Genomic DNA, 57,671 nt, shown 5'->3' with positions numbered 1-57,671 from the left:
CTGTAAAAGTACAAGAGGAATGTGAACACTGTCATGGAAGCAAAATGGAACCCGGAACAGAAAAACATGAATGTGACAAGTGTCATGGTACTGGTGAAGTTACTTCAGAACAAAACACTCCTTTTGGAAGATTTGTTAGAACTTCAACTTGTGACAAATGTGATGGAACAGGTGAAGTAATTGAAAAGCCATGTAAAGTTTGCCATGGTAAGGGAAAAGTTTCGAAGAGCAAAAAATTAAAAGTAAAAATTCCCAAAGGTGTGGACTCTGGAAATATTATTTCTTTAAAAGGACAAGGTTCTGTTGGAGAAAATGGCGGAGAAAATGGAGATGTGTTTGTTTATATTAGAGTTAGATCTGATGCAGTCTTTAAAAGAGAAGGAAACGATATTTATTTAAATGTGCCAATATCTTATCCAGATGCAGTTCTTGGAGCTACAATTAAAGTTCCTACACTAAAAAAACTTGTTGATTATGATATTCCAAAGGGCACAACTGGTGGAACAGTCTTTAGGCTAAAAGGCGAAGGAGTTCCTTATGTCAATAGAGAAAATCAAAGAGGAGATTTGTTCTTTAAAGTAGATATAATTATTCCAAAAAAAGTTACAGAAGAGCAAAAGAAACTTTTGGAAGAATTAAGAGAAACTGAAACAGAAGTTGAAGAACATAAAAAGACATTTTTAGACAAGTTAAAGGGTTTATTTGATTAATGCGGATCTTTGATTCGCATTTTTTAAATTGTATAAAAATTTGAGGTAATATATAATTAAAAAAGGTGATTAGATGAAATACATTGAAATGACAATAAATACATCAAAAGATAAAAAAAATTTAATAGAAGGAATCCTTTTTGACTACGGAATTTATAACTGCGAAGAAGTTTCTAGTGATTTAGTTGACGAACTAGATCAAAATGAAAAAGATTGGGACTTTATAGACTATCCTCTTATAAATTTAGGCGAGAATATTTTTGCATTAAAAGTTTATCCAGAAAATATTTCCGATGCAAAGAAATTAAAAATTGAACTTGAAGAAAAAAAACTTGGACAATGTATTGTTGAAGAAAAGGATGATGAAGATTGGGCAAACAATTGGAAAAAATATTATAAACCATTAGAAATTGGAAAAAAGATTGCAATTGTACCAGAATGGGAAGATTACGAAAACAAAGGAAATAGAGAAATTATAAAAATAAACCCTGGGATGGCTTTTGGAACGGGGACTCACGAATCTACTTATATGTGCCTTGAACTTTTAGAAAAATATGTGCGTGATGGGGATGAAATTTTTGACATAGGTTGTGGTTCGGGCATACTTGCCATTGCATCATTAAAACTTGGAGCAAAAAAAGCTCTTGCTATTGATATTGATGAAAAATGTATTGATGCTTCTTTTGAAAATGCGAAATTAAATAATTTAGAAGATAAAATTGAAATTAAAAAAGGCAATCTCTTAGATGTTGTAAAGGGTAGAGCTGATTTAATTGTTTCAAATATTATTGCAGAAATAATTGTAGATGAAATTAAAAATTTAAAGAATCATATGGATAGTGGTGGAATTTTTATAACATCAGGAATTATAAAAGAGAGAAGACAAATGGTAATTGACGCTCTTGCTGAAAATGGATTTGACATTATTGATGAACTTGAAAAAAATAATTGGGTTGCAATTGTGGGAAAATTAAATGTATAGATTTTTTGAAAATAGAAATTTTGAGGAAAATACAGATTTAAAAGAGGAAACAATCCATCATTTAAAAAATGTAATTAGGGTAGAAGATGGAGAAGAGTTTCAAGTTGTCTTTGATGATGGGATTTTTTCCTTTGCATATTTTAATGGAAAGATTAAAAAGATTGGAAAAGTGAAAAAAAATAATGAGTCGAAGGTGCATCTGTCACTTTTCTTTGGAGTTTTGAAAAATAATAAGTCAGAAGATGTGTTGAGACATGCAACAGAAATAGGAGTAAGTGATTTTTATCCTGTTTTAATGGATAGAAGTGTTTCAGATATTTCAAAAAAGAAGGAAAAGAAGAAAGAAAGATACCAGAAAATTGTGGAGTCTGCGGCGAAACAGTCAAAGAGAGATATTATTCCTATGGTTCATGATATAATAAAAAGTGAAGATATATTAAATTTTGATGGGGATCTTGTACTCTGTTATGAGGATGAAAAAAGAACACAACTTGGAGAAATTATACCAAAGCTTTCTAACAAAATTGGACTTGTAATTGGACCAGAAGGTGGAATATCAAATAGAGAACTTGAAATTTTAAAAGATGTAAAAAAGGTTGGTCTTGGAAGCAGAATTTTGCGTGCAGAAACAGCGGCAATTGTGACATCTTTTTATATAATACACGCAAAGGAGTGTGAGTAATGGCAAAAACTTTTTCAATTTTAACTCTTGGTTGCAAAGTAAATCAATATGAATCAGAAGCAATGAGCGAACTTTTTGAAAAAAGAGGTTACAAGGAAGTTGATAATGACGAATTTAGCGACGTATATATTGTAAATACTTGCACAGTTACAAATTTGTCAGATAGAAAATCAAGACAATTTATTAGAAAATCAAAAAAGAAAAATCCTGATTCTGTTGTGGTAGTTGTAGGTTGCTATTCACAAGTTAGCCCTGAAGAAGTTAAAAATATTGAAGGCGTTGATGTTGTAATAGGGACTACTGAGAGGAATAAAATCGTAGATTTAATTGAGGAGTTTAAAGATTCTCACAAAAAAATAAATATTGTAAAAGATTTAAAAGATGTACGTGAATTTGCAAATACTACGAACTTTGATAACAACAATAGAACTAGAGCTTACATGAAAGTGCAAGACGGGTGTAACAGATTCTGCACTTATTGCATAATACCATTTGCAAGAGGCCCAATTAGGTCAAGAGAGATAGACGATGCAGTGAGAGAAGCTAGGATTCTTGCTGACAATGGTTTTAAAGAAATTGTGTTAACTGGAATTCACATTGGATCCTTTGGAATGGATATGGGTGATATGAGATTAATTGATTTAATTGAAAATATTGCAGAGATTGATGGAATTAAAAGAATCAGACTTTCTTCAGTTGAACCGATAATTATCACAGATGAATTTATGGAAAGATCTTTAAAAACAGAAAAATTATGTGATCACTTTCATTTGTCATTACAAAGCGGTTCAAATAATATTTTAAAGGCTATGAATAGACGCTACACTCGTGAAGAATATATTGAAAAGGCAAATATAATTAGAAAATATATGCCTTATGCAGGACTTACTACTGATATTATAGTTGGATTTCCTGGAGAGAGCGAAGAAGATTTTGAAGATTCAATGAGTATTGTAAGAAAAGTTGGTTTTTCAAGGATTCACGTCTTTAAATATTCTAAGAGAAAAAATACAAAGGCTGCTGCAATGAAAAACCAAATTGATGGCAATATTAAAAAGGAAAGATCGGAAAAATTAATTGCTCTGGGAGAAGAATATCAAAAAATCTTTGAGAGAGAAAATATGAAAATACCAAAGTCAGTTTTATTTGAAGAAGAACATGACAAAGAGTATTATGGATACACAACAAATTACATCAGAGTAAAAGCAAATAGTGATATTGACATTAAAAATAAAATAAAAAATGTAAAAATTTTGGACACTGGTGAGATTGCAAATTGTGAAATAATTGGTGATTAAATGTTAAAGATAAGGGCTCATCACATAATGTGTACAAAAAATTTTGTTGGTGAAGGTTATAGCGATGATTTTTCGAAAAATATGACTGAAATTATAAAAAAATTGCAAGAAAATCCTAAAGTTATGTTAATAAAAGATCTTGATGATATTTGTAAAAATTGTCCAGATAATCTTGGAAAAGTTTGTAAGGAAGATGAAAAAGTAAAATATTACGACCAAAAAATTTTAGAAATTTTAAACTTAAATGAAAATGAAATTTATTCATGGATAGACATTAGAAGAGCTTCCTGTGATATAATATTTAAAAAGGATAATCGTGAAATGATTTGTGGAGATTGTCAGTGGAATAATCTTTGCAAAGATGTTGAATTGAAAAGGAGGTAGCATGGACTGTTTATTTTGTAAAATAATTAATGGAGAAATTCCTTCGGAAAAACTTTATGAGGATGAACTTGTATATGTATTTAGAGATATAGACCCTAAGGCACCTACACATTTTTTAATTGTGCCAAAAGAACACATTCCTTCAGCAGATGATTTAGAAGAAAGACATAAAGATTTAATTGGTCATGTATTTTTAGTAGCAAAAAAGATTTGTGCAGAAGAAGGATTAACTAAGGGATATAGAATTGTAAATAATTGTAAAGAAGACGGGGGACAGACAGTAGAACATCTTCACTTTCATGTTCTTGGAGGAAGAAGTTTAAATTGGCCACCAGGTTGATAAAAATAAAAATATAGACTAAAGCTATGGGAAAACTCATAGCTTTTTTATTGCCCTTGTTGAAAATAATATGCAATATTATTATAATGAAAACATATATAATGTAAAAATTTTTTAAAACTGAAAATTTTTCATAAGAAGATTTTTATTTGATATATTTTATTTAAAGGATGATGTTATGAAGTTAGGGTTCGTAGATGTAGGGGGAGGCACTAGAGGAATATATGGCGCTGGAGTCTTTGATTACTTAATGGATAAAGGCATAGAGGGAGATTATTTTATTGGAGTGTCGGCAGGTGCAGCTAATGGAGCTTCTTTTCTTGCAAATCAAAGAGGCAGAAATTTTGTTTTTTATAATGACTATGCTTTTAGAAAAGAATACATGAGTATAAGAAACTTTATAAAAAAAGGTTCTTATCTTGATCTCGAATATGTTTATTACACTTTAAGCAAAAAGGATGGAGAAAACCCTTTAGATTATAAAAAAATAGTTGAAAATAAAACAGAATTTAAGATTGTTGCAACAAATGCGCTTACAGGAAATCCTGTTTATTTTGATAAAGAAGATCTCTCACAAGATAATTATGATCCCATAAAAGCATCTTGTTGTGTTCCAGTTTTATGTGAGCCTTATAAGATAAATAATGCTCTTTATTTTGATGGAGGTCTAAGCGATCCAATCCCATATAAAAAAGCTTTTGAAGCAGGTTGCGACAAAGTAATTATAGTTTTAACAAGGCCAAAAAATTATTTTAGAAATCCAAAAAAAGACAAAAAATTTGTGAAAATTTTAAAAAGAAAATATCCAGAAGCTGCGGAAGCTCTTGAAGATAGAGCGAAAGTTTACAATAAATCTTTAAAGGAAATACTGGAACTTGAAAAGAAAAATAAAGTAGTTATAGTAGCACCATGTGATACATCAAATTTAAAGACACTTACCCAAGATCATAAAGAACTTGAAAAGTTATATGAAATGGGAAAAGAAGATGCGAAGAATTTGTTAACAAAAGAAAATATAAATAGACTTTAAAAAGTAATATAGAGGAAGGAGGATTTATGGGAAAAGTTAAGAATAAAATAAAATTTTACAAAGATAAAATATTTGAGAAAAATGAAGATATTGTTTTAAATGAGTCAGATGAGAAAGTTTCAAAGAGAGTAAAGAAAATTCAAATAGTGGCATTAGTTTGCTTTGTGTCTGCTTTAGTTGTAATTTTACTTACAAGAAGTGGAAATGTAAGTATAGAATCAATAACAGAAAATGCACATGGAGATTCAAGAAAGTCTATTTTATCTCTAATGTTTTTATTTGCAATTAAAAGTCTGACAATTGTAATACCTTTGCCCTCACTTTATGTTGCAAGTGGAATACTATTTTCGCCACTTAAAGCAGTTCTTGTTAGTTATTTGGGTCTTGCAATTACACTCACGATTCCCTTTATCTTGGGAAGATGGTCTGGTGCAGAAGAGATGGAGTATATTAAAAAGAAATATCCCAAAATAGAAAAAGTTATAGAAATGCAGGAGAGAAATGAATTTTTAGCAAGTTTTGTAATTAGACTAATTGGATGGTTTCCTTGTGATGTTTTGAGTTTTTATTTTGGAGCGTGTAAAACTAATTATTTAAAATACATAACATCTGCGCTTTTAGGTTGTTCCATTGGAGTAATAACAAATACACTTCTTGGCGATGTAATTTTAAATCCATTTTCATGGCAATTTATAGTTTTACTTTTAATAAAAATTGCCATTTCCGCTTCAGTTATTGCTATAACTTATCGTGTAAATAAAGGTAAAAATTCTAAAAAGTAAAAATATTATTGAAGTTTTGGGATTTATGAGATATAATGAATCTACATTGGCCGCAAGGCTACTCTTTTCTACGAGAGGAGGTTAAAAAATGTCCGAAATCAGGGTTGGTGAAAATGAATCTTTAGACAATGCTCTTAAAAGATTTAAAAGACAATGTGCCACAAGTGGAGTTCTCAAAGAAGTAAGAAAAAGAGAACATTATGAAAAACCAAGTGTTAGAAGAAAGAAGAAATCTGAAGAGGCACGCAGAAAAAAACACAGATATTAAAGAGAGGGTGTTCTTATGTCTCTAAAAGAGAGACTAATGGCAGATCTTAAGACTGCTATGAAAGAAAAAGATAAACTTCGAAAAGATGTTATCACCATGGTTCGAGCATCTGTAAAACAAAAAGAAGTAGATGAGCGAGTAGAACTAGAAGATGCTGATATTGAGAATATTATTTCAAAACAGTTAAAAGAAAAAAAGGCGTCAATTGAAGAATTTAAGAAGGGTAATAGAGAAGATTTAGTTGAAAAGACTAATGATGAAATTGAAATACTACTTGAATATTTACCTGAGCAATTATCAGATGAAGAATTAAAAGAAATTATAAAAAAAGTAATTGACGAAAATAATATAACATCAATGAAGGATATTGGATTATTAATGAAAAATGTTATGCCTTTAGTTAAAGGCAAAGCAGACGGCAAACAAGTCAATGTAATTGCCAAAGAATTGTTAAATTAAGACTCGGGATTACCCGGGTTTTTATTTTGCAAAATTTTCTATGATAGTAAAACATATATATTGTAAAAAAATAAATAAAGTAGATTTACATAATCAAATGAAAAGTTTACAATAAATTAGAGGATTCTTAGATTATTGATAAAATTTGATGGGTAAAAAATATATACAAGTGGGGGAGGTCAAATTGAAAAAAATTAGAAAAAATTTTTATATTTTACCAATTTTTCTCTGTATAATGAATAGTGTATATGCAGAACAAGGAAATTTTGCAGAAAATATTTTTTCAAATGATTATATTTTTACAATTTTACTTATTGTTGCACTAGCTAGTGCAGTTTTAGAAATTTTGACTCCAGGATTTGGCTTAGGGGGCGTAATTTCTATTGTAGCTTTTGTGATTTTCTTTTGGGGGAATATCTCGCTGGGAAACACAAATTATTTTGAAATTCTTTTATTTATTTTAGGGCTTTTGTTAATTGGCTTTGAGATAATGATTCCAGGTTTTGGGGTCTGCGGAATTGGAGGAATAATTGTCATTTCTTATGCAATTGTAATGGCAATGGATGATGTTTATTTTGCACTTTTTTCTCTTGCAATTGCTCTTGTAATTTCAATTGTATCTGGTTTTATACTCTTAAAAAAAGGAGCCAATTCGGAAATAATAAATAGACTTAGACTTTTAAACAAGAGTACATCTGATAGAGGTTATGTAGGTGTAAAAAGTGAAGAAGTAAAAGTTGGAGACATATTAAAAACAAATACAATTTTAAGACCTACGGGTTATGCACATAATAAAGATAAAAAAATAGAAGTTATTTCAGATGTTGGTTTTATTGGAAAAGATGAAGATGTAGTCGTAGTTAAGGTAAGTGGCGCAAGAGTTTACGTCAAAAAATTTAATTAGGAGGGTTTATGAATAGTTATCCTATTGGAAGTATAGTAATCATAGTAATTATAGTATTAGCAGTATCATTATTTTTATCCTTTGTACCTGTGGGACTTTGGATTACAGCATTTTTCTCTGGTGTAAAAATTAAAATATCAGAACTTATTGGAATGAAACTTAGAAGAGTAAAACCTTCAAGAATTGTAAGACCTGCTATAAAAGCTACTAAAGCAGGACTTGATCTTGATATTTCAAGTCTTGAAGCTCATTATCTGGCGGGTGGAAATGTAAATACACTTGTAGATGCACTTATAGCTGCACAAAGAGCAAATATTCCTCTTCAGTTTGAGAGAGCTGCAGCAATTGATCTTGCTGGTAGAGATGTGCTTGAAGCTGTTCAAGTTTCTGTAAATCCAAAAGTTATTGAAACACCAAATATTTCTGCTGTTGCACAAGATGGGATTGAAGTTATTGTAAAGGCAAAGGTAACTGTCAGAGCAAATATTGAAAGACTTGTTGGTGGTGCTGGAGAACAAACTATTATAGCTAGAGTTGGAGAAGGAATTGTAACAACAGTAGGATCTTCTCAAAATTATAAAGAAGTTTTAGAGAACCCAGATGCTATTTCAAAGGTTGTTCTTGATAAAGGACTTGACTCAGGTACTGCTTATGAAATTTTATCAATTGACATTGCAGATGTAGATGTTGCAAGAAATATTGGTGCTAGACTTCAAACAGATCAAGCTGAAGCTGACAAGAGAATTTCTGAAGCAAAGGCAAGTGAAAGAAGAGCCATGGCTCTTGCCCGAGAACAAGAAATGAAGGCAGAGGTAGAAGCTATGAGAGCAAAAGTAGTGGAAGCAGAATCAGAAGTTCCTATTGCTATGGCAGAAGCATTAAAAAGTGGAAATCTAGGTGTGTTTGATTATTATAAAATGAAAAACTTAAATTCTGATACAGATATGAGAACTTCTATTTCAAAAATTTCCGATAAAAATCAAAAAAAGGAAGGTAAATAATGGATTCTGGTCTTAGTATTGTTCTTGCCATATTTTCTTTAATACCTGCAATTATTTTTATTGTAATTTTTAGAGTAATTATAATGATTTTGCAGAGGGGAAAGAATAAATTAACAGAAGATTTCCACGAAGAAGAGTTTGATGATTCGAGAAATATATATGAAGATAGAAAATCAGACCCCAATAGTTTTATAAATCAAGTAAAAAAGATAATTAAAGAAGAGAAGGAAAAGAAAGATAAAAAAGAAAATAAAAATATTTTAATTGACAAGAATCCTAAAATTAAAAATATAAAAGATAAAGACCATAAAATTTCAAAAAAAGAATTAAAGGAAAAAATTTCAGAAAATAGAAAAGTAAAAGAGATAAATGGATCTAATCGAAATTCAGATATAACTAAAAAATTTAAAATTACAGATAGTGATTTTATAAAAGAATGTGAATCTAACGAAGTAATTTATGAAGATGAAGGTTCAAATGAAAATATAAATGAAGATGATTTTTTGAATTTTAATGAAGAAGATTTAACAAAAATTCAAATTTATAAAGAAATTTTTGATAAGCCTTTAAGTCTTAGATAAATAATGGCTTGCTTTTCATAATATATAGAAAAGTGAGCCTTTTTGTGGTATTATAATAATCACGTTTAAGGGGGTATATATTTGGCAAAAACTGAGAGTTCTATTGAAATTAATGATATAAGTTTGTTGTCAGTTGTCTTTGGAAAATTAGATGAAAATATTAATTTAGTTGAAAGAGAATTTAATGTTAATATTAAATCTAAGGATGATAAAATTTTGATAATAGGAGAAGAAGATCCAGTTTGTGATGTGGATCTTTTGCTTAAAAATTTAATAGACACTGCAAAAAAACAAAAAAATTTAAGTCTATCTGATGTTAGATATGCAATTTCACTTATAAAAAACAATGAAAAAAGACCAGTTTCTGAACTTTTAAAAGATACAGTTGTCTATACTTCTATGGGAAAACCTATAAGAGCAAAGACTCTTGGTCAAAAAAGATATATTGATAATATTAATGATAATGACATTGTTTTTGGAATTGGGCCTGCTGGAACTGGAAAGACTTATCTTGCAATGGCAGCTGCAGTTCGTGCCTTTAAAGCAAAGGAAGTAAATAGAATTATTTTAACAAGACCTGCTGTTGAAGCTGGAGAAAACTTGGGATTTTTGCCAGGAGATTTACAAAATAAAGTTGATCCCTATTTGAGACCACTTTATGATGCTCTCTTTGAAATACTTGGTCACGATACTTACAATAATTTGTTTGAGAAAGGCCTAATCGAAGTTGCGCCTTTAGCTTATATGAGAGGAAGAACTTTAGATAGTGCTTTTGTAATTTTAGATGAAGCACAAAATACTACTAATGAACAGATGAAGATGTTTTTGACAAGACTTGGCTATGGATCTAAGGCGATAATAACAGGTGATGTCACGCAAATTGACCTTCCAAGAGGAAAACAGTCTGGACTTAAAACTGTTTTAAGGATTTTGGCAAATGTCAAAGGAATTGGGATTACTTATTTAAATAAAAATGACATTGTGCGTCATCCACTTGTTCAAAGAATTATAGATGCTTATGAAAAATATGAAAAGACAAATGAAAAAGCAAAAAAAATTATAAATGAAAAGAAATCAAATATAAAGACTGGAAAACAAAATGAAAATATATTATGACGATAGGCAAGAAGATATAGAAATCACAGATGAGATAAGAGAATTAATAAAAAAATCTGTAAAAGCTGTTTTAAAAATTGAAAACTTAGAAGAAAATGTTGAAGTTTCAGTTTCTTTTGTGGGTGATGATGAGATTAAAGGTTTAAATAGAGATTTCAGGGGAGTAGACAAAGTTACTGATGTTTTGTCATTTCCAATTGATGATGAGTTTATGATTGAAAATAAAATTCTTGGGGATGTTATAATCAATACAAAAAGAGTAATGGAACAAGCAAGTGAACTAGGACATACTAATGAAAGAGAACTTTCTTATTTAACGGTGCATAGCATTTTACATCTTTTGGGTTATGATCACATGGATGAGATTGAAAAAAGAGAAATGAGAGAAAGAGAAAAACTTGCTATGAAAGAACTTTCTATTTACAGGTGATATTATGAAAAAGGGACGATTTATATCTTCTTTTAATTATGCAGTGCAAGGAATAATTTCTGTATTAAAGACAGAAAAAAATATGAAATTTCATTTTATGGCTGCCTTTGGAGTTATAATTTTATCACTTTTTTTTGATATTTCTTCTACGGAATTTTTATTAATGTTATTTGCAATAACTTTAGTTGTATTTGCAGAAATGATAAACACAGCCATTGAGAGAACTGTAGATTTAGTTGTTCAAGAGTATAATCCCATTGCAAAATATGTAAAGGACGTTTCTGCCGGAGCAGTTTTAATCACAGCTCTAAATGCAGTTGTCGTGGCTTATTTAGTTTTTTATGACAAATTTGCTTCCTTTGGAGATTTACTTCTTTTTAAAATAAAAAATATGCCAAATCATTTGGCATTTGTATCTCTTCTAATAATACTTATAGCGACAGTTGGAGCAAAGCTTTTAATGGCAAAAAAAAGTGGAGGCACGTATTTTCAAGGAGGAGGTCTTAGCGGACACTCTGCAATATCGTTTTGTGCGGCAACTATTATTACAATGATTGCTCAAAATTCATTAGTTACATTATGTTCTTTTGGGCTTGCTTTTTTAGTTTCAGAAAGTCGTGTTGAAGGTGGTATTCACAAAGTTTCAGAAGTTGTATTTGGAGCAATACTTGGAATTTGTGTTGCAGTTTTTATTTTTAAGGTAGTTGGTTAAATGAAATATGAGAAATTAATTGAACTTGCAATATATGCTAGAGATAATTCTACTTATACACCATACTCACATTTCAATGTTGGATGTGCAGTTGAAATGGAAGATGGAGAAGTTTACACTGGCGGAAATATAGAAATAGCATCTTATTCTCCAACAAATTGTGCAGAGAGAACGGCTATTTTTAAGGCGGTGTCTGATGGAAAAAGAGAAATAAAAAAGATAGCTATTGTTGGCGATAGTGATTATACTTTTCCTTGTGGAGTTTGCAGACAAGTTATTCGCGAATTTTCAAAAAAACCTGAAATAATAATAGCAAATTCAAAAGAGGATTATAAAATTTATGGGATGGAAGAAATTTTACCTCATTCTTTTGGCCCAGAAGATTTAGTTGGAGATAAAAATGGAAGAAAATAATTTTAAATCGGGATATATATCTGTAGTTGGAAGACCAAATGTAGGGAAATCGACTTTACTTAATTCAATAATAGGGGAAAAAATTTCGGCGATTTCTTCTAAGCCGCAGACTACAAGACAAAATATTACATTTATACACACAGATGATGATTCTCAAATGATATTTTTAGATACGCCAGGTATTCAAAGACCAAAAAATAAGCTTGGCGAATTTATGCTAAATGAATCAAAAGAAGGAATTGAAGAAGCTGATATAATAACTTATATTGTAGATGTTTCAAAGAGAATAGGAAAAGCGGAAAGATCTATTATAGATATTTTAAAGGAATACAATGGACAAATCCCAATAATTTTACTTATAAATAAGGTAGATAAAATTAAAAAAGAAGAATTACTTGAAATAATATCTATGTATTCAAATGAAGGGATTTTTGATGAATTGATTCCTATTTCAGCAATAAAAAATGATGGAATAGATATTTATCTAGAAACTCTTAAAAAATATTTAAAGCCTGGGCCAATGTATTATTCTGAAGATATGATTACAGATAAAAATGAGAGATTTATTGTATCAGAGATAATTCGTGAGAAGGGACTTAGATATTTAAATGAAGAAGTTCCTCATGGACTTGCAATTTCAATTGAGAGATTTAAAAAGAGAAAAGACAAAAATTTTTATGACATTGAAGCTATTATTTATGTAGAAAGAGAAGCTCACAAAAAAATAATAATAGGAAGGGGCGGATCAATGTTAAAAAGAATTGGAACTGAATCAAGAGAAGATATTGAAAATCTATTGGACGCCAAAGTTAATTTACAAATTTGGATAAAAGTTCAAAAAAATTGGAGAGAAAAGGACAATTTGGTAAAAAGATTTGGCTACAACAGATAAATATACTCTCGGAATAGTTTTAAATGAGATTGATTTTGGGGAAAGTTCCAAGATTATAAAAGTTTTTACAAGAGATTTTGGGAAAGTTTCTATTATGGTAAAGGGAGTAAAATCTTCTAGATCAAGAAATCTAAGTGTGTCACAGATTTTTGGAGTAAATGAATACTTCCTAAAGAAGGGGCAGAGTTTTTATTATATTAGTGAAGCGAAAATTATAGAATCAAATTTTAAAATTAGAGAAAATTACGAAAATTTAATTTATGCTTCTTTCATATTAGAAATTTTAGAAAAATCTTCAATAAACGAAGAGGCCAATAGAAAAATTTTTGATTTAGTTAGAAAGACTATTAATTTTTTTAATGACACTAAAGACCCAATTTCTATTTCTCTTGCTTTTGAGCTAAAATATTTGTCCTTTCTTGGGTATAGACCAAAATTAGATTCTAAAGAAAAAACTTTTTTTTCCATAAGAGAGGGTATAATAGATTATGCAGATCCCTATTCTCATTCCTTTACTAAGAAAGATTTAAATTATTTAAGGAATCTTTTATATGGAAAACTTGAGGAAATTCAAAATATAGATTATATAGATAAAAATAGAAAAAAATTTTTGCACAAAGTTTTTATAGATTATATAAAATACAATTTAGAAATAAGCAGTTTTAAGTCTGACAAGCTGTTTAGTTAAAGGAGGAAAAAATGTATTTCCAAGATTTGATAATGACATTGGAAAATTATTGGAAGGAAAAAGGGGCAATTATTTTGCAACCTTATGATATTGAAAAAGGTGCAGGAACAATGAATCCAAATACTTTTTTGAGATCACTTGGACCAGAAGAATGGAAAGTAGTATATGTTGAACCATCAAGAAGACCTGCTGATGGAAGGTATGGTGAGAATCCAAATAGGCTTTATCAACATCACCAATTACAAGTTATATTGAAACCATCACCAGAAGATGTTCAACAATTGTATCTTGATTCACTTTTTGCAATTGGAATTGATCCAAAAAAACATGACATAAGATTTGTAGAAGACAATTGGGAGTCACCTACTCTTGGAGCTTGGGGACTTGGTTGGGAAGTTTGGCTTGACGGAATGGAAGTCACACAATTTACTTATTTCCAACAAGTTGGCGGAGTAAACTTGGATTTAGAAAGTGCAGAATTAACTTATGGACTTGAAAGAATTGCAATGTATCTTCAAAATGTTGAATCAGTTTATGATATTCAGTACAACGAAAATATAACTTATGGCGAAGTTTTTAAAAATAACGAATATGAACATTCCAAATATGCTTTTGAACTTGCAGATATAGATATGCTTAGAAAATTATTTGATATGTATGAAACTGAAGCAAAAAGAGTAATTGAAGATGGAATAGTAATTGACGCTTATGACTACACTCTTAAATGTTCGCATACTTTTAATTTATTAGATGCTAGAGGAGCACTTTCAGTTTCTGAGAGGACAAGCTACATTCAAAGAGTTAGAAATCTTGCAAAGTTAGTTGCAAATACACATCTAAAGCACAGAGAGGAACTAAATTTCCCACTTATTGACAGAGGTGAAATAAATGAATAATTATTTACTTGAAATTGGAGTTGAAGAGTTGCCATCAAGATTTGTCAATATGGCAATAGAACAACTAGATGAAAAATCAAAGAAATTATTGCAAGAAAATGAAATTGGATTTGCTGATGTAAAAGTTTATGCAACTCCAAGAAGACTTAGCCTTGTAATAGAAGATATTGCTGAGAAACAAAGTGATATTAAAAAAGAAGTCAAGGGACCTGCTGTTAAAATTGCCTACGACGAGGATAAAAATCCTACAAAACCTCTTTTAGGTTTTATGAAGTCACAAAACATTAGTGAAGAAGAAATAGAAATAAGAGAAGTAAAGGGAACAGATTATGTTTTTGCAAATATTTCTTCAATTGGAAGAGATTCTTCTGAAATTTTAAAGGAAATTATCCCATTATTAATTCGAGATATTAATTTTCCTAAAAATATGAGATGGGGTGGCAAAAATATTAGATTTGCAAGACCAATAAGGTGGATAGTATCTCTTTTAAATGACAAAATTGTTGATTTTGAATTTGAGAATATTAAAGTTGGAAATAAAACAAAAGGACATAGATTTTTAGGTTCATCTGAAATAATTGTTGATAATGTAGAAAATTATGAAAAACTGTTAGAAGAAAATTATGTAATTTTAGATCAAAATAAAAGACGTGAAATTATTAAATATGAATCAACTAAGATTGCAAAATCTTTGGGTGGAGAAATTCATGAAAATGAAGATCTTTTGGAAGAATTGACTTATATTGTAGAATATCCGACACCAATAAAGGGTAGCATCAAAGAAAAATATTTGACTCTTCCTAAGGAAGTTGTAACAACGACAATGATTGATCATTTGAGATTTACTCCAGTTTATTCACAAGATGGAGATCTTCTTCCGTATTTTATAACCGTTAGAAATGGCACAAAGGATTACGAAGAAATTGTAATTGCTGGAAATGAAAAAGTTCTTGGAGCAAGACTTGAGGATGCCAAATTTTTCTATGAAGATGATATTTCAAAATCATTAGAAGATTATGTAAAGAATTTAAATGGAGTTTTATTCCATGATAGATTGGGATCTATGCTTCAAAAAGAAAATAGAGATGGAGTTGTTGCAAAAAAAATTGCAGAGTCACTTTCTTTTGCAGATGAGGCTATAAATGCTATTGATAGAGTTGCCTATTTATCAAAGGCAGATTTGACAACAAAAATGGTAATTGAGTTTACAGAACTTCAAGGTGTAATGGGAGAAATTTACGCACTAAATTCTGATGAGAAAGAAATAGTTGCAACAGCGATTAGAGAACAATATCTTCCTAAATTTGCAGGAGATGAACTTCCTAAATCGAGTGTAGGTTCTATCTTTTCTCTTGCAGATAAACTAGATACTATTGCAGGCCTTTTTGCCATTGATGAAATTCCAACGGGTTCAGCAGATCCTTTTAAACTTAGAAGGTCTGCAATTGGAGTAATAAATATTATAAGAGAAAATTGCTGGAAAATTAATTTGGATGAAGCCATTGAGTCAAGTCTTTATGAATATATTAACGGCTTGGGACTTGCTTTTAATCATGAAGAAGTTATTTCCAATATCAGAGAATTTTTCTATGGAAGAATCAAGACAATGTTGCAAGAAGAAGGAATTAGGTACGACATAATTGATTCAATTTTAATTCCTGATAGCGAAATTTATGATATTTTCCAAAAAGCTGGTGAATTAAATAGTTGGTTCAACGAATGTGATAGAACTAATTTTGTGGATTCCTATAATAGAATAAATAATTTGACGAAAAATGTTGATTTCATAGAAATTGATGAAGATCTTCTAAAGGAAGAATCAGAAAAAAATCTTTATAATAAGTTTGTTAAAATTAAAGACGAATTTAATGAAGCAATTTCTGCTGGAAAATACAAGGATGCTATGAATTTATTAAATGATTTAGTAGAATATATTGATTCTTTCTTTGAAAATGTAATGGTAATGACAGATGATGAAAAAATAAGAGGAAATAGACTTGCTCTTATAAATAGTATTGAGGAGAGTATTCAAAAAATATTAAAAATAGAAAATATTGTAGAATAGGTCGGTGAGTAAATGAAATTTAGCGATAGGCAGACTGAAATTATTGAAATTGTAAAAGAAAATGGTCCCATAACAGGGGATGAAATTGCAGAAAAATTAGGTTTGTCCAGAGCAACAATTAGATCTGACCTTTCAGTTCTCACTATGATAGATATTTTGGGAGCTAGACCTAAGTTTGGATATTTTTATACTGGTAAATCTATAATTTCACATCTATCAGAAGATTTAAAAAAATTGAATTTAAAAGATTATATGTCCCTTCCTTTTTCATGTGATCAAAAGACTTCTGTATATGATGTTATTGTGGATCTTTTTATGGAAGATTTATCTTCTATGTTTATTACAGACAATGGATTTTTGACAGGAATTGTATCTAGAAAAGATTTAATTAGATTTATGATAGGTGACGCTGATATAAAAAAAACTCCTATAAGCGTAATTATGACGAGAATGCCAAATATTTTTTATGTTTCAGTGGATGAGAGTGTATATAAAGCTGCACAGTTAATTGTGACAAAGGGAATAGACTCGCTTCCTGTTGTAAAGATTAAAAATAAGAAAGATCTTGAAGTTGTTGGCAGGTTTACGAAGACAAATGTCACAAGACTTTTTGTAGATGTTTGTGACGGAGAAATATTTTAATTTAGAAGGAGGAGAAATGAGTAATAGAGATAATCAACTAACGATTTTTGTTATCTCAGATTCAATTGGAGAAACTGGAGAGTTAATCGCTAAAAGTTCTGCGAGGCAATTTGAATCTGAAAATTATGAAATAATTAGATATCCTTATCACAATAGTATTGATCAAATAAAGCCAGTCCTTGAGAAGGCATCTAGAATTAAAAATAGTTTAATTGTCTATACCAATGTTGTAAAGGAAACTAGAGAATTTATAAAAGAAAAAACTCGTGAACTAAATCTTCATACAGTTGATGTAATGGGAGAGCCAATGCGCCAAATTGAAGATATTTTGGGGTATGAACCTTTGAGAGAACCTGGGCTTATAAGAAGACTTGACGAGAATTATTTTAAGAAAGTTGAATGCGTTGAGTTTGCTGTTAAGTATGACGATGGAAAAGATCCTCGTGGTGCAAAAAAATCGGATATATGTCTTGTGGGGATTTCTAGAACTTCAAAAACTCCTCTTTCTATGTATCTTGCCAATAAATTATATAAAGTTGCAAATATACCTCTAGTTCCAGAAGTACCTGTGCCAAATGAAGTCTACGAAAAAGATGTGGATAGAATTATTGGACTTACTGCAAATCCAGAAAAAATTATTTCTGTCAGAGAACAGAGATTAAAGTCTTTAGGGCTTACTTCAGGAGCAAAATATGCTAATTATGACAGAATAAAAGAAGAACTTAATTATTCGAAACAAGTTATGGAAGAATTAGGATGTTTTGTAATAGATGTATCTGATAAAGCAATAGAAGAAACTGCTGAAATTATAATTAATCATTTGGAGTCCAGGATGTGATTAAATGAATCTTAGAGTTGAGAGAGAAGAACTTGAGCATGAAATGTTATTTGATTTTGCAACTTTTGCAGATTCAACTTTGGGAAGAAAAAATATAGAAGAAAAATGTAATCTTAGAACTGAATTTCAAAGAGATAGAGATAGAATTATTCATTCAAAAAGTTTTAGAAGACTTAAACACAAGACACAAGTATTTATTTCACCTGAAGGAGATCATTTTAGAACAAGGCTCACTCATACTCTTGAAGTCAGTCAAATTGCCAGAACTATTGCCAGATCACTTAGACTCAATGAAGATTTAGTTGAAGCGATTGCACTTGGTCATGATCTTGGGCACACTCCTTTTGGACATTCTGGAGAAACAGTTTTAAATGAATTAAAAGAAAGTGGTTTTATTCATTCAGAACAATCTTTAAAAGTTGTAGATTTTTTGGAGAGATCTGATAAGAGAATTGGTTTAAATCTTACAGAAGAAGTGCGTGATGGAATACTTAATCATTCAGGAGATGGCAATGCAAAAACTCTTGAGGGAAAGATTATAAAATTTGCTGATAGAATTGCTTATATAAATCATGATATTGACGATGCCATTAGAGCTGGAATTATTTCTTCTGATTCACTGCCTAAGGAACTTACAAAAGTTCTCGGCAACACTTCATCTGAAAGAATAAATACAATGATAAATGCTTTGGTAACTAAATCCTATGGAAAACCAATTGTGGAAATGGAAGAAGAAGTTTATGAGGCGACTATGGAACTTAGAAAATATATGTTTAAAAAAGTCTATATGGATTCTGTTGTGAAAAGTGAAGAAATAAAAATAAAAAGACTTTTAGGTGAACTTTATAAATATTATGAAGAAGATTTAAATAGAATTCCTAAAAATCATTTAGATCTTTATGACAGTAGAGTTCACAGTGACGAAGATATTGTAGCTGATTATATTGCAGGTATGACAGATACTTATGCAATGAATCAGCTTAAAAATATTTTTATACCGAAGGGATGGAGCATTTAATTGTATGTAATTGATGATAATGTTCTTGATGAAATAAGAGATCGTGCAGATATTGTTGATTTAATTGGGGGATATGTTGATTTAAAAAGGTCAGGTTCGAATTATATGGGACTCTGCCCTTTTCATTCGGAAAAGACACCTTCTTTTTCAGTTTCACCTTCTAAAGGCATTTTTAAATGTTTTGGATGTGGAGTTGGAGGAGATGTCATAACATTTATTATGAAAAGAGAAAACTTAGGTTTTCGTGAAGCTGTTGAGTTTTTGGCAGATAAATACAATATAAGATTAAATGAATACAAAGATGAAAATAAAGAAGTGCGAGAAAAAAGAGATAGGTTTTATGAAATTAATAGAGAAGCCGCACTTTATTTTTGGAAGAATTTAAATTCTTCTAAAAAGGCAAAGCTTTATTTAAAAAATAGAATGTTAAATGAAAAAACAATAAGAAGTTATGGAATAGGCTATTCTAAAGATTCTTGGACAGATTTGTTGGATTATTTAAAGAGTTTGGGGTATGAAGAAGAGGAACTTTTTGAATTAAATTTAGTTTCAAAGAGTAAAAATGGAAATTATATTGATAGATTTAGAGATAGAATTATGTTTCCAATTATTAATAGGAACAATAGAGTTATAGGCTTTGGTGCAAGGGGTTTTTTTGATGCAAAGCCAAAGTACTTAAATTCTAAAGAAACGCCAATATTTCACAAGGGAAATAATCTTTTTAATATGAATATTATTTCTAAAGAATCTTCTCGAGAAAGAATTATATTAGTAGAAGGTTATATGGATGTTATATCTTTGTATAATAGTGGTATAAATTATAGTGTAGCAAGCCTTGGTACTTCTCTTACTGCTGATCAAGCTAAAATTATAAAGAAGATGGCAAGGGATATTTATATTTGCTATGATAGCGATGACGCAGGTATAAATGCGACTTCAAGAGCCATTGATATATTCCTTTCAATATCTGTTAAGCCAAAAATAATTGAATTAGATGGAGGGTTAGATCCAGATGATTTTATAAAGAAGTATGGCGTTGAAGGCTTTGAAAATAAAATCAAAGGTGCAATTTCTTATATTGATTTTAAAATCAAAAGATTAAAGGAAAACTTTAATTTAGAAGAAAATGAAGGACTTAGCAATTTTACTATAGAGTCTGCTAAGATTTTTTCTAGTATAAAAAATCCTATTGAGAGAGATATTTTTGTAAAAGATTTTTCTAAAAATTATAATATTTCTATAAATGCTATAAATAATTATATTAATTATTTAAATAGGAATAAGTTAAAAGAAAATAGAAAGGATAGATTTAAGGTAAAGAAAAATACTAATGTGGTGCAAAATACAAAAACTAAAGCACAAGAGGAATTATTGTCATATTCTTTACTGGATAATGATATCTATGAATATATAAAAAATAAAATTGAAGTATATTATTTTACAAATGTAAATACGAGAATTGTATTTGAAGAGATTCCTAGAATGTTTGAAGAAGAATTGGATATAAGGGAATTTTTATACGATTTAATTGATAAAAAATTAATAGAAAAAGATTTTGTAGAAATTATTTTAGATCTCATAAAAAAAATTAATGTAAATTACAAGATAATTGATGAGTTGATAAGTACACTTGAAAAAAATTATTTGCAGAATGAAAAGAATAAAATCCTCGAAAATATCGGAAAACTTCAAGGAGAAGAAAATAAAAATCTCTTACTCGAAGCTTTAAAGGATTTAAAATCGATTAATTTAAAGCTAAATGAGTTGAAAGGAGAGGGTAATAATGAGCGATGATATAAAAAATAAAGATTCCATTGAATCTGTGATGGAAAGACTTTTAGAAGAAGGCAAAAAAGAAGGAAAACTCTCTTATGACGAAATAGGTGATGCCTTTGAAAAAGTTCCAATGGATTCTGATGAAATAGATGAAATGTATAAAAATTTTGAAAAACAAGGTATACATTTAATTGACGAAAAAGATTCTAAAGGTGATGATGAAGAAGTAGATGTTACTAAAGAAGATTTGTCTGTACCAAAAGGCGTTACAGTTGACGATCCTGTTAGAATGTATCTAAAGGAAATTGGAAAAATTTCTCTTCTTACAGCTGAAGAAGAGGTTGAAATTGCCAAGAGAATGGAAGTAGGGGATGAGTCTGCAAAAAAAGAACTCGCAGAAGCAAATCTAAGGCTTGTTGTTTCTATTGCTAAGAGATATGTTGGACGTGGAATGAGCTTTTTAGATTTAATTCAAGAGGGAAATCTTGGACTTATGAAAGCTGTTGACAAGTTTGATTATACAAAGGGTTTTAAATTTTCTACTTATGCAACTTGGTGGATTAGACAAGCAATAACAAGAGCAATTGCTGACCAAGCAAGAACTATTAGAATTCCAGTTCACATGGTCGAAACTATTAATAAACTTGTAAGAGTTCAAAGACAACTTGTTCAAGATCTTGGTAGAGATCCTCTTCCAGAAGAAATTGCAGCAGAAATGAATTTAGATGTTGATAGAGTACGCGAAATTCAAAAAATTGCACAGGAACCAGTTTCTCTCGAAACTCCAATTGGAGAGGAAGAAGACTCTCATCTAGGAGATTTTATACCTGACGATGAAATTTTATCGCCACAAGATGCAGCTACATTTACTCTTTTAAAGGAACAATTAAACACAGTTTTAGAAACTTTAACTGAAAGGGAAAAGAAAGTTTTGACACTTAGATTTGGACTTGAAGATGGAAGGGCTAGAACACTTGAAGAGGTTGGCAAAGAATTTGATGTAACTCGTGAAAGGATTAGACAAATAGAAGCTAAAGCACTTAGAAAGTTGCGTCATCCAAGTAGATCAAAAAAATTAAAGGATTATTTAGAATGATAAAGTTATCGAACAGGCTAAAGAAAATTGCAGAACTTGTAGATTTTGGAGCTTCGGTAATTGATGTGGGCACAGATCATGGTTATGTGCCCAATTTTTTATGCGAAGAAAATATTTCAAAAGATATAATCGCCACAGATATTTCAAAGAATTCTCTAGAAAAGTCTATTGAATTAACAAAAAAACTCAATAATGAAAAGTGCATTAAAAATATTCTTGCAAATGGGATAGTAAATGAAAAACGTGAAAATATAATAATTGCAGGTTTGGGCGGAATTCAAATTGCAGATATTATTTTAGATTCTTTTGAAATTGCTAAAGATGCAGAAAAGTTAATCTTACAACCTATGCAAAAGACAAATATTTTAAGACGAGAACTTTTTAAAATGGGTTTTGAAATTATTGACGAAGAGATTATATTTGAAGATGAAAGATTTTTTGAGATTATTGTTGCAAAATATTCTAGAGAGCGAAAAATTTACAGTGAAGAATATTTTTATTTTTCAGAGAAATTAATTGAAAAAAAAGATAAGACTTATCTTGAATTTTTAAAAGAAAGAGAAAGGAATATAAAAAATATTATGAAAAGTTTTAATTGCAATAATAAAAGAGCGGAAAAAAGAAAAGGAGAACTCTATTACTTGCTAAAAAAGACAGAGGAGGCAATATATGAAATATCCTGTAAGTGAGATTAAAGATTATATGCAAAATTGGGCAAAAGATGAATATCAACTTAGTTGGGATAATTCAGGGAGCCAAATTGAGTTTAAAGAAAAAACAGATTCTGTAGTTCTTGGACTAGATTTAACGGATAATTTAGTTGAAAAAGCTATTGAAACTAATTCAAAGCTAATTATAACGCATCATCCAATGTTTTTTTCTGGCACAAAAAGTATTATAGAAGGATCTTATTTGGGTGACAATATTATAAAACTTATAAAAAACAATATTTCTGTTTTCTCCTACCATACTTCCATGGACATTGCAAATAATGGTGTAAATGATACACTTTTTGAAAAATTAAATTTAATGAATAAAAAAGTTTTGGCCCGTGAAGAAGAAAAATCAATGGGACTTGTTGGAGATTTGTCAAAAAGTTATACCACAGAAAAATTAAAAAAGTTTTTACAAGATTCTTTGGATTATAAGAAAATAAAAATCTATGGGAAAGAGAATAATAATATAAGAAAAGTTGCTATTCTTGGTGGCAGTGGAGCAGACTTTATAAGTGATGCAGTAAGAAGTGGATCAGATGCTTTTATAACAGGCGATATAAAGTATCATGACGGTCAAAGGGCTTATGAAAATGGTATTTTAGTTTTTGATGTTGGACATTTTTGTTCAGAAAAGATGATACTTGAAAAGATAAAAAATAATCTTGAAAAAAATTTTAAAAATTTAAATTTTTATATAGAAGAAGGAAATAGCTATGAGCTTGATATTTAAGGAAATAAATGGTAAAATATTTTGGTAAGTAAATTGGTCAACTGCACAAATGTGAGGAAAGTCCGCGCTCCATAGAGCAGGGATGCTGGTTAACGACCAGTGGGGGCGACCCCAAGGCAAGTGCAACAGAGATATACCGCCATAATGGTAAGGGTGGAAAGGCGAGGTAAGAGCTCACCAGATTATTAGTGATAATAATGCTATGTAAACCCCATTCGGAGCAAGACCAAATAGGAATAACAGATGTTGCTCGCATCTGCCGGTAGGTAGGTTGCTAAAGATTATAGGCGACTATAATTTAAGATTGATAGTTGATTAAACAGAACGCGGCTTATAGATTTGCTTACTACATAAACAACAAAAAGTTACAAATTAGTTAAAATTTTCTTAACTTTTTTGTAACTTTTTGTTGTTTTTTTGTAATAACTTTGCTATACTTAATTAGTAATAAAAATTGAGCTAGAGGTCTAACTATTTTTAGACAGAATATAAAATTGATAGTATAGGAGTTGTTAGTATTGTTTTCCTTAAAAAATAAATTGCCGCTAGGCTTAGTTGCACTTTGCGCAGTTTCAGTAGTAGGCATGAAAGATACAGGAGTATTTATTAACGAACATGTACAAAAAACATATAGTGGAAATGAAATTAAATTTGCAATAGGCGAAAAAGTAGAAGTACTTGAAAACAAAGGAGATAATTATTATATTTCTAAAGGCAAAGCAAAAGTTACAGTTCCACAGGATAAAATTTTACTTACAGAAGTAAATCTTCCTACTTATAAAGTTGTTAAAGCAAGTCCAATTTTAGATGACAATGGCAAAATTATTAGAAGTCTTTTTCTAGATGAATATGCAGTGTTTGTTTCAGAAAATGGAAATAATGTTAAAATTAAATGCAATGATGGCACTGTTGGAAATGTAGATAAGTCTGCACTTAAGAAAGTTTCTGATAGAAGAAATAATGTAACGGAAGTTGAAGTTAAAAATAAAACTGTTGCAAAAAATGGCAGTGGTAAAAAATTAAATTTAAATAAAAATCAAGTTGTAAATGTTGTCAATTACAACAATGGAAATTTTGTAATTGAAGAAAATGGAAATTCTTACAATGTTGATGCTAAAAATTTAAATATTGTTTCTGGAAAGAAAGCCGAAAGAAACGAAGAAGAAACATTTAGAGATGATGAAAAAGAAATTCAAGAAACAATAAAACGTCAAGAAAAAGATAGACAAAAGGAATCAAGACAAATTCAAAAATTCCCAGCTACAGCTTCTTCTATTGCTTCAAAGGTAATAATGTCTGCTGAAAATAAAATTGGTTCTACATATGTTTATGGAGATACTGGCAAGGAAGGATATGATTGTTCAGGGCTTGTATATTCAATTTACAATGATGAACTTGGAATTTCAATTCCAAGAGCTTCTTTTTCACAATCAACTTGTGGAAAACAAGTATCAAAATCTGACTTACAAGAAGGAGATTTAGTTTTCTTTAACACAACAGGAAATGGTGTGAGTCATGTTGGTATTTATATTGGAGGGGGCAAGTTTATACACGCTTCTTCTGGTCAAGGAAAAGTAGTAACTTCTTCACTAAGTGAAGAATATTATGAAGATACTTACGTAAACGCAACACGCGTGTTATAATTTAAAATTAAAAATGTTCTAAAATATCTGTTGAGAGATACAAAAATATTCCTCAACAGATATTTTTTTGCAAAAAATAATACTTGTACTCCAATATCTTAAAAAAACAAAACGCTCATAAAGTGGGAATATAAGTGTGCAGGATAATATTGATTTACTTGCAAAGGATATTGTAGTTTTTTATTTTGATTAGAAATTTTCACCATAATTTTTTTATGTAGTAGTTTTTACGATTATTTAAAAAATTGATGAAAAATTAGAAAATATGCTGAAAATAGTTATTAAAAATTGAATAAGAAACAAATTGATTTAACTCAATACAATAAAAAACAATTAGCAAACAAAAATTTTTTAGTGGGAGATATTGCAAAAATGAAAAGGTTTTATTATAATATATATACGGTCTTAAAAAAGGCTAAAAATTATATAAAAGGAGGGCGATTAAATGACTACTATTTCATTTAATGTCATGCAAACTGTTGGATTTGCAATCATAGTTTTTTACATAGGTAAACTTATCAGAAGCAAAGTCCAATTCTTTCAAACATTTTGTGTTCCTGCTCCAGTAATAGGAGGATTTTTATTTGCAATTATACGACTTTTATTACAAATAGCTGGGATTGCAAATTTTGAGTTTGATCAAACACTTAAAGATCCGTTTATGATGGTATTCTTTACTTCAATTGGAGTTGGTGCAGATCTTGAAACACTAAAAAAAGGTGGAAAAGGATTTTTAATTTTCGTAATTGTATCAACAGTTCTAGTAGTTTTACAAGATATTCTTGGTCTTGTACTATCTCAAGCTATAGGAGCCGACTCTCTTCTAGGATTAATTTGTGGTTCAGTTACAATGGTAGGTGGACATGGTTCAGCAGGAGCTTGGGGCACTACTTTTGAAGAACAAGGCCTTGCAAATGGATCTACTTTTGGTATGGCTGCAGCTACGTTTGGTGTAATTATGGGTTCTCTAATAGGTGGACCAGTGGGTTCTTCACTAATTAGAAAACACAATTTAGCTAAACCGCTTGATCAAGTAGGAGAGGACGTAGATGTAGTTGAAAGTATAGAAAGAAATAATGCTGGGGAAAATTACGAAAAAGTTGTTCCTCTTGAAGCATTAGATTTTATTAAAGTTCTTGGTCTTATTTTTGTAGCTGTTGGTATAGGTGCAATTTTACAACAATTCATTAAGGATCATGTAACAGTACTTGGTACTCCACTAAGCTTACCAGCATATGTAACTGCAATGATTTTTGCGGGTATATTTGTAAACACACTTGGTAAAAAAGGTTCTAAATGGGCAGTTGATGAGAGAGCAAATTCAATTTGTGGAGATGTTGGACTAAACGTATTCTTAGTAATGGCACTTATTGATATGAATTTGTTAGATCTTAAAGAAGTTGCAGGATCAATGCTTATTATCTTAATAGCTCAAACATTATTAATGGCACTATTTGCTTACTTTGTAACTTATTGGGCAATGGGCAGAGATTATGATGCAGCAGTTTTAGCTGGTGGTGTTTGTGGATTTGGTATGGGTGCAACTTACAATGCTATTGCAAACATGGACTCAATTACAGAAAGATATGGTCCATCTCCAAAAGCTTACTTTATACTACCAATGGTAGGCGCTTTTGCAATTGACATCATTAACTCATTCTTTATTACGATTTTCTTAAATATTGCTCAAACATTGAGATAAAAAGATTTAAAGATCATAAAGTTTTTGCTTTGTGGTCTTTTTTAATTCTTTAGATTAGCATAAGGTTATCTTTAACTATTGAATAAAGAAAAGTTAAATGATAATATTGTTATAAACTTAAAAGGTCCATCTGGACCTTTATTTAAATTGGGGTGATAAATATGAAATGTCCTTTTTGTGGATGTGATGATTCAAAAGTTTTGGATACTAGACCAACTGATGAAGGTTATACAATTAGACGCCGCCGTGAGTGTTTAAGTTGTCAAAAAAGATTTACTACTTATGAAAAAATAGAAAGGTCTCCGATAATGGTTATAAAAAAGGATGGAAACAGGCAAGCTTTTGATAGAGAAAAAATTATTAGAGGAATGATAAAGTCTTGCGAAAAAAGACCTGTTTCTATATCTGAAATTGAAGATGCTGTAAATAATATAGAAAAGAGAATAGAAAATTCTATGCGAAAAGAGATTACTTCCCTTGAGATTGGCGATATGGTAATGGACGAGCTTAAAGACTTGGATGAAGTTTCTTATGTTAGATTCGCCTCTGTTTATAGAGAATTTAAAGATTTACAGTCTTTTATGGATGAGCTAAAGAATTTTGTGAAAAAGAAGAATTAATATGGATTTATTTGAATTTAGCATGCAAAAAAACTTAAAAAACAATGCTCCTCTTGCCGATAGAATGCGACCGAGAAATCTAAATGAATTTGTTGGTCAAGATCATGTAATTGGAGATGGAAAATATTTATCTCGTTTGATAAAAAGCGATAGGATTGGATCTATTTTGTTTTATGGTCCTCCAGGAGTTGGCAAGACAACTTTGGCTGAAATAATAGCAAAGACTACGAATAAAAATTTTGTAAAATTATCTGCTGTTACTTCTAATTTAAAAGAACTAAGAGAAGTTTTGAAAAAGGCAGAAGACTCTATGAAATTTCACGATGTTTCTACAATTGTTTTTATTGATGAAATTCACAGATTTAATAAAACTCAACAGGATGCTCTTCTTCCCTTTGTAGAAAGGGGGATTATAACTTTAATTGGTGCAACGACAGAAAATCCATATTTTGAAGTTAATAGAGCACTTCTATCTAGAATGCAAATTATAAATTTGTTGCCGCTTGATGATAAAGATCTTTTTAAATTGTTGGATACTGCACTTTCTGATAGTGAACGTGGTTTTGGAAACAAAAATATTGAAATGAATAATTTTGCAAAGAAAGTTCTTGTAAAAAATTCTAATGGAGATGGAAGATTTTTATTAAATAGTTTGGAAATTGCTGTTCTTTCTACTGATGAAATTGATGGGGTTATAAATATTGATGAAAAGGTAATAGAAGATTCTCTTTTAGTAAAAAATATAAAGTACGATAAAAATGATAGTGAACATTATGATACCATTTCTGCTTTTATAAAGTCTATGAGGGGAAGTGATCCCGATGCGGCTCTTATATATCTTGCGAAAATGCTTGAGGGCGGAGAAGATATTAAGTTTATAGCAAGACGTCTTATTATTTTTGCTTCAGAAGATGTGGGAAATGCTGATCCACAGGCAATGATATTGGCATCTTCTTGTTTTAATAGTATAGATGTAGTAGGTATGCCTGAAGCTAGAATCATTTTGGCACAAACTGTAACTTATCTTGCAACTACAGAGAAATCTAATGCAAGTTATCTTGGAATAAATAAGGCAATAGAAGATGTTAAAAAATCCAATAATGTTGTCATCCCAAAAAATATTAGAGATAAACACAATCCACAAAATGAAACAAATAAAAAGTATTTATATCCGCATAATTACGAAAATGCTTATATTAATCAAAATTATATGCCAGAGAATTTTTCTGGAGAAAAATATTATGAGCCTAAAAATATTGGCTACGAAATAGAGATAAAAAGACATCTTGATAGTTTGAAATAAGCCTTTAAAATTGACAAAAGGTTTATTTAATAATATACTTTACTATTATGTATAAGAATGAAAAATAGGAGGAATTATGTCAATTAGCATTAGAGATATTTTTAAAAATTCCGATGAATTTTTAGATAAAGAAATAGTATTAAGCGGTTGGGTAAAAACAAGTAGAGCGTCAAAAAATTTTGGTTTTATCGAACTTACTGATGGAACTCATTTTAAACCAATTCAAGTTGTTTATGGAAAAGAGCTTGATAATTTTGATGAAATTGAAAAGTTTCCAATTAGCTCATCATTAGAAGTTAGTGGAAAAATCGTAAAGTCACCTGGAAAAAATCAATCTTTTGAACTACAAGCAAATAAAATTGTTGCAATTTGTTCATCAGATCCATCTTATCCACTTCAAAAGAAAAGACATACTATGGAATATTTGAGAACAATTTCTCATCTACGTCCAAGAGCAAATACATTTAATGCTGTTTTTAGAGTAAGATCTCTAATTGCTTATGCAATCCACAAATTTTTCCAAGAGAAAGGATTTGTATATGTTCACGCTCCAATTATTACGACATCTGATGCAGAAGGTGCAGGAGAAATGTTCCAAGTTACAACCTTAGACATTGATTCTATTGCAAAATCAGAGCCAACAGAAGTGGACTATACAAAAGACTTTTTTAATAAAAAAACTCATTTGACAGTTTCAGGGCAACTTGAAGCAGAAGCTTTTGCAGAAGCTTTCAAAAATATTTACACTTTTGGTCCAACATTTAGAGCAGAAAATTCAAATACACAAAGACACGCTGCTGAGTTTTGGATGATTGAGCCTGAAATGGCTTTTGCAGATTTAAATGTAAATATGGATGTTTCAGAGGAAATGCTAAAGTATATCATAAATTATGTTCTTGAAAATGCAAAAGAAGAAATGGAATTTTTCAATAGTTTTATTGATAAAGGCTTGTTAGAAAGACTTCAAAATGTTGTTGACAATGAGTTTGCGAGAATAACGTACACAGAAGCTATTGCAATATTAGAAAAAGCTGATAGAGAATTCAATTATCCAGTTAGCTGGGGAATAGATCTTCAAACTGAACACGAAAGATATATAACAGAGGAAGTTTACAAAAAACCAGTATTTGTGACGGACTATCCAAAGGAAATAAAAGCATTTTATATGTACGAAAATGAGGATAAAAAAACTGTTGCTGCAATGGATCTTTTAGTACCTGGAGTTGGAGAAATTATTGGTGGATCACAAAGAGAACATAGACTTGATGTTTTAGAAGAAAAAATGAAAAATATTGGAATGAACATGGATACTTATGATTGGTATCTTGATCTTAGAAGATATGGTTCAGTTGTCCATTCTGGCTTTGGGCTTGGTTTTGAAAGAGCTGTAATGTATATAACTGGAATGAAGAATATTAGAGATGTAATACCTTTTCCAAGAACTGTTGGGAATGCAGAATTTTAGGAGTTGTTATGAATAAATATACGCCGAGCGAGATAGAAAAAAAATGGCAAGATTTTTGGGATGAACATGAATCTTTTGTATGTGAAGATAACTCAGATAAAGAGAAATTTTACGCTCTTGTAGAATTTCCTTATCCATCTGGACAGGGACTTCATGTTGGTCATCCAAGGCCATATACAGCTCTTGACATTGTTTCGAGAATGAAAAGAATGCAAGGATTAAATGTTTTATATCCAATGGGTTGGGATGCATTTGGTCTTCCAACAGAAAACTATGCAATTAAAAATAAGATTCATCCTGCAATTGTAACCAAAAATAATATAGAACATTTTAAAAAGCAATTAAAATCAATTGGTTTTTCTTTCGATTGGTCAAGAGAAATAAATACAACTGATCCAGAATATTATAAGTGGACTCAATGGATTTTTCTACAACTTTACAAAAATGGACTTGCTTATAAAAAGGAAATGCCTATAAACTGGTGTCCGTCATGTAAAGTTGGACTTTCAAATGAAGAAGTTGTAGGTGGAAAATGTGAAAGATGTGGACACGAAGTCGTAAGACGTGTTAAGAGTCAATGGATGCTAAAAATTACGGATTATGCGGATAGACTTATAGAAGACCTTGATGATCTCGACTTTATTGACAGAGTTGTAACTCAACAAAAAAATTGGATTGGAAGAAGTGAAGGTGCAAGTGTAAACTTTTCTCTAAAAGATTTAGATGAGAAACTTGAAGTTTTTACGACTAGACCAGATACAATTTTTGGGGCAACTTATATGGTAATTGCACCAGAACACCCACTTATTGATAAATATAAAGATAAAATAGAAAATTTAGCTGAAATAAATTCTTATAGAGAAGAAGTTTCAAAGAAAAGTGATTTTGAAAGAACAGAGCTTGAAAAGAATAAGACTGGCGTTGAAATCAAAGGAATTAGAGCTATAAATTCGCTTACTAATAAAGAAATTCCAATTTGGATTTCTGATTACGTTCTAATGACTTATGGGACTGGAGCCATAATGGCAGTTCCTGCTCACGATGATCGTGACTATGACTTTGCGAAAAAGTTTAGTCTTGAAATAATTCCTGTAATTGAAGGCAGTGATGTAAGCAAACATGCAAACACTGAAACAAGTTCTGGAAAGATGATAAATTCAGGAATTTTAAATGGACTTGAAGTAAAAGATGCTATTTCAAAGATAATAGATTATTTAGTTGAAAATAATTTAGGCGACAGAAAAGTTAATTATAAGTTAAGAGATTGGGTTTTCTCTAGACAAAGATATTGGGGGGAACCAATTCCAATAGTTCACTGTGAAAAATGTGGTTATGTTGCACTTCCAGAAGAAGAGTTACCTTTACTTCTTCCAGAAGTTGAAAATTATGAACCAACAGATTCTGGAGAATCACCACTTGCAAAAATGACTGATTGGGTAAATACAACTTGTCCTAAATGTGGCGGTCCAGCTAAAAGAGAAACTGATACAATGCCACAGTGGGCAGGATCATCTTGGTATTTCTTAAGATATACAGATCCACATAATGACAAAGAACTTGCAAGTAAAGAAGCTTTAAAGTATTGGCTTCCTGTTGACTGGTACAATGGTGGTATGGAACATACAACACTTCACTTGCTTTATTCAAGATTTTGGCACAAATTTTTATATGATATGGGTGTAGTTCCCACTAAAGAACCATATCAAAAGAGAACTTCTCATGGAATGATTTTGGGAAGTAATAATGAAAAGATGTCTAAGTCAAGAGGAAATGTTGTTAATCCTGATGATATTGTAAGAGATTATGGTGCAGATACTTTAAGATGCTATGAAATGTTTATTGGTGATTTTGAAAAGCCAGTGCCTTGGTCAGAAAATGGAGTAAAAGGTTGCCGAAGATTTTTGGAAAGAGTTTGGAATCTTCAAACTATTATAGTTGATGAAGATAATTATTCAGAAAAACTTGTAACAGAAATCCATAAAACTATAAAAAAGGTAACAGAAGATTATGAAAATTTAAAAGCAAATACTGCAATAGCACAACTTATGGGCCTTTCAAATGAATTTAATGATGCTGGAAAAATTACAAAAGAAGATTTTAGAACTTTCCTAATTTTGTTAAATCCAGTTGCACCACATATTACAGAAGAATTATGGCAAATTTGCGATTTAGGTGGAATTTTGTCAGAACAAGAGTGGCCAATGTTTGATGAAAAGCTTACAGTAGATGATGAAATAGAAATTCCAGTTCAGTTTAATGGAAAAGTTAGATTTACGATAAATATATCTAGGGACTCAAATCAAGACGAAGTTTTTGAAATTTTAGAAAAAGATGAACTTTATGCAAAAAATATTGAAACTAAAAAAGTTGTAAAGAAGATTTATGTTCCAAATAAGATTGTAAACATAGTTGTAAAATAAAATGAAAAGCACTTTTTAGTGCTTTTTGTTCTTTATGAGGAGTTTTTTTTATGAATAGCATGACAGGTTACGGCCTTTTTGAAAAAAGAAGCGATGATTTTTATATTAAAGTTGAAATGAAATCAGTAAATAACAGATACTTGGATATCAATATGAGAATGTCAAATTCTTTGATTTATGCTGAAGAATCTGTTAAGTCTTTAATCAAAAGTAAAATTAAAAGAGGCAAGGTCGATGTATTTATAAATTTTGAATGTTTAAACTCTGAAGATGTTAAAATTGATGTTGACTATAAGCTTTTAAATAAGTATATTATTATAAGTAAAGATTTAGAGAAAAATTTTGGAGTAAAAAGTGATATTTCTTTCTTAGAACTTATGAGAGATCCGAATATTTTTAAATCTCAAAAAGATGATTTTGAAGTAGATTTAGTTAAAAAAGAACTTTTAGAAGTTGCAGAAAAATCACTCAATAATCTTGTAGTTTCCAGACAAATCGAGGGAAAAGAAATAAAAAAGGATTTCAAAAAGAAATTATCCGAAATTAAAAAGTTAACTGATTTTGTTGAAAAAAGAGCTCCAATCACTTTAAAAGAAAATGAGGAAAGACTTAGAAATAGAATTTCTGAATATTTAGATGCTACAAAAATTGATGAGTCTAGAATTTTAACAGAAATTGCGATTATCTTAGATAAACTTTCTATTGATGAAGAAATCACTAGATTAAAAATACATATAGATAATTTTAATGATATAATTGAGTCAGAAGAATCAATTGGAAGAAAATTAGATTTTTTAATTCAAGAGATGAATAGAGAAGTTAATACAATTGGATCTAAATCGAATGATATTGAAATAACAAATACAGTTGTAAAGTTAAAATCTGAAATAGAAAAGTTGCGTGAACAAGTTCAAAATGTTGAATAAATTTTTTATATATTAGGAGGGTGATGATTTGGACGGTGGATTCTTATTAGTTTTATCAGGGCCTTCTGGTTCCGGAAAGGGAACTGTAAGTGAAGCTCTTATGAAAAACAATGATGATATTATTTTTTCAACTTCTGTAACAACAAGAACACCTAGACCAGGTGAAGTTAATGGTGAAAATTATTTTTTTGCTACAAGAGAAGAGTTTGAAGAAATGGTAGAAAAGGGAGAACTTTTAGAATATGCTTTTGTGCATACAAATTATTATGGGACACCTAAAAAATTTGTCTTTGATGAGATAGAGAAGGGGGAAATTGTACTTCTAGAGATTGATGTACAAGGAGCTCTTCAAATTAAAGAAAAATATAAAGAAGCTGTTTTTATTTTTCTAATCCCTCCTACTATGGATGAGCTTAAATCAAGACTTGTGAAAAGGGATACAGAAACTGAAGATGAAATAGAAACAAGATATAGAAATGCCTTTAAAGAGCTTGACTTTGTGGGCGAATATGATTACTTTGTAATTAATGATGTCTTGGAAAATGCAGTAAGTAGTATAGAAAATATTATAGCTGCTGAGAAACTTAGAGTTAAGAGGCATAAAGATATAAAAAAGGAAGTTCAGGCAGAAGAGGAGAGAGATAAATGATTATACCATCTTTTAAAGAATTAAAAGAAGTTGCTGATTCAAGATACGAACTTGCAATTTTAGTTTCAAAGAGAGCGAGAAAATTAATTGATGACAACCCACCACTAGTAAAGACTAATAGCGAAAAGCCTGTTACAATTGCAATTGAAGAAGTAATGGCAGGTAAAGTTAAGTTTGGAGAAAAATTAACTGACAGTGAATATAATAAAGTAATATCAAAAGAAAAAGAACAATTAATTGAAAAAATAAAACAAGAAAAAATTGATAGGTTAAAGGAAGAAAATCTCGAAGAGGAATAAAATGTTAAAAGATAAAAAAATTCTCCTTGGAGTCACAGGAGGTATAGCGTCATATAAATCACCTGGTATTTGTAGCCTTCTTAGAAAGATGGGGGCAGAAGTTAAAGTTGTTATGACAAAAAATGCAACAGAATTTGTGACACCTCTCACTTTTCAAACTATGTCAAATAATACAGTTCACTGCGAAATGTTTAATCAACTTCAAAATATGGATGTGGAACACATTTCTCTTGCAAAATGGGCAGATATTATTGTAATAGCACCAGCAACTGCAAATTTGATGGGAAAATTTGCAAATGGAATAGCAGATGATATGCTTACAACTGTTCTGATGGCATCTAGATCAAAGGTAATACTTGCCCCGGGAATGAATACAGTTATGCTAAATTCAGATGCAAATCAAAAAAATATGGAAACTCTTAGGAAAAGAGGGATGGTTATCTTAGATACGAAAGAAGATTTTCTAGCATGCAATGACTATGGCAGTGGTAAAATGCTTGAACCAAGTGAAATTGTAGATGAGATAGATAGAGCACTCACAAAAAAAGATTTAGAAGGTAAGCATGTCGTTATAACGGCTGGACCTACTGTTGAACCTCTAGATCCTGTGAGATTTATTTCGAATTATTCTTCGGGCAAAATGGGCTATGCTTTAGCTGATAATGCAAAAAAACGTGGAGCAAAGGTAACTTTAATATCTGGACCCACAAAAATAAATGTGCCAAAAGTTGATAATTTTGTAAGAGTTAAGACTACTAGAGATATGTATGATGCAGTTGGAGAATATTTTGATAGTTGTGACGTTCTCATAAAAGCTGCCGCGCCAAGTGATTATAGACCAAAGACTTACAGTGAAGAAAAGATAAAAAAGGGCAATGACAGTCAAATGAATCTAATAGAAATGGAAAAAAATCCTGACATTGCAGCTCATTTTGGAAGTATTAAAAAAAATCAAATAATTGTCGGTTTTGCTGCTGAATCTACAAATATTTACGAGTATGCAAAAGAAAAATTTATAAAGAAAAATTTTGATATGATTGTTGTAAATAATATTAAGAAAAAAGGTGCGGGATTTGGTTCTGACACAAATATTGTTTCCATTATTAGCAAAGAGAAAGTTGATGATTTAGAAATAATGGACAAAAAAGAGCTCGCAACAGAAATTTTAGATAGAGTAAAAAAACTTATGAGCTAGAGAAATCTAGCTCTTTTGTAGGTGATAGATTGTTTGCAGATATTTTTATAGAAAATAATTTTCAAAAAATTGATAAACTTTATACTTACATTGTAAAAGATGATGTTAAAGAAGGTATGAGAGTTCTTGTAAGTTTTGGCAATAGTTACAGAGTTGGCATCATACTTTTTTTGTATAAAGATTATTCAGGAGAACATGAGAAAAGTTTAAAAGAAGTAGATTCTGTTTTAGACGACGAACCAATTATATCTAAGGATTTAATTGAACTTGGTTTGTGGATGAAAAATAGATACTTAATAGGATATTCAAAAGCGTTTTCTCCAATTCTTCCTCCTGGAAATTTGCAAAAGATTAAGAAAAAAATTATTATAGAAGATTATCCAACAGGAGAAGATTTAATTTTATTAAATTCTATTGACCTAAATAAATATTATGAAGATTTGAATATTGATCAAAAGAAAATTGTAAAAAAATTACATTCCAAAGGATTTTTAAAATATGAATATGATTCTTTAGTTTTAGTAAAGCCTAAAAGGGAAAATTTTTTAAAGATATCAGAAAATTTTAGTTCTAAGTTTTTAGAAGATATAAGTGAGAAACAGAGAACTGTATTTAATTTTATAAAAGATAAAAAAGAAGTTTCAAGAATAGAAGTCATGACGAGCCTTTCTATTTCTTATTCACCTATAAAGACTTTAATAAAAAAAGGAATAATTACTGAATTTAAAAAAGAAATAAAAAGAGAACCAGATGAAAATAATTTTAGTTCTGAAAATATATCTCTAAATGAAGAACAGCAAAGAGCATTAAAAAGTATAGAAAAAACTGAAAAAGTTGTGACACTCCTTCATGGACTAACAGGAAGTGGGAAGACAGAGGTTTATTTAAATATTGCTTCAAGAGTTATAGAAAATGGTGGAGAAGTAATAGTTTTAGTGCCAGAAATTGGATTGACTCCTCAAATGATAGAGAGATTTAAAGGAAGATTTGGAAAAAATGTTGCAATCATTCACTCAAAACTTTCTTCTGGAGAGAGGTACGATGAGTATAGAAAAGTTTTAAATGGTGATGTTAAAGTTGTTGTAGGAGTTAGGAGTGCAGTTTTTGTGCCTTTTAAAAATTTAAAAATGATAATTGTAGATGAATCTCACGACTCTTCTTATGAATTTCACGACAATTTAAAATATGACACAATAGAGGTCGCTATACACAGAATGAAAGGGAAAGGTAAAGTTTTACTTGGATCTGCAACACCGTCTATTGAAAGTTATTTTTATGCAAAAAAAGGTTATTACAATCTTTGTGAATTGAAAAATAGGGCGAAAAAGGGAGCCTTTCTTCCAAATACGAAAATTGTGGACATGAGAGATGAGCTTTTAATGGGGAATATTTCTATTTTTAGCAGGGAATTAAGAGATGCAATAAAAGATAAATTAGAAAAAAAAGAACAAATTATTTTATTTTTAAATCGACGAGGCTTTTCTAATTTTATTTCGTGTAGATCTTGTGGAGAGGTTATAAAATGTGATAATTGTGATATTTCTATGACTTATCACAAATCAAAGAATAGATTAATTTGTCATTATTGCGGAAGTACAAAAGAAGTACCAAAAGTTTGTCCAAACTGTGGTTCGAAGTTTATAAAACAATTTGGAATTGGTACACAAAAAGTTGAAGAAGAAGTAAACAAATTATTTCCAGAAGTTAGAGTTGTGAGAATGGATAGAGATACAACTACTAAGAAAGATTCTTTTAAAAATTTCTATGATATTGTAAAAAATAGAGAAGCAGATATAATTATTGGAACTCAAATGGTGTCAAAAGGATTTGATTTTGAAAATGTTACACTTGTTGGAATAGTTGCTGCAGACTTGTCCCTTTATATTTCTGATTATAAGGCAAAAGAGAAAACTTTTCAGCTTGTAACACAGGTAGCAGGAAGAGCTGGTCGCTCTTCAAAAAAAGGGGAAGTAATAATTCAAACTTATAGTCCAGATAGTGAAATTATAAAGTATTCTGCAAATGGTGATTATAAAGATTTCTATGAATATGAAATTTCTGAGAGAAAGTTATTTTTGTATCCACCTTATATGAAATTAATTGAGTTTGAATTTTCTTCTTATGAAGAAAAATTGACTTATATTTGGGCAGAGAGATTTTTAAAACAAATGAAAAGTGATATAAAAAATATAGATTTAATGGTGACAAATTTTATAAAACTTCCGAAGATAAAAAAAATAAACAGGACAAAATTTTCTGTGAAAGTAAAGCCAAAGGATATGAATTTGTTAATAGAAGTTTTGAAAAGGGTAATTATTAATAGTAAAATAAATGACGACAGTAAAATATTTTTAAATATAGAGTTTTAGGTGATTAAATGGCAATAAGAAAAATAAGAACGGATGAAGATCCAATACTTAGAAAAAAGTCAAAGATAGTTGCGAATTTTAATAATAGATTAGAAGTTTTAATTGATGATATGTATGAAACTATGGATGTAGCTTATGGGGTTGGACTTGCTGCTCCTCAAGTTGGAATTTTAAAAAGATTAATTGTAGTTGATAATAGAGATGAAGAAGAAAACAAAAGATTCTATATGTTAAATCCAGTTATTTTGGAAAAAGAAGGCGAAGAAATCTCTATGGAAGGATGTCTTTCTATTCCAGGAAAACAGGGGACTGTAAAAAGAGCAAAAAATATAAAAGTTAAGTACAACGATTTGACTGGAGAAGAGAAAATAATGGAGGCAGAAGATTTTCTTGCTCGCATAATTCAACACGAAATGGATCATCTCGATGGAATTTTATACACAGATAAAGCAATAGAAATGTATGAAGCTAAAGATGAGGAGGACTAATGAAATTTATTTTTATGGGAACGCCTGAGTTTTCTGTTCCTATTTTAGAAAAGTTAAATAGTCTTGGAGATATTTCTCTTGTAATTTCTCAAGAGGATAAAAAAAAGGGAAGAGGGAAGAAAGTAACAAAGACAGCTGTAAAAGTAAAAGCAGAAGAACTTGGCATAGAAGTTTTTCAACCTCATGATGTTAATTCTAAAGAATCTCTAGAAAAGATAAAAAAAGTAAGCCCTGATATAATTGTTGTAGTTGCCTATGGACAAGTTTTGTCAAAGGAGTTAATAGAAATCCCAAAATATATTGTAAATGTTCACGCATCAATTTTGCCAAAACTTAGAGGGGCAGCTCCAATTAATAGGGCAATTATGGAAGGATATGAAAAAAGTGGAGTTAGCCTTATGAAAGTTGAAGAAGGACTTGATTCTGGGGCAGTTTCTTCCATAAAAGAAATTAAAATAAATAAAATGAATGCTGGGAAGTTAGAAAAAGTGCTTTCCAAAATGGGTTCAGAACTTTTAGAAGAGTTTATAAAAGAAGTTGAAAAAGGAGAAGTTAAATTCAAAGAGCAAGATGATTCTAAGAAAACCTATGCTCATAAGATTTTAAAGGATGATTTAAAATTAGATTTTGATGATACTTCAAAAAATATTGTAAATAAAGTAAGAGGCCTTTCTCCTCATTATGGTGCAAAATTTAGTTACAATGACAAAATTTATAAAGTTTTTGACGCAGAAATTGTTTCGTGTAATTTAGAAAAAGAAGCAGGAAAAATTTTAAAGGCGAAGGATGAACTTATAATAAAAACGTGCGATGGAGCAATATCTGTAAAAGAAATACAAGCTCCAGGTAAAAGAGTCATGGCAATAGAAGATTTTTTGCGTGGAAATAAGTTTGAAGAAAATTATTTAATAGGAGGGAAATAATGTTTGGGTCATATTATTACTATGATTACAGTTATTTTATTTATATTTTACCAGGACTAATACTTGCTTTTTATGCACAGGCTAAGATAAGTTCTGCGTATGAAAAATACAAAAAAGTTGGATCATCCACAAATTTAAGTGGAGCAGAAGTTGCTAGAAAAATTTTAGATAGAAATGGACTTAATTTCGTAGAGATAAATTTAGTAGATGGAGAATTGTCTGATCACTACGATCCAAGAGATAAAACTTTAAATTTATCGAGAGATGTATATTACAAAAATTCAGTTGCATCAGTTTCTATTGCAGCACATGAAGTTGGACATGCAATTCAAGATTCAGTAGAATATGTACCTTTAAAGTTCAGAGCTGCATTAGTTCCACTTGCAAATCTAGGGACACAACTTAGCTTTATATTAATAATACTTGGTTTTTTCTTTTCAGTATTTTTTACAAAGTTGGGTATAGCTTTATTTTTCTTTGCAGTTTTATTTCAAATTGTAACACTTCCAGTTGAGTTTGACGCATCTAACAGAGCAAAGAAAGAACTTGCAAATGGAATAATAACAGAAGAAGATTTAGTTGGAACTAAAGAAGTCTTAGATGCAGCAGCACTTACTTATGTTGCATCAACAATTGTAGCAATAGGACAATTTTTAAGACTTTTAAGTATTTTTGGAAGAAGAGATTGATGAAAAGCACAAGAGAAAAAGCATTATTAATACTTAACGATGTCCTCTATAAGGGGGCATTTTTAGAAGAATCTCTTGAAATTTTAAAGAAATCAAGAATTGATGAGAGGGATTATAATTTTGTAAAGGAGATAACTACAGGAGTAGTTCGCAATAGAAGTTATTTAGATTATGTGATAAAAATAAATTCTAAAATAAAATTTAATAGAATTCACAGGATAATTCTTTCTATTTTAGAAATGGCAATTTATCAGATGTATTTTTTGGACAAAGTTCCAGAATATTCTATTGTAGATGAATCTGTTAATCTTGCAAAAATTTATGGAAATAAGGGATCGATAGCTTTTACAAATGGAATTCTTAGAGCTATTTCAAAAGAAGATGTACCACAAGTAAAGATAAAAAACAGTATAGACAATTTGTCTACATTTTATTCTCATCCAAAATTTTATACAGAGTATTTTTATAATAATTATGGAGAAGACTTTACGAAAAAGCTTTTGAAGGCAAATAATGAAAAGCCTTCTTTTACGATTAGAGTAAATACTTTAAAGACAAATAGAGAGGAATTGATAAAAAGTTTAACTAATGATGGATTTGAGATAGAAGATACAAATTTTAAGAATGCGATAAATATTTTAAATCCAAGGGGAATTATTGATACAAAATATTTTGAAAATGGAGAATTTTATGTTCAAGATTTGGGATCTATTTTAGTTTCAACTTTTTTAAATCCAAGTAAAGACTCAAAAGTTTTAGATTTATGCGCAGCGCCAGGTGGCAAGAGCACTCATCTTGCTGAAATAATGGAAAATACAGGAGAAATAGTAGCTTGTGATAAGTCAAAAAAGAAGATTAAATTAATTGAAGAAAACGCAAGAAGGCTTGGCGTTAAAAACATAAAAACATTTGTAAATGATGCAGAAATTTTAAATAAAGATTTTTTGGATAAATTTGATTATGTATTAGTGGATGCACCTTGCTCTGGAACGGGACTTTATAGAAAAAAACCTGATATAAAGTGGAATAAGGACATAAAAGATTTAAAAAATCTTTCAGAAATTCAACTTAAAATTTTAGAAAATGCAAAAAATTATTTAAAGTTGGGTGGACATTTAGTATATTCCACTTGTTCTCTTTCAAAAATAGAAAATGAAGATGTAGTCTATAAATTTTTAGAAGAAAATGAAAATTTTAAAATAAAAAAATTAAGAAATAAAGAAGTTTTAAAATTATTTCCTTCTGTTGATGATACAGATGGATTTTCAATTGTACTTCTAGAAAAAATTGGGTTGTGATTTTCACAGCCTTTTTTGTATATAATTAATTTTATTAAATCTATTTTTATTGTTCATATCTAATGATATAATAAATAAATGAATAGGTGATTTAATGGAATTAAATTCTATGTACTTAGATGAACTTTGCGATTTTTTTGAAAAGAATGGTGAAAAGTCTTTTAGAGGGACACAACTTTTTACATTTTTTCATGATAAAAAGAGGATTGATGTAGAAAATTCAAATCTTTCGGCGAAGGCTCTCTCTATAATAGAAAAGGAAGAAATAAATAATACAGAAATTTATAAAATTTATGATTCGAAGCTTGATGATACTAAAAAGTTTCTATTTAAATTAAAAGATAAAAATTTAATTGAAGGAGTTTTAATGAGGTACAAATATGGCTATGCTCAGTGTATTTCTACTCAAGTTGGATGTAGAATGGGATGTGATTTTTGTGCTTCAACAAAAAGCGGACTTATTAGAAATTTAACTGCAGCAGAGATGCTAAGAGAGATTTATGAAATTGAAAATAAATTAAATATAAAGGTTTCAAATTTTATTTTAATGGGAAGTGGAGAGCCGCTTGACAATTTTGATGAAGTTATAAGATTTATTAAAATTCTACACGATGAAAAGGGGCACAATACAAGTTATAGAAATATAACAATTTCGACTTGTGGAGTTGCAGATAAAATTTATGAATTGGCTGATTTAAACATTCCAATAAATCTTGCCGTAAGTTTGCATCAAACAAACGATTTTGAGAGATCTAGTTTAATGCCAATAAATAAAAGGTATAATTTAAAAGAATTAAAGGATTCTTTGGAATATTATGTTAACAAGACAAACAATAGGATTACTTTCGAGTACACCCTTATAAGAAATCAAAATGATAATGATAAAAACGTAGAAGAAATTTATGATTTTGCTAAAAATATTAAATGTAATATTAATTTAATACCACTTAATCCTATTGATGAATTTGATGAAAAAAGACCTTCTAAGTTTGAGATAATAGAGTTTAAGACTAAACTTGAAAAAAAAGGTTTTAATGTGACTATTAGAAGAGAACTTGGGAAGGACATTAGCGCTTCTTGTGGACAACTAAGGCGCAAAGTTGAGGTGAAATAATGAGAGTAGTGTCAGCAACAAATGTTGGAAATTATAGAAAAAATAATGAAGACAGTTATTTTGTGAATGATTCAAAAAATTTATATATATTAGCTGATGGAATGGGCGGCCATTTGGCGGGTGAAAAAGCTTCCAAAATGGCAACCGATATTATAGCGTCACATTTCAAAAAAAATAAAAATATAAGAAAGACGGAAGATGTAATAGAGATTTTATCGTCTTCAATAAAAAATGCAAATAAAGAAATTTTTGAAAGTTCAGAAAACAATGAAGATTACAGAGGCATGGGGACAACAGTTTCAGCGGGTTTTGTTCTTGAAGATGTTTTAGTGTATTCTAATATTGGAGATTCAAGAATTTATAAAATAAATAAAGGTATTGAACAGTTGACAAGGGATGATTCCTTTGTAAATTACTTAATCGAAATAGGAGATATAACTGAAGAAGAAGCGAAAAATCATCCCAAGAAAAATGTACTTACAAAAGCTCTTGGAACCACAGAAACTTTGGATGTTTATGTCAATACCTTGAAAATAGAAAAAGATGACATATTTTTATTTTGCTCTGATGGGCTTACAAATATGATTTCTGATGAAGAAATTTTTAAAATAGTAAAAGAGAATACTCCAGAAGTTGCAAAGGATGTTCTTCTTAATCTTGCACTAGAAAATGGTGGCTTAGATAATATTACATTTATTTTAATATTTAATGAGTAGGTGTACAATGATAAATAAAATTTTAGCAAATAGATATGAAATATTAGAAAAGATCGGAACAGGCGGCATGGGCAATGTTTTTAAAGCTCACGATAGAAAGTTAGATAGAATTGTTGCCATAAAAGTTTTGAAATTGGAGTACAATGAGGATAATAACTTTATAAGGAAGTTTAAGAGAGAATCTCTTGCTGCTGCGAGCATTTCTCATCCAAACATTGTAAGTATTTATGATGTTGGAACTGAGAAAATAGATGACAAAGAAGTTCACTACATTGTAATGGAATATATTGATGGTAAAACTTTAAAAGATTTAATAAATGACGAAGGTAGACTTTCTGAAAAAAGAGCTTTAAATTATTGTATTCAAATTGCAGAAGCATTAAAAGTTGCCCATTCAAAACATATTGTCCATAGAGATATCAAGTCACAAAATATAATGGTAACTAGAGATGATAGAATAAAAGTTACAGACTTTGGAATTGCAAGAGTAGCAGACAACACTACTGTAACTGCGACTAATGCTGTAATGGGGTCTGTCCATTATTTTTCACCAGAACAAGCAAGAGGAGCTAAAGTTGACAATAGATCGGATATTTATTCTCTTGGAATTGTTCTTTTTGAGATGTTGACAGGAAGACTTCCTTTTGATGCAGACAATCCTGTTTCTGTTGCACTTATGCAAGTTCAATCACAGATGCCAAAGCCTTCTGATTATATAAAAAGTATAGATCCTTCTGTTGATGCACTTGTTTTAAAGATGACAGAAAAAGATCCAAATGATAGATACGAAGATGTTTTTGATTTAATTAGAGATATTAAGGATTATACTATTGGTGCAAAAACTTTTACTGTAAATAGAAGTTATGAAGAAGATGATGATAGAACTGTTGTTACACCACCAATAAGTAGAAGATCGGAAAGAAATAATTTAAATAGAACAGATAATAATAAAAAAAGCAAACCAAAAAAAGTTGTAAAAAAGAAAAAATCAGTTGCACCTGCAATACTTGGAGTTTTTTCGGCAATAATTATTATTGCTCTTCTAATTTACGTAGTGCCAAAGGCTATTAAAGGAATGAAAAGTGATGATAAAGTTGAAAAAATTGTTGTAGAAAATTATATAGGAAAAACTAGAGAAGAAGCAAAAGAATTAATTGAAGCACAAGGTCTTGTATTAGATGTAAGTACAGTAGAAGATGAAAATAAACCAGATGGAGTTGTCTTGGAACAAAATCCAGAAAAGGGAAGCGAAGTGGAAAAAGGTTCTACTGTTAAACTAGCAATAAATGAACTTCCAGATTCTGTTCCAGTTCCACCATTAAAAGGTCTTACACAGGAAGAAGCAGAAAAAACTTTAAAAGAAAATTCATTAAAGCTCGGTTCTGTTGAAGAAGAATTTAATGAAGAAGTTGAAGAGGGAAAAGTTATTTATTCAAATCCTGATGGAGGATATTCTGTCAAGAGAGGTACAGCTGTAAAGGTTATAATTTCTAAAGGAGTTGACAAAACTCCAGTTGTATTAAGCGATTACAAAGGAATGGATCAAGACGTAGTTGTAAATCAATTAAAGAGTTTAGGAATTACAGTTGTAATTGAAAATGGAAATAGCAATAAGGTTGCCGAAGGACAAGTTTATGATATGGATCCTAAAGCAGGAGAAACAGTTGAAAAGGGTTCAACAGTTACTCTATATATTTCAAAGGGTGCATCTGATGATGAAGAAGAAAATGAAGATACTACTGAAGAAAATGAAAATGGATACAATAAAGTAAATAATGTAAAAGTTAAAGTTCCCGATGATGGAGAAACTCACAAAGTTACTGCAGAAAGAGTTAAAGATGCAAAGGGAAATAAAATTAGTGCACAGTCTGTTTGGAATTACAATATAGATTCTGGTGAAACGACAACTGTTGAACTAATTGGTCCAGGCGAATACAATATTTACGTTGATGGCAATATTGCTAAAACAGAGACGATAAAATAATGATAGGAAAAATTATAAAGCTCACTGGAGGATTTTACTATATTAAGTCTGGAGATAAAATTTTTGAAACTAGAGCTAGAGGAAATTTTAGACATTTAAAAGTAGAACCAATAGTAGGCGATGATGTAGAATTTAAATATGAAGAAAAAACTCTGGGATATATTGAAAAAGTATATCCCAGAAAAAATATACTCACAAGACCAAAAGTTAGCAATGTAGATTTGGCTCTCATAGTGATACCAGTAATGGATCCAAAATACAATTTTATGATAATAGATAAGACTATAGTACAAGCAGAGCACCAAGGAATTGATGTTGCAATTGCAATTAATAAATGTGATTTAAATAAAGAGGATGCAGATAATTTAGAAAAAATCTATAAAAATTCTGGATTTAAAACTTTTTTGATTTCAAAAGATGACGAGAAAAGTGTAAATTTGTTAAAGAAATATTTAAAGGGAAAAACTGTTGCTTTTTGTGGAGTAAGTGGTGCTGGAAAATCTACAATAACATCTTTAATTTTAAATAGAGATGTTGAAGTTGGAAAAGTTTCTGAAAAGACTAAGAGAGGCAGACATACAACTAGGCATACAGAAATCTTATATGGAGATGACATTTATATTTTCGATACACCAGGTTTTTCTTCATTGAAATTAGATATAGACAATGAAGAACTTAAAAATTATTTTAGAGAATTTAAAGATTATAGTAATTGTAAATTCAACGATTGTAATCATATAAAAGAACCTAAATGTGCTGTAAAATACGCAGTTGAAAAGGGACAGATAGAAAAGTCAAGATACGAAAATTACAAGTATATTTACAATGAATTAAAAGAAAGAGGAGAATACTAATGATTTCACCTTCACTACTTTCAGCAGATTTTACAAATTTAGAAAAAGAATTTAAAATTTTGAATGAGGAGAAAGTCGACTTCATTCATCTAGACATAATGGATGGCAATTATGTGCCAAATATTTCCTATGGTCCAGGGATTGTAAAAAGTTTAAGACCTTTAACAGAAATACCCTTTGATACACATCTTATGATTGAAAAACCTGAAAATTATATTGAAGAATTTGTAAAATCTGGTTCAGAGATTATTACAATTCATCCAAGCACAACAAAACATTTAGATAGAACTTTATCTATAATAAGATCTTTTGGTAAAAAAACAGGGCTTGCACTCAATCCTGGAGATAGCTTAGAAGTTTTAGATTATAATTTGGAAAAACTAGATTTAGTTCTTGTAATGAGTGTAAATCCAGGTTTTGGTGGACAAAAATTTATTCCATCTTCTCTTAGAAAAATTAAAGAGATAAAAAAAATAATTGAAAAAAGAAATTTAGAAACTTTAATTGAAGTTGATGGTGGAGTAAAACTTGATAATGCAAAAGAGATTTTGGATGCAGGAGCAGATATTCTAGTTGCTGGGTCTGCAATTTTTGAAAAAGATAAAACTAGAGAAAATATAAAATCTTTTAAGGAAATTTTATGAAAAGAGCTCTTTTAATAACTGGTGGTAGAGAGGTTTCCAAAGATTTAATAAAAAAGTATAAAAAGAATCGTTTTGTTTTAGTTGCAGATGGAGGTGCAAGACTTCTTAGAAAATATAATTTAAAGGGGGATCTTTTACTAGGGGATTTAGATTCCATTGGAAATGAATCTCTTAAATATGTTAGAGAAAACAATATAAAATTTTTAAAATTTCCTTCGCAAAAAGCAGCGACTGACACAGAATTATGCATTAATTATTTGATTAATGAGAAATATGAGGACATAGTGATTTTAGGGGCACTTGGGACAAGGCTTGATCACGAATTAGCGAATCTTTTTCTTCTAAAAAAACTTTATAATAAAGGAATTTGTGCAAAAATAATTGATGACAATAATGAAGTGATTTATGTTAAAGAAGGAGAATATAAATTTAAAAAGTCAGACAAAAAATATTTTTCTCTAATAAATGCAGGAGAATCTTTAAATTTTTCTACAAAAGGACTTTTTTATGAAGTTGAAAATTTGAAAATAAATAATTACAATCCAGGTCGTGCAGTGAGCAATGAAATCTTAGAAGATGAGGCAACTATTATAATAAATAGTGGTTCTGCTTTTATAATTAAGTCCATAGATTAAAACTAAATAAATTTGTTTGAAGTTGTGTTACTTTTAAGCACAACTTTTTTATTGATTTTTATATAAATTAAAAAATCCCCCAATAAATTTGGAAGATTAAAATACTATGTAATTAAATTAAAAATAAAGATTTTGAAAATTGGAGTATAAAAAAGGATCTTTTTTTAAGACCCTAATTTATATAGCTCTTTTAACTTTACCAGATCTTAAACATCTAGTGCACACATATATTCTTTTAGGTGATCCATTAACGATAGCTTTAACTTTTCTAAGGTTAGGAGACCAGCTTCTGTTAGAACGAGAGTGAGAGAAAGAAATTTTATTTCCAAATGTTTTTTCTTTTCCACAAATTTCACATCTTTTAGCCATAACGCACCTCCTTTAGTTATTAAGCAAACAATATTTTATCAAAAATTGTTGCTAAGTGCAAATATTTTTTCGATATGTTTTTATTTTACACTAATTTATTATTTTTTACAAAGTAATTCCTCAAATTCTGTTAATCTTTTAAAATTTCTGATATAATAAAAAAGATAAGGAGGTGCCCTAATGCCGGCAATTATTAATAGAGAACTTGGAAATATTGTAATAGAGGATAGCGTACTTGCAAATATAGCTGGAATTTCAGCTATGGAAAGTTACGGAATTGTTGGAATGGCATCAAAAAATGCCGCAGATGGTATTTTTGAGCTTTTGAGATTCGAAAATCTTTCAAAGGGAATAGTTGTAAATACTGAAGAAAATGAAATCAGAATAGAACTTCACGTAATTCTAGAATATGGAGTGAAGATTTCTACTGTTGGTGAAAATATTATAGAAAGAGTTAAGTTTAATATTCAAAATTTGACAGGACTTGAAGTAGATAATATTGAAGTCTTGGTGGAAGGTATTAGACTGAAGTAGTGGAGGTAAGATTTTGGAAATAAATAAAATTAATGGTCCTTTGTTAAGAGAAGTTTTTAAAGGGGCTGTAAATTATCTAATATCCAGAAAGGAAGAGGTCAATGCTCTGAATGTGTTTCCTGTTCCAGACGGAGATACAGGAACAAATATGAGCCTTACCTCAAAATCTGCCTTAAAACAAATTGATGGTTTAGAAGGTGAATTTTCGGTAAGTGATGTTTCATCTGCGGCTGCTCGTGGAGCACTTATGGGAGCAAGAGGTAATAGTGGCGTAATTCTTTCTCAACTTTTAAGAGGTTTTGCCGAAGGTCTAGATGAATGTGATGAAGCCAGTACTTCTGATGTTGCTCATGCTTTTAAAAAAGCGAGTGAAACTACTTATAAAGCTGTTATGAAGCCTATTGAGGGAACAATTTTGACAGTTGGAAGAGAAACTGCTGATTTTGCAATTAGACATTATAAAAAGTCTGAAGATATAGTTTTATTTTTAGAAGATGTGATTGTAGAAGCAAATAAATCTCTTGATAACACGCCAAATCATCTTTCTGTACTAAAAGAAGCAGGAGTAGTTGATGCAGGCGGAAAAGGTCTTGTCGTTTTGCTCGAAGGTGCACTTAAAGTTTTAAAGGGAGAAAATATTGATGACCAAAGTGAAGATGAAACTTTAAAGAGAAAAGCACAAAAGGAAATTCAATTTACAGAGGCTGATAAATCTATTAAATATGGATATTGCACTGAGTTTATTATTAATACAGATTATGAAGATATAGATGCTTTTAGAGAAAAAATTTCTCCTCTTGGAGATTGTCTTCTTGTTGTGGGTGGTGGCGGAAGTCACATTATTAAAGTTCATGTTCACACAAATGATCCTGGAATTGTTTTGCAACATGCTTGCGAGCTTGGTCTTCTTCAAGATATAAAAATTGACAACATGAGATATCAACATAGGGAAATTTTGTTTGATGACAGCGAAGTCCTTGAAGCTAAAAAGAGAGAAGAAGAGGAAGAAACAATAAAAGAAAAGGATTATTCTTTTATAACTGTTTCTATGGGCAGTGGAATGACTGAAACTTTTAAATCTCTTGGAGTCGATTATGTTGTAGCTGGCGGACAGACAATGAATCCGTCGACAGAAGATTTGTTAAAGGGAGTAGATAAAGTTGGCGGGAAAGTAATTTATCTAATTCCAAATAATAGCAACATAATTTTATCTGCAGAACAAGCTAGAGATATTTCAGATAGGGAAATAATTGTGATTCCATCCAAATCTGTGCCACAAGGTATTGCTGCGATGCTCGCATTTAGTGAAGATGCTTCAAAGGAAGAAAATAAAGAAAATATGATAGACGCAATAGGAAGTGTAATTGACGCTTCTGTAACTTATGCCGTTCGTGATACTACAATGGGTGGAAAAGAAATTCACAAAGATGACATAATTGGTATTGCTTCAAAGGACATTGTTTCAAGTGGAAAAAAAGTAAATGATGTTGTAGTTGAAACTGTGGAAAAACTTATGAACGAGGATATTTCTCTTGTAACTTTATTTTATGGGGAAGACGTGAAAGAAGAAGATGCAGAAAAGGTACAAGAAGCAATTGAAGAAAAATATCCAGATATTGACATTGATGTGATAAAAGGTGATCAACCTATTTATTATTATATTATTTCATTAGAATAAATTTTAGCCCAAAGTTTTCGCTTTGGGCTTTTATAATAGGAGAAATTATGGTTAATTTAAAGGATTCTATTAAAAATTTGAAGGGAGTTGGCCCCAAAAGAGAAGAACTTTTTCACAAACTTGGAATTTATAGCGTAGAAGATCTTTTATTTTTTTATCCCAGAAAATACGAGGACAGTTCGAAAATTGTAAAAATTTCAGGTGCTAAAATTGGAGAGAAAAATACTTTTAAAGTAAAAATTATATCAAAACTTCAAAATAGAAGAATAAGAAAGGGCCTAACTCTCACAAGTTTTCTTGCAGAAGATGAAAGTGGAGAAATGGAGATTTCATTTTTCAATGCATTTTATTTAAATAAATTAATAAAAATTGGAAGAGAATATTTAGTTTATGGTAAAGTTGATTTTTTCAGAGGTAGAGTGAGCATTTCGAGTCCTGAAATTGAGGAAATACATAATTTAAAAAAACTTGGAAAAATTTCTCCTGTTTATAGTTTAACTGAAGGACTAAATAATTTTGCTTTCGAAAATTTAATAGATCAAGTTATTGATTTGAATTTATTTGAAGAAAATCTTCCTGGAGAAGTTTTGGAGAAATATTCTTTCATGGATAAAAATGAAGCTATAAAAAATATTCACTATCCGAAAAGCAGAAAAAATTATATAAAAGCTAGGGAGAGATTAATTTATGAAGAATTGTTTCTCTTCGAACTTTCCATTTTAAAAAATAAATTTCAAAATGAAAGACGAGATGCAATAAAATTTGAAATTAAAGATGAAATTTTTGATTTTATGAATAATCTTCCTTTTAAATTAACAGAAGGTCAAGAAAATGTTGTAAATGAAATTTTTACAGACATGAAAAGTGGAAGAGCAATAAATCGTTTAATTCAAGGCGATGTTGGAAGTGGAAAGACAATTGTTGCAATTATAATAATGTATCTGTCCTATTTAAATGGATATCAATCATCAATTATGGCACCGACAGAAATTCTTGCAAAGCAACATTTTGAATCTTTTGTTGAATTTTTAGAACCTCTTGGTGTTAGAGTAGCACTTTTAATTGGATCAACGACAAAAAAAGCAAAGAGAGATATTTTAGATAATCTTCAAATGGGTTCAATTGATATATTAATAGGAACGCATGCTTTAATAGAAGAAAATGTGATTTTTAGAAAACTTGGAGTAAATGTAATTGACGAACAACATCGATTTGGAGTTGTGCAGAGAAATATGCTCCAAAATAAAAATAAAGATGCAGCCACAATTGTAATGTCAGCAACGCCTATACCTAGAAGTCTTAGTTTAGTTCTTTATGCTGATTTGGATATTTCTGTAATAAAAACTATGCCAAAGGGCAGAAAGCAAATAAAGACAATTGCAATAAATGAAAATATGCTAGGTAAATCTCTTGAATTTATAAAATCTGAACTTTCAAAGGGTAGACAAGCTTATGTTATTTGTTCTTTGATCGAAGAAAATGAAGATTATGAAAATTTGCAGGCTGTAGAAAAAGTTTATGAAGAACTTTCAAAATTTTTTATTGATTATAAAGTTGGACTTCTTCATGGGAAGATGAAAGCAGATGAAAAAAATAAAATAATGGATGATTTTGCAAATAATAAAATAAATTTATTAGTTTCAACAACTGTTGTAGAAGTTGGGGTAAATGTTCCAAATGCAACGGTAATGATGGTTTACAATGCAGAGAGATTTGGTCTTTCAACACTGCATCAACTTCGAGGAAGAGTTGGAAGGGGAGATAATCAGTCTTATTGTATTTTATATAATCTTTCAAAAAGTGAAATTTCATGGGAAAGAATGAAAATAATGACAGATTCTAGTGATGGATTTTATATTGCAAATAAAGATTTAGAACTACGTGGCTTTGGAGATATTTTGGGAACTAGACAATCAGGTATGCCAAATCTTAGACTTGCAGATCCTTTTAGAGATGAGATGATTTTAAAATATGCAGCAGATGATGTGAAAATTATTTTAAAAGAAGATCCAAATTTAGAAAGCAAAGAATACTTTTATTTAAATAAAGAAATACTTGAATTTTACTCTGATTTGAACTAATATCTTTTAATATTTATTGACTTATGGTAAAATAAAACTAATTTGGAGGCTTTATGAGGATTATTTCGGGAAATAGAAGAGGATTAAAATTAAGAGCACCAAAAGGCATGGATACAAGACCAACTGAAGACAGAGTTAAGGAGTCAGTTTTTAATATTCTTGGACAAAACTTTGATGGAGATATAGTTTTGGATTTGTTCTGCGGAAGTGGGGCAAATGGAATTGAGTTTATATCAAGAGGAGCAGAAAAAGTTTACTTTGTTGATAATTCAAAAGAAGCAATAGACTGTGTTAAATCTAATTTAGAAAAAGCAAGATTTTTAAATCAGGCTGTTGTTATAGAAAATTATATGAACAAGGCAATTAAAAATTTAGATATAAAATTTGATTACATTTATATTGACCCACCCTTTGATAGAGGTGATTTGTATAAAAAATCCTTTAAGCTTATAAGGGAAAATAAAATTTTAAAATCAGAGGGAAAATTAATTGTGGAACATAGTTCAGATAAATCGCTTTTAATAGGACAGGGTTTTGTAGAAATAAAAAATAAAAAATATGGAAATACTTCGATTTCTATATGCGGATGGGATATAAATGAAAGCAATATATGCGGGTAGCTTTGACCCTGTGACTAATGGACATTTGGACATTATAAAAAGAGCAAAGGATATTTTTGGAGAAGTCATCGTAGCAGTGCTAGATAATACTTCAAAAAAAGGATTATTTACAGTTGAAGAGAGAAAAGAGTTATTACATAAAGTTCTAGATGGAATGGAAGGAATAGAAATTGATTCTTTTGACGGACTTTTAGTAGATTATGCAAAGAAAAAAAATTGCAATGTAATAGTTAGAGGTCTTAGATCTGCCTCTGATTATTTTAATGAATACACGTTGGCAATGGCAAATATGCACTACAAAGATGGCGTAGAAACAGTTTTTTTGTTGTCGTCTAATGAAAACTTATTCGTCAGTTCAACGCTTGCAAAGGAAGTTTCCACTTTTGATGGAGATACAGATTTATTCGTGCCTCCTGTTGTAGGAGAAGCAATGAAGAAAAAATTACTTAGGAGGAAAATATGAATTTAATTGATTTAGTTGAAGAATTGGAAGATCTTGTAGAAACATCATCACAGTTACCACTTACAAATAAGGTTATGGTAGACAGAGATGAATTTTTAGAAATTATAAATGAAATAAAGGAAAAAACTCCTGGAGAAATTTCAGAAGCTCAAAGAATAGCTAAAGACAAAGATGATATAATTAATGGAGCTCACGATGAAGCGGATAAAATTATTGCAGCTGCAAGAGCTCATTCAGAAAAAATTATTGACGAAAATGAACTTGTTAGACAAGCAAATGAAAGAGCAACAGAAATTTTGAAATCTGCAAAAGAAGAATCAACACAAATTAGAGAAGGAGCAAGAGATTACGCAGATGAGTTACTTGAAAATACACAAGTGAATTTATCAGAAATAATCAAAATGCTTAACGAAAATAGACAAGAATTAAGAGGTTAAAAATAATTTATAAAATATTGAGAGGCTCGTTAAATCGAGTCTTTTTTAGTGTAAAATTTTAAAATACTCAGTAAACAAAGTATTTATTATAAACATTTTAGAGGCTTGCGAAACAGATTATATTTTTATAAATTTAGATTATATAACATTTTAGATTCAATAAATTCTCTTTAAAAGTTTAAATATAGATAAGATCTTAATATAAAATATTTCTAGGACTATTTTAATAATTATTAATATAACAGAATTTTTGATAAATAATAAGGTCAAAATTTTTTGGAACAATAAAGATAATTTGCTTAAATTTATTAAAAATTATAGAATAAGGAGTTTTTAATTTGAAGTTATATAAAAAATTATTTTCATATATGCCTGAGAAGAAAGTAAATGGCTTTTTAGCAAGTTTTTTTACTGCTATCGGCATATTTTTAGAATTTTATGGATACTATTTAATTTGGATTTTATTAAAAAGTGTATTCTCTAAAGGAAATTTAGTTAATGCTAGTGGTTTAGTAATAAAAATTTTAATTTTATTTATTGCTTACGGTCTTTTATATTTTTTAGGTACTTGGATGAGTCACCTTGCTGGTTTTAGGCTTGAAACTAAGCTTCGTGAAAAAGGAGTTAAAAATTTACTCAATGCGTCAAATAATTTTTTTGATGTACACGATTCTGGAGAAGTTAGAAAAATTATAGACAACAATGTTGAGCAAACTCATATGATCGTTGCACATTTAATAGCAGACCAAACGGCGGCTTTTTTGACGCCAATTTTAATGCTTATTTTAGTCTTTAAAGTTGATTTATATCTTGGATTATTTTTTGTATTAATAATTCTTTTAAGCCTTATAGTGATAAAAAAAATGGTGGGCGACCAAAGCTTTATGAAAGTTTATATGGATAAACTCGATGAAATGAATGCAGGAGCTGTTGAATTTGTGAGGGCAATGCCAGTTGTAAAAGTTTTTAACGCACCATTAATTGGTTTTAAAAAGCTTTATAATTCAATACTTGAGTATAAGGATATGGTTTATAAATATTCTATGTCTTGCAAAGTTCCCTTTGTGATTTTTCAGTGGCTTTTAAATATTTTTATTGTCGCACCAATTTTTATTGCAATATTTATGGTTAGCCATGGAGGGGATGCTTATATTTGGAGTGCAAAAGTTTTATTTTTCACGCTTTTTATGGGGATGTTTTTTACAACTACAATGAAGATAATGTATGTTTCCATGTATGTTTTCCAAGCAAATTCAGCAGTAGATAATCTCGAAAATTTATTTGTTGAAATGGGCGATAAGGAAATTAAATTTGGAAGTGATGAAGTTATAGAAAATAATAATATTGAATTTAAAAATGTAGATTTTTCTTATGACGGAGAAAATAAAATTTTGGAAAATTTTTCTTTTAAATTTGATGAAAATAGAGTTTATGCTTTAGTCGGTTCATCTGGTTCTGGCAAGTCAACTATTGCAAAGTTAATTTCTGGACTTTATCCTGTTGACAAAGGCGAGATTTTAATTGGGAATAAAAATATTTCTTTTTACGAAAAGGAAATTCTTATGCAAAATATTGGAATAGTTTTTCAAAATCCAAAATTATTTTCTGGAATTTCTATTTTTGAAAATGTAAAGCTTGCTAAAGAAGATGCAAGTGATGAGGAAGTTTATAAGGCCTTGAAACTTGCAAGGTGTGATGAGTTTATAAATAAATTTAAGGATAAGTATGATTCAGTTATTGGAGCAGATGGAATAGATTTATCAGGTGGAGAAACTCAAAGAGTTTCCATTGCAAGAATTTTCTTAAAAGATCCTAGAATAATAATTTTAGATGAAGCATCTGCTGCAGCAGATCCAGAAAATGAGTTTGAACTTCAAGTTGCTTTTAAAGATTTGATAAAAAACAGGACAACAATTATGATTGCTCACAGGCTTTCTTCAATAAGAGGTGTAGATGAAATTCTTTTTGTTGAAAATGGAAAAATTATAGAAAGAGGATCTCATAAGGAATTAATGGAATCTGAAACTTCTTATAAAAAATTTGTCAATTTGTATGAATCTGCAAATGAATGGAGGATGTCATGAAAAACTATTTGAAAAATAGATTTGCACTCACTGACAAGGGTGCAGAAGGCGAAGTAGTAGCAATTAAATATTCGACTTTAAAAAGTCTTTCTTATATGCTCCCAATGTTTTTATTGATGTATGTTATACAAGGACTACTTGGAATGGGAGATTTTAGTGTAAAAGTTGCAGTAATTTCTTTTGTAATAATTGCAGTCTTAATGGTACTTGTACTAAATAAAGATTATATCACGACATACAACGAAACATATAGTGAATCGGCAAATCTTAGGATTGAAATTTCTGAAATAATAAAGAAACTTCCACTTTCTTTTTATTCAAGACATGATTTAACAGATTTATCTCAAACAATTATGAAGGATGTGGAAACTATTGAGCACGCACTTAGCCATGCAGTCCCAGGATTTTATGGTTTTATAATAAGTTTTATTATTGTTTCAATTTTACTTTTAATTGGAAATGTAAAACTTGGGCTTGCTGTTATTATACCCATACTTTTTTCGGTGATTTTAAGTTTGTTGTCAAAAAAAATGCAAACTAAAGCCACTAAATCTTATTACAAAGAACAGAGAAAATCTGCAAGGATGTTTCAAGAATTAATTGACTTATCTACAGAAATAAAATCTTATAATTTAACTGAAAAAAAGATGACAGATTCAATTAATTTTGTAAAAAATCTTGAAAAACAACATATAAAATCAGAAATCGGGCAAGTAATTCCTGTATGTGGGGCAAATGTCGTCGCCAATTTATCTCTTGCACTTGTAATTTATTTTGGTCTAAAGGGTCTTACAAATGGAGAGATTAATATTTTATATTTTGCAGGATATTTATTTGCAGCGGCAAGGCTTATTGATGGAGTTGCAGCTTTTAATGAATTTTATGGAGAGCTAATGTATATTGATTCACCTGTTGAAAAAATAAAATCACTTAAAAATGCAGAAGTTCAAAGTGGAGACAAAGAAGAATTTAAGACTTTTGATATTGTTGGAAAAAATGTAGAATTCTCTTATTTAGATGATAAGAAAGTAATAGAAAGTATTTCTTTTAAGGCATTTCAAGGTAAGACTACTGCTTTGGTTGGACCTTCTGGATGTGGAAAAAGTACACTTTTAAAACTTGTTGCAAGACTTTACGATTATGATTCTGGAAAAATTTTAGTAGATGATAAAGAGATAAAAAAAGCAAGGACAGAAGATCTTTTCAAACATATTTCAATGGTATTTCAGGATGTAATTTTATTTAATGGAACTGTTATGGAAAATATTAGACTTGGAAATTCAAAGGCAAGTGATAAAGATGTTCTGAAAGCTGCTGAGCTTGCAGGATGTGATGAGTTTGTTAAAAAGCTTCCTAAAGGATATGATACAGAAATAGGAGAAAATGGTTCAAAATTATCAGGTGGAGAAAGGCAGAGAATTTCTATTGCAAGAGCTTTTTTGAAAAATGCAGAAATAATTTTATTGGATGAAATTGCAGCATCTCTTGATGTAGAAAATGAAAAATTTATACAAGAGTCACTAAATAAACTGACAAAAAATAAAACTGTGATGATAATATCACATAGAATGAAATCTATTGAGGGAGTAGACCAAATTATAGTAATGAAAGATGGAAAAATTGAGGCTTTTGGAAAACATGAAGAACTCATTAGAACAAGTGAAACGTATAAGAAAATGATTGATTCATCAAAAAAATCTGAAGACTTTATTTATTGAGATAAGCTAGTTAAATAACTATAGATTAAAACTTGAAGCATTGTGACTGGGTCGACGGCTAATTTTCTTACTAAATTGGAGTATGATTTTATTAATTTATTTAAATCCATCCTTTACACTAAATCTTGTATTAAACCAACTTTTCCGTCATCATCAAAGCAAGTTTGTGAGGTAAAGTTTAAACTTAGTTGCAAAGTTGAACGATTTAAGGTAAGCTTATTTTGATAAATTAATGAATTGTTCATACCTTAATTTTATCAAAAACAAAAAAACGGCTTTTGCATATGCGAGCACAGTACGT

At 29.8% G+C, this 57,671-nt stretch carries 58 protein-coding genes and 1 other RNA gene (1 of these 59 running past the window's edge); 58 read left to right on the top strand and 1 reads right to left on the bottom strand.

Translation table 11 applies throughout. The features are described 5' to 3' along the window. The 50 genes from dnaJ to RH95_RS03885 all read left to right on the top strand — a co-directional run. Positions 1–710 carry the 3' portion of a molecular chaperone DnaJ gene (gene dnaJ, locus RH95_RS04125; RefSeq protein WP_010244830.1) on the top strand. Its footprint begins 418 nt before the window's first position, so the window shows 710 of its 1,128 coding nt (coding positions 419–1,128); its start codon lies off the left edge, out of view; it ends in the stop codon at positions 708–710. Positions 711–783: 73 nt separating this feature from the next. Continuing rightward, the gene (prmA, locus tag RH95_RS04120) at positions 784–1,692 is read left to right on the top strand and encodes a 50S ribosomal protein L11 methyltransferase (protein ID WP_010244827.1); all 909 of its coding nucleotides are present in this window, start codon (positions 784–786) and stop codon (positions 1,690–1,692) included. Continuing rightward, entirely contained in the window at positions 1,685–2,374 is a 690-nt protein-coding gene (locus RH95_RS04115) for an RsmE family RNA methyltransferase (protein WP_010244824.1), read from the top strand. Before prmA ends, RH95_RS04115 begins: the two co-directional genes overlap by 8 nt. Continuing rightward, positions 2,374–3,672 carry a tRNA (N(6)-L-threonylcarbamoyladenosine(37)-C(2))-methylthiotransferase MtaB gene (gene mtaB / locus RH95_RS04110; protein WP_010244821.1) on the top strand — a complete coding sequence of 433 codons (1,299 nt, stop codon included), beginning with the start codon at positions 2,374–2,376 and terminating at the stop codon, positions 3,670–3,672. The genes RH95_RS04115 and mtaB overlap by 1 nt, the downstream gene beginning before the upstream one ends. Further along, on the top strand, positions 3,673–4,056 hold the full coding sequence (locus RH95_RS04105) for a DUF1284 domain-containing protein (protein ID WP_010244818.1): 384 nt from the start codon (positions 3,673–3,675) through the stop codon (positions 4,054–4,056). 1 nt (position 4,057) lies between these two features. After that, positions 4,058–4,396, top strand: a complete 339-nt coding sequence (locus RH95_RS04100; RefSeq protein WP_010244815.1) for a histidine triad nucleotide-binding protein — start codon at positions 4,058–4,060, stop codon at positions 4,394–4,396. A gap of 178 nt (positions 4,397–4,574) precedes the next feature. Further along, positions 4,575–5,426, top strand: coding sequence for a patatin-like phospholipase family protein (locus RH95_RS04095; RefSeq protein WP_010244812.1), 852 nt, complete (start codon positions 4,575–4,577; stop codon positions 5,424–5,426). 26 nt (positions 5,427–5,452) lie between these two features. After that, positions 5,453–6,208 carry a TVP38/TMEM64 family protein gene (locus tag RH95_RS04090; protein ID WP_010244809.1) on the top strand — a complete coding sequence of 252 codons (756 nt, stop codon included), beginning with the start codon at positions 5,453–5,455 and terminating at the stop codon, positions 6,206–6,208. Positions 6,209–6,296: 88 nt separating this feature from the next. Next, a complete protein-coding gene (rpsU, locus tag RH95_RS04085) occupies positions 6,297–6,476 on the top strand; it encodes a 30S ribosomal protein S21 (RefSeq protein ID WP_005957648.1) in 180 nt (59 codons plus the stop codon). A gap of 15 nt (positions 6,477–6,491) precedes the next feature. Then, positions 6,492–6,935: a GatB/YqeY domain-containing protein gene (locus RH95_RS04080; RefSeq protein WP_010244803.1), complete on the top strand. Its 444-nt coding sequence runs from the start codon at positions 6,492–6,494 to the stop codon at positions 6,933–6,935. A 184-nt stretch (positions 6,936–7,119) separates the two neighbouring features. Next, complete coding sequence (locus tag RH95_RS04075) at positions 7,120–7,839, top strand: NfeD family protein (RefSeq protein ID WP_010244800.1); 720 nt, start codon at positions 7,120–7,122, stop codon at positions 7,837–7,839. An 8-nt stretch (positions 7,840–7,847) separates the two neighbouring features. Next, positions 7,848–8,840 carry a flotillin-like protein FloA gene (gene floA / locus RH95_RS04070; RefSeq protein WP_010244797.1) on the top strand — a complete coding sequence of 331 codons (993 nt, stop codon included), beginning with the start codon at positions 7,848–7,850 and terminating at the stop codon, positions 8,838–8,840. Next, positions 8,840–9,421 (top strand): hypothetical protein, encoded by a 582-nt coding sequence (locus RH95_RS04065; protein ID WP_010244795.1) that lies wholly within the window; start codon positions 8,840–8,842, stop codon positions 9,419–9,421. Before floA ends, RH95_RS04065 begins: the two co-directional genes overlap by 1 nt. Before the next feature lie 81 nt (positions 9,422–9,502). After that, a complete protein-coding gene (locus RH95_RS04060) occupies positions 9,503–10,537 on the top strand; it encodes a PhoH family protein (RefSeq protein WP_010244792.1) in 1,035 nt (344 codons plus the stop codon). Next, positions 10,521–10,967: an rRNA maturation RNase YbeY gene (gene ybeY, locus RH95_RS04055; RefSeq protein WP_010244789.1), complete on the top strand. Its 447-nt coding sequence runs from the start codon at positions 10,521–10,523 to the stop codon at positions 10,965–10,967. The genes RH95_RS04060 and ybeY overlap by 17 nt, the downstream gene beginning before the upstream one ends. 4 nt (positions 10,968–10,971) lie before the next feature. Then, positions 10,972–11,679, top strand: a complete 708-nt coding sequence (locus RH95_RS04050) for a diacylglycerol kinase (protein WP_010244786.1) — start codon at positions 10,972–10,974, stop codon at positions 11,677–11,679. After that, on the top strand, positions 11,680–12,093 hold the full coding sequence (gene cdd, locus RH95_RS04045) for a cytidine deaminase (RefSeq protein WP_010244783.1): 414 nt from the start codon (positions 11,680–11,682) through the stop codon (positions 12,091–12,093). Continuing rightward, complete coding sequence (gene era, locus RH95_RS04040) at positions 12,080–12,985, top strand: GTPase Era (RefSeq protein ID WP_010244781.1); 906 nt, start codon at positions 12,080–12,082, stop codon at positions 12,983–12,985. The genes cdd and era overlap by 14 nt, the downstream gene beginning before the upstream one ends. Then, positions 12,969–13,673 (top strand): DNA repair protein RecO, encoded by a 705-nt coding sequence (recO, locus tag RH95_RS04035; RefSeq protein ID WP_010244778.1) that lies wholly within the window; start codon positions 12,969–12,971, stop codon positions 13,671–13,673. The genes era and recO overlap by 17 nt, the downstream gene beginning before the upstream one ends. An 11-nt stretch (positions 13,674–13,684) precedes the next feature. Then, positions 13,685–14,569, top strand: a complete 885-nt coding sequence (locus tag RH95_RS04030; protein ID WP_010244775.1) for a glycine--tRNA ligase subunit alpha — start codon at positions 13,685–13,687, stop codon at positions 14,567–14,569. Then, the gene (glyS, locus tag RH95_RS04025; RefSeq protein ID WP_010244772.1) at positions 14,562–16,634 is read left to right on the top strand and encodes a glycine--tRNA ligase subunit beta; all 2,073 of its coding nucleotides are present in this window, start codon (positions 14,562–14,564) and stop codon (positions 16,632–16,634) included. Before RH95_RS04030 ends, glyS begins: the two co-directional genes overlap by 8 nt. A gap of 12 nt (positions 16,635–16,646) precedes the next feature. After that, positions 16,647–17,276, top strand: a complete 630-nt coding sequence (gene ccpN / locus RH95_RS04020; RefSeq protein ID WP_010244770.1) for a transcriptional regulator CcpN — start codon at positions 16,647–16,649, stop codon at positions 17,274–17,276. Positions 17,277–17,292: 16 nt separating this feature from the next. Continuing rightward, positions 17,293–18,114 carry a pyruvate, water dikinase regulatory protein gene (locus tag RH95_RS04015; protein WP_010244767.1) on the top strand — a complete coding sequence of 274 codons (822 nt, stop codon included), beginning with the start codon at positions 17,293–17,295 and terminating at the stop codon, positions 18,112–18,114. A 4-nt stretch (positions 18,115–18,118) separates the two neighbouring features. Next, on the top strand, positions 18,119–19,132 hold the full coding sequence (locus RH95_RS04010; protein ID WP_010244764.1) for a deoxyguanosinetriphosphate triphosphohydrolase: 1,014 nt from the start codon (positions 18,119–18,121) through the stop codon (positions 19,130–19,132). Continuing rightward, the gene (dnaG, locus tag RH95_RS04005) at positions 19,133–20,926 is read left to right on the top strand and encodes a DNA primase (protein WP_010244761.1); all 1,794 of its coding nucleotides are present in this window, start codon (positions 19,133–19,135) and stop codon (positions 20,924–20,926) included. Continuing rightward, positions 20,916–22,004, top strand: coding sequence for an RNA polymerase sigma factor RpoD (gene rpoD, locus RH95_RS04000; RefSeq protein WP_010244758.1), 1,089 nt, complete (start codon positions 20,916–20,918; stop codon positions 22,002–22,004). The genes dnaG and rpoD overlap by 11 nt, the downstream gene beginning before the upstream one ends. Beyond that, positions 22,001–22,693, top strand: a complete 693-nt coding sequence (locus RH95_RS03995; RefSeq protein WP_010244755.1) for a tRNA (adenine(22)-N(1))-methyltransferase — start codon at positions 22,001–22,003, stop codon at positions 22,691–22,693. The genes rpoD and RH95_RS03995 overlap by 4 nt, the downstream gene beginning before the upstream one ends. After that, complete coding sequence (locus tag RH95_RS03990) at positions 22,674–23,450, top strand: Nif3-like dinuclear metal center hexameric protein (protein ID WP_010244752.1); 777 nt, start codon at positions 22,674–22,676, stop codon at positions 23,448–23,450. Before RH95_RS03995 ends, RH95_RS03990 begins: the two co-directional genes overlap by 20 nt. Before the next feature lie 25 nt (positions 23,451–23,475). After that, positions 23,476–23,800: RNase P RNA component class A (gene rnpB, locus RH95_RS09220), an RNA gene on the top strand. Between the two features lie 168 nt (positions 23,801–23,968). Then, the gene (locus RH95_RS03985; protein WP_010244748.1) at positions 23,969–25,093 is read left to right on the top strand and encodes a C40 family peptidase; all 1,125 of its coding nucleotides are present in this window, start codon (positions 23,969–23,971) and stop codon (positions 25,091–25,093) included. A gap of 445 nt (positions 25,094–25,538) precedes the next feature. Next, positions 25,539–26,795, top strand: a complete 1,257-nt coding sequence (gene gltS, locus RH95_RS03980) for a sodium/glutamate symporter (RefSeq protein WP_010244745.1) — start codon at positions 25,539–25,541, stop codon at positions 26,793–26,795. Between the two features lie 161 nt (positions 26,796–26,956). Beyond that, positions 26,957–27,415 (top strand): transcriptional regulator NrdR, encoded by a 459-nt coding sequence (gene nrdR, locus RH95_RS03975; protein WP_010244742.1) that lies wholly within the window; start codon positions 26,957–26,959, stop codon positions 27,413–27,415. 1 nt (position 27,416) lies between these two features. Continuing rightward, a complete protein-coding gene (locus tag RH95_RS03970; RefSeq protein WP_010244740.1) occupies positions 27,417–28,718 on the top strand; it encodes a replication-associated recombination protein A in 1,302 nt (433 codons plus the stop codon). Between the two features lie 76 nt (positions 28,719–28,794). Next, on the top strand, positions 28,795–30,183 hold the full coding sequence (gene asnS, locus RH95_RS03965) for an asparagine--tRNA ligase (RefSeq protein ID WP_010244738.1): 1,389 nt from the start codon (positions 28,795–28,797) through the stop codon (positions 30,181–30,183). An 8-nt stretch (positions 30,184–30,191) separates the two neighbouring features. Continuing rightward, on the top strand, positions 30,192–32,603 hold the full coding sequence (gene leuS / locus RH95_RS03960; protein ID WP_010244735.1) for a leucine--tRNA ligase: 2,412 nt from the start codon (positions 30,192–30,194) through the stop codon (positions 32,601–32,603). A gap of 50 nt (positions 32,604–32,653) precedes the next feature. After that, entirely contained in the window at positions 32,654–33,529 is an 876-nt protein-coding gene (locus RH95_RS03955; RefSeq protein ID WP_010244732.1) for a YicC/YloC family endoribonuclease, read from the top strand. Positions 33,530–33,557: 28 nt separating this feature from the next. Further along, positions 33,558–34,178: a guanylate kinase gene (gene gmk, locus RH95_RS03950; protein ID WP_010244730.1), complete on the top strand. Its 621-nt coding sequence runs from the start codon at positions 33,558–33,560 to the stop codon at positions 34,176–34,178. Next, a complete protein-coding gene (gene rpoZ, locus RH95_RS03945; RefSeq protein ID WP_010244727.1) occupies positions 34,175–34,477 on the top strand; it encodes a DNA-directed RNA polymerase subunit omega in 303 nt (100 codons plus the stop codon). The genes gmk and rpoZ overlap by 4 nt, the downstream gene beginning before the upstream one ends. Position 34,478: 1 nt before the next feature. Continuing rightward, on the top strand, positions 34,479–35,672 hold the full coding sequence (gene coaBC, locus RH95_RS03940; protein ID WP_010244724.1) for a bifunctional phosphopantothenoylcysteine decarboxylase/phosphopantothenate--cysteine ligase CoaBC: 1,194 nt from the start codon (positions 34,479–34,481) through the stop codon (positions 35,670–35,672). A 29-nt stretch (positions 35,673–35,701) separates the two neighbouring features. Next, complete coding sequence (priA, locus tag RH95_RS03935) at positions 35,702–38,041, top strand: primosomal protein N' (RefSeq protein WP_010244721.1); 2,340 nt, start codon at positions 35,702–35,704, stop codon at positions 38,039–38,041. 8 nt (positions 38,042–38,049) lie between these two features. Beyond that, positions 38,050–38,529: a peptide deformylase gene (def, locus tag RH95_RS03930; protein ID WP_010244716.1), complete on the top strand. Its 480-nt coding sequence runs from the start codon at positions 38,050–38,052 to the stop codon at positions 38,527–38,529. Further along, positions 38,529–39,452 carry a methionyl-tRNA formyltransferase gene (gene fmt / locus RH95_RS03925; protein WP_010244714.1) on the top strand — a complete coding sequence of 308 codons (924 nt, stop codon included), beginning with the start codon at positions 38,529–38,531 and terminating at the stop codon, positions 39,450–39,452. Before def ends, fmt begins: the two co-directional genes overlap by 1 nt. Further along, complete coding sequence (locus RH95_RS03920) at positions 39,452–40,141, top strand: zinc metallopeptidase (protein ID WP_010244711.1); 690 nt, start codon at positions 39,452–39,454, stop codon at positions 40,139–40,141. Before fmt ends, RH95_RS03920 begins: the two co-directional genes overlap by 1 nt. Further along, a complete protein-coding gene (gene rsmB / locus RH95_RS03915) occupies positions 40,141–41,439 on the top strand; it encodes a 16S rRNA (cytosine(967)-C(5))-methyltransferase RsmB (RefSeq protein WP_010244707.1) in 1,299 nt (432 codons plus the stop codon). The genes RH95_RS03920 and rsmB overlap by 1 nt, the downstream gene beginning before the upstream one ends. Positions 41,440–41,533: 94 nt before the next feature. Beyond that, entirely contained in the window at positions 41,534–42,553 is a 1,020-nt protein-coding gene (rlmN, locus tag RH95_RS03910) for a dual-specificity RNA methyltransferase RlmN (RefSeq protein WP_010244705.1), read from the top strand. Continuing rightward, positions 42,553–43,269, top strand: coding sequence for a Stp1/IreP family PP2C-type Ser/Thr phosphatase (locus RH95_RS03905; protein WP_010244701.1), 717 nt, complete (start codon positions 42,553–42,555; stop codon positions 43,267–43,269). Before rlmN ends, RH95_RS03905 begins: the two co-directional genes overlap by 1 nt. Before the next feature lie 7 nt (positions 43,270–43,276). Continuing rightward, positions 43,277–45,253: a Stk1 family PASTA domain-containing Ser/Thr kinase gene (pknB, locus tag RH95_RS03900; RefSeq protein ID WP_010244699.1), complete on the top strand. Its 1,977-nt coding sequence runs from the start codon at positions 43,277–43,279 to the stop codon at positions 45,251–45,253. Further along, positions 45,253–46,107, top strand: coding sequence for a ribosome small subunit-dependent GTPase A (gene rsgA / locus RH95_RS03895; RefSeq protein WP_010244696.1), 855 nt, complete (start codon positions 45,253–45,255; stop codon positions 46,105–46,107). Before pknB ends, rsgA begins: the two co-directional genes overlap by 1 nt. Then, positions 46,107–46,751 (top strand): ribulose-phosphate 3-epimerase, encoded by a 645-nt coding sequence (gene rpe / locus RH95_RS03890; protein ID WP_010244693.1) that lies wholly within the window; start codon positions 46,107–46,109, stop codon positions 46,749–46,751. The genes rsgA and rpe overlap by 1 nt, the downstream gene beginning before the upstream one ends. After that, positions 46,748–47,386, top strand: a complete 639-nt coding sequence (locus RH95_RS03885; protein ID WP_010244690.1) for a thiamine diphosphokinase — start codon at positions 46,748–46,750, stop codon at positions 47,384–47,386. Before rpe ends, RH95_RS03885 begins: the two co-directional genes overlap by 4 nt. Positions 47,387–47,563: 177 nt before the next feature. Here the strand turns inward: RH95_RS03885 and rpmB are convergent, their stop codons facing one another. Then, positions 47,564–47,755 carry a 50S ribosomal protein L28 gene (gene rpmB / locus RH95_RS03880; protein ID WP_010244687.1) on the bottom strand — a complete coding sequence of 64 codons (192 nt, stop codon included), beginning with the start codon at positions 47,753–47,755 and terminating at the stop codon, positions 47,564–47,566. Positions 47,756–47,935: 180 nt separating this feature from the next. Here rpmB and RH95_RS03875 point away from each other — a divergent pair, with 180 nt between their 5' ends. From RH95_RS03875 to RH95_RS03840, 8 genes are all read left to right on the top strand, one after another. Beyond that, positions 47,936–48,289, top strand: a complete 354-nt coding sequence (locus RH95_RS03875) for an Asp23/Gls24 family envelope stress response protein (RefSeq protein ID WP_010244685.1) — start codon at positions 47,936–47,938, stop codon at positions 48,287–48,289. 13 nt (positions 48,290–48,302) lie between these two features. Then, on the top strand, positions 48,303–49,967 hold the full coding sequence (locus RH95_RS03870) for a fatty acid kinase ATP-binding subunit FakA (RefSeq protein ID WP_010244681.1): 1,665 nt from the start codon (positions 48,303–48,305) through the stop codon (positions 49,965–49,967). A gap of 47 nt (positions 49,968–50,014) precedes the next feature. Continuing rightward, positions 50,015–52,048, top strand: a complete 2,034-nt coding sequence (gene recG, locus RH95_RS03865) for an ATP-dependent DNA helicase RecG (RefSeq protein WP_010244679.1) — start codon at positions 50,015–50,017, stop codon at positions 52,046–52,048. A 53-nt stretch (positions 52,049–52,101) separates the two neighbouring features. Next, the gene (gene rsmD / locus RH95_RS03860) at positions 52,102–52,668 is read left to right on the top strand and encodes a 16S rRNA (guanine(966)-N(2))-methyltransferase RsmD (protein ID WP_010244675.1); all 567 of its coding nucleotides are present in this window, start codon (positions 52,102–52,104) and stop codon (positions 52,666–52,668) included. Further along, positions 52,646–53,131: a pantetheine-phosphate adenylyltransferase gene (gene coaD, locus RH95_RS03855; protein WP_010244672.1), complete on the top strand. Its 486-nt coding sequence runs from the start codon at positions 52,646–52,648 to the stop codon at positions 53,129–53,131. Before rsmD ends, coaD begins: the two co-directional genes overlap by 23 nt. Then, the gene (locus RH95_RS03850) at positions 53,128–53,568 is read left to right on the top strand and encodes an ATP synthase subunit B family protein (protein WP_010244669.1); all 441 of its coding nucleotides are present in this window, start codon (positions 53,128–53,130) and stop codon (positions 53,566–53,568) included. Before coaD ends, RH95_RS03850 begins: the two co-directional genes overlap by 4 nt. A 338-nt stretch (positions 53,569–53,906) precedes the next feature. Next, positions 53,907–55,652: an ABC transporter ATP-binding protein gene (locus RH95_RS03845; protein WP_010244667.1), complete on the top strand. Its 1,746-nt coding sequence runs from the start codon at positions 53,907–53,909 to the stop codon at positions 55,650–55,652. Continuing rightward, entirely contained in the window at positions 55,649–57,370 is a 1,722-nt protein-coding gene (locus tag RH95_RS03840) for an ABC transporter ATP-binding protein (protein ID WP_010244664.1), read from the top strand. Before RH95_RS03845 ends, RH95_RS03840 begins: the two co-directional genes overlap by 4 nt. Positions 57,371–57,671 lie beyond the last annotated feature (301 nt).

The organism is Peptoniphilus rhinitidis 1-13 (assembly GCF_000246925.1).
Taxonomy (GTDB): domain Bacteria; phylum Bacillota; class Clostridia; order Tissierellales; family Peptoniphilaceae; genus Peptoniphilus_A; species Peptoniphilus_A lacydonensis.
Note: the sequence above shows the minus strand (reverse complement) of the source record. Positions and strands in the feature narration are given on the sequence as shown.

Excerpts from the sequence above, each read along its gene's own strand:
- prmA (WP_010244827.1), top strand. The coding sequence starts at position 784 with ATGAAATACATTGAAATGACAATAAATACATCAAAAGATAAAAAAAAT.
- RH95_RS04115 (WP_010244824.1), top strand. The coding sequence starts at position 1,685 with ATGTATAGATTTTTTGAAAATAGAAATTTTGAGGAAAATACAGATTTA.
- mtaB (WP_010244821.1), top strand. The coding sequence starts at position 2,374 with ATGGCAAAAACTTTTTCAATTTTAACTCTTGGTTGCAAAGTAAATCAA.
- RH95_RS04105 (WP_010244818.1), top strand. The coding sequence starts at position 3,673 with ATGTTAAAGATAAGGGCTCATCACATAATGTGTACAAAAAATTTTGTT.
- RH95_RS04100 (WP_010244815.1), top strand. The coding sequence starts at position 4,058 with ATGGACTGTTTATTTTGTAAAATAATTAATGGAGAAATTCCTTCGGAA.
- RH95_RS04095 (WP_010244812.1), top strand. The coding sequence starts at position 4,575 with ATGAAGTTAGGGTTCGTAGATGTAGGGGGAGGCACTAGAGGAATATAT.
- RH95_RS04090 (WP_010244809.1), top strand. The coding sequence starts at position 5,453 with ATGGGAAAAGTTAAGAATAAAATAAAATTTTACAAAGATAAAATATTT.
- rpsU (WP_005957648.1), top strand. The coding sequence starts at position 6,297 with ATGTCCGAAATCAGGGTTGGTGAAAATGAATCTTTAGACAATGCTCTT.
- RH95_RS04080 (WP_010244803.1), top strand. The coding sequence starts at position 6,492 with ATGTCTCTAAAAGAGAGACTAATGGCAGATCTTAAGACTGCTATGAAA.
- floA (WP_010244797.1), top strand. The coding sequence starts at position 7,848 with ATGAATAGTTATCCTATTGGAAGTATAGTAATCATAGTAATTATAGTA.
- RH95_RS04065 (WP_010244795.1), top strand. The coding sequence starts at position 8,840 with ATGGATTCTGGTCTTAGTATTGTTCTTGCCATATTTTCTTTAATACCT.
- ybeY (WP_010244789.1), top strand. The coding sequence starts at position 10,521 with ATGAAAATATATTATGACGATAGGCAAGAAGATATAGAAATCACAGAT.
- RH95_RS04050 (WP_010244786.1), top strand. The coding sequence starts at position 10,972 with ATGAAAAAGGGACGATTTATATCTTCTTTTAATTATGCAGTGCAAGGA.
- cdd (WP_010244783.1), top strand. The coding sequence starts at position 11,680 with ATGAAATATGAGAAATTAATTGAACTTGCAATATATGCTAGAGATAAT.
- era (WP_010244781.1), top strand. The coding sequence starts at position 12,080 with ATGGAAGAAAATAATTTTAAATCGGGATATATATCTGTAGTTGGAAGA.
- RH95_RS04030 (WP_010244775.1), top strand. The coding sequence starts at position 13,685 with ATGTATTTCCAAGATTTGATAATGACATTGGAAAATTATTGGAAGGAA.
- glyS (WP_010244772.1), top strand. The coding sequence starts at position 14,562 with ATGAATAATTATTTACTTGAAATTGGAGTTGAAGAGTTGCCATCAAGA.
- ccpN (WP_010244770.1), top strand. The coding sequence starts at position 16,647 with ATGAAATTTAGCGATAGGCAGACTGAAATTATTGAAATTGTAAAAGAA.
- RH95_RS04015 (WP_010244767.1), top strand. The coding sequence starts at position 17,293 with ATGAGTAATAGAGATAATCAACTAACGATTTTTGTTATCTCAGATTCA.
- RH95_RS04010 (WP_010244764.1), top strand. The coding sequence starts at position 18,119 with ATGAATCTTAGAGTTGAGAGAGAAGAACTTGAGCATGAAATGTTATTT.
- rpoD (WP_010244758.1), top strand. The coding sequence starts at position 20,916 with ATGAGCGATGATATAAAAAATAAAGATTCCATTGAATCTGTGATGGAA.
- RH95_RS03995 (WP_010244755.1), top strand. The coding sequence starts at position 22,001 with ATGATAAAGTTATCGAACAGGCTAAAGAAAATTGCAGAACTTGTAGAT.
- RH95_RS03990 (WP_010244752.1), top strand. The coding sequence starts at position 22,674 with ATGAAATATCCTGTAAGTGAGATTAAAGATTATATGCAAAATTGGGCA.
- gltS (WP_010244745.1), top strand. The coding sequence starts at position 25,539 with ATGACTACTATTTCATTTAATGTCATGCAAACTGTTGGATTTGCAATC.
- nrdR (WP_010244742.1), top strand. The coding sequence starts at position 26,957 with ATGAAATGTCCTTTTTGTGGATGTGATGATTCAAAAGTTTTGGATACT.
- RH95_RS03970 (WP_010244740.1), top strand. The coding sequence starts at position 27,417 with ATGGATTTATTTGAATTTAGCATGCAAAAAAACTTAAAAAACAATGCT.
- asnS (WP_010244738.1), top strand. The coding sequence starts at position 28,795 with ATGTCAATTAGCATTAGAGATATTTTTAAAAATTCCGATGAATTTTTA.
- leuS (WP_010244735.1), top strand. The coding sequence starts at position 30,192 with ATGAATAAATATACGCCGAGCGAGATAGAAAAAAAATGGCAAGATTTT.
- RH95_RS03955 (WP_010244732.1), top strand. The coding sequence starts at position 32,654 with ATGAATAGCATGACAGGTTACGGCCTTTTTGAAAAAAGAAGCGATGAT.
- rpoZ (WP_010244727.1), top strand. The coding sequence starts at position 34,175 with ATGATTATACCATCTTTTAAAGAATTAAAAGAAGTTGCTGATTCAAGA.
- coaBC (WP_010244724.1), top strand. The coding sequence starts at position 34,479 with ATGTTAAAAGATAAAAAAATTCTCCTTGGAGTCACAGGAGGTATAGCG.
- def (WP_010244716.1), top strand. The coding sequence starts at position 38,050 with ATGGCAATAAGAAAAATAAGAACGGATGAAGATCCAATACTTAGAAAA.
- fmt (WP_010244714.1), top strand. The coding sequence starts at position 38,529 with ATGAAATTTATTTTTATGGGAACGCCTGAGTTTTCTGTTCCTATTTTA.
- RH95_RS03920 (WP_010244711.1), top strand. The coding sequence starts at position 39,452 with ATGTTTGGGTCATATTATTACTATGATTACAGTTATTTTATTTATATT.
- rsmB (WP_010244707.1), top strand. The coding sequence starts at position 40,141 with ATGAAAAGCACAAGAGAAAAAGCATTATTAATACTTAACGATGTCCTC.
- rlmN (WP_010244705.1), top strand. The coding sequence starts at position 41,534 with ATGGAATTAAATTCTATGTACTTAGATGAACTTTGCGATTTTTTTGAA.
- RH95_RS03905 (WP_010244701.1), top strand. The coding sequence starts at position 42,553 with ATGAGAGTAGTGTCAGCAACAAATGTTGGAAATTATAGAAAAAATAAT.
- pknB (WP_010244699.1), top strand. The coding sequence starts at position 43,277 with ATGATAAATAAAATTTTAGCAAATAGATATGAAATATTAGAAAAGATC.
- rsgA (WP_010244696.1), top strand. The coding sequence starts at position 45,253 with ATGATAGGAAAAATTATAAAGCTCACTGGAGGATTTTACTATATTAAG.
- rpe (WP_010244693.1), top strand. The coding sequence starts at position 46,107 with ATGATTTCACCTTCACTACTTTCAGCAGATTTTACAAATTTAGAAAAA.
- RH95_RS03885 (WP_010244690.1), top strand. The coding sequence starts at position 46,748 with ATGAAAAGAGCTCTTTTAATAACTGGTGGTAGAGAGGTTTCCAAAGAT.
- rpmB (WP_010244687.1), bottom strand. The coding sequence starts at position 47,755 with ATGGCTAAAAGATGTGAAATTTGTGGAAAAGAAAAAACATTTGGAAAT.
- RH95_RS03875 (WP_010244685.1), top strand. The coding sequence starts at position 47,936 with ATGCCGGCAATTATTAATAGAGAACTTGGAAATATTGTAATAGAGGAT.
- recG (WP_010244679.1), top strand. The coding sequence starts at position 50,015 with ATGGTTAATTTAAAGGATTCTATTAAAAATTTGAAGGGAGTTGGCCCC.
- rsmD (WP_010244675.1), top strand. The coding sequence starts at position 52,102 with ATGAGGATTATTTCGGGAAATAGAAGAGGATTAAAATTAAGAGCACCA.
- coaD (WP_010244672.1), top strand. The coding sequence starts at position 52,646 with ATGAAAGCAATATATGCGGGTAGCTTTGACCCTGTGACTAATGGACAT.
- RH95_RS03850 (WP_010244669.1), top strand. The coding sequence starts at position 53,128 with ATGAATTTAATTGATTTAGTTGAAGAATTGGAAGATCTTGTAGAAACA.
- RH95_RS03840 (WP_010244664.1), top strand. The coding sequence starts at position 55,649 with ATGAAAAACTATTTGAAAAATAGATTTGCACTCACTGACAAGGGTGCA.